The sequence below is a fragment of the Herbivorax alkaliphila genome, from assembly GCF_030848475.1.
In the GTDB taxonomy this organism is placed as follows: domain Bacteria; phylum Bacillota; class Clostridia; order Acetivibrionales; family Acetivibrionaceae; genus Herbivorax.
Genome location: NZ_JAVDDS010000024.1, coordinates 1 through 57,671 on the forward strand (window position 1 = coordinate 1; position 57,671 = coordinate 57,671).

A 57,671-nucleotide genomic window follows, 5' to 3' on the forward strand; every position below is an offset into this window, starting at 1 on the left:
GAGGACTAAAAATGAAAAAAACTAGAGTAAGTGGACTAACTATTACTATCTTGACAGAAAGTCCTATAGCACTTTCTAATGATCAAGGCACAGGGAATTATACTCCAATTAAAAAGTACTTTTACAAAGATGGAGCTCATGCTATGACAAGCGTAGGAACAATTACATATGAGTTAAGAAAAAAAATGATAAAGGATTATGGCTGGACAGCAAGTAGTATGGTAATAAAGGATAAGAACTTGCATCCTAAAAAAGAAGATATCGAATCTATAGGGTTAAATGGATTAGAAAGTGATGTTTTTGGGTTTTTAGTACCAGGTGAACAAATAAATAAGACCTCGCCATTAAGGATTATTCCGTTTATATCAGCAAATACGTATAAAACGGATACACAAATAATAACAAATAAAGGTTTTTTAGAATCTGATTTAAATCGTAAATATTATGATACTAAGGGAGATAATATTGAGATAGGTAAAGTGCCGTCCACTCAAGCGTTAGCATTTGAAGAGGTTTTTGGTGATTATTACTGTTATACAATAACGATTGAATTAGATAGAATAGGAGTAGTAGAGGTTAAAGATAATAAATATCTTGAGCCTGAAGAACGCAAATATATGTCAGGTGAAATTAGAAAAAAAGCAATTACTGATATTACTGATGCTATTATAAATTTTACAAGGGATATAAAGCATCAAAAAATTCATTTAAAACCAATAGCTGTATTCGGTGGAGTATTTGAAAGTCCAATACCGTATTTCTGGAACGATATAAAAGTTGATCAAAAAGGTAATATAGTTATGGACTATGCTTATGAGACGATTACAGGATACGAACTTAGTGAAGAAAACTACATCATATCAATTTCGTCTAGAATCCCTAAGATTTATAGAAATGATAATTTTGAAAACAAATTAAAAATCTCAGATACTCCACAGAAAGCAATTAAAAGCCTTGTTAAAAAGCTAAATGTAGCAGAAGATAATAGTTGGTATTTAGAAATAGGTGATAAAATTGAAGAGTAATGTATTAAAAATGGATATATACCAGCCATTTGCACATTATAGGGAACCGAAGATTATGCAAGATGATTTTATTCCAACATTATCTTTACCAACGCCTACTACTGTTTCAGGACTTATTTCGTATTTAATTGATAGGCAGGCCAAATCAATATTTAAAATTGGAATTGTAGGTTCATACGAAAACAAGGTAGTACATTTTATGCGAGGTGAAACTGGTGAGTTTTGGAGGAAGTTTAGTAGTTTTACGAAGAAAAAAAAGGTTAATAATGTGAATTACAATGATTGGTTTACGTTTTTCAAAGATAAAAAAGCAAAAAACAGAATAATGAATTTTGAAATTTTGCAAGATGTTAATTTGACCATATTTATCAGCGTTGAAGACCATAAAGAATATAGAATGATAAAAGAAGCTCTGGAAAACCCAAGAAAATACTTGGCACTTGGGAGAAAAGAAGATTTTTTCGTTCCCAAAAAGCCTGGAAAAATCGTTCAAGAAGTTACAATAAATGAAGTTGATATAAAAAACAAAAAACAAGCTATTATAAAAAACTCACTATTAAAAAACACCTACATTCCTGTATCTTTAAATAGTAAGTCTGAAAGAGAAGAAATGAAAAATAGACTTAGAACTGGTGTGTTATATACACTTCCCAAAACCTACAAAGATTTATTAGCAGATAAAAAGGATAGAATGTTAGTATATGGACACTATATTTACCTTAATGATGAAGGTTACTATCCTTCAAGTGGAAAAGTTCAAGTTTATGAAGATGAATATACAAAAAAAACAATAACATTTCAATGGTTGTGATGAGAGGAGGGGAATTATGAATAATGTCATGGCTAAGTCAAGAAATTCTCTTGAAGGTATTAAGGAACAAAAACTAACAGAGCATATATCTGATTTACTTGAAATATTCAAAAAAATTAAAACTGTAGTTAAATTTGAAGAAATTATACCTGAATTTCCAGAGTATTTAAGAATTTTATGTATTCTTCATGACTTAGGTAAAATTAATTTTAAATTTCAGAAAAAAATTCAAATAGCCAATCAAATTGACAAATACAAAAAAAACAATTTAATGTCTAGTAATAATAAAGATATAAAAGGGTTGAAGCAAATATATAGTTCCATCCAAGATGAAAGACATAACTTGTTATCGGGGGCTTTTTTAAAATACTTTTTTGATAATTTGTCTATTAGCAATAATTTAAGAGGTATTTTATATAAAGCTATTTTCTTTCATCATGGAAGCTATGAAAAATATTTAAGTAAATCTTTTGCAACAATCGAAAAAACGGTATTTGAAGACATTGAAAAAACAGTGTTTATGTCGGGGGAGTTTGATATAAATGAAGTTGATGTTTATTTGAAAGATAAATTAGATTTTAGCGTAAAGCTTGGAGATGACATTTTAGATTATGAGTTTTTAAGGTATTTTAATGAAAATTTCTCAGAGGATATTGAAAATAAAAAACTTTATATTTTACTGAAAGGATTTTTAAACTTAATTGATCATTTGGCATCTAGTCAAGAAAAAAAATTTAGCTATTGTTTAACTATATCTCCTGAGAAATTAGATAATCTTTTGATTTCAAATATACATGAAAAGTGTAAAAAGAATGGACAAAAGATAGAAAAACTAAAATTTAATTACTTACAAAAAAAGATAAGTTGTTTAAATAATAGCAATGTAATAACTATGGCTTTTACGGGTTCGGGAAAAACAGTTGCTGATTACAGATGGTATGGGAAGAGAAAAATATTTCTTGTTCCTAATAAAATATCTAGTGAGAGCTTCTTTTTTGATGCTATTGATATATTTAGAAATGAAGATTATGTAGGATTATTACACGGGGATATTTCTCTTTATGTAGAAAGCTTTAGACAAAGTATAAGAGGAGAAGACATATTGTTTACTTCTAGGGATAAAGTATTAGCAAAAAATTTCGCAAAGCCATATATAATCTCTACAGTTGATCAAATATTACTTTCTATATTTAAATATCCTGGATATGAAAAAATATGTGCTAGTATTTATTCAAGTCATATAACAGTAGATGAAGTACATTTATTAAATCCTCATATGTTTCTGATATTAATGTATTTCATAGAGTTTGCATCTAAATATTTGAAAGTTAAATTTCATTTAATGACTGCAACTATGCCAAATATATATTTAAAGAAACTAAATGATATTTCAGTTCCATTTGTAGAAAGTAACAAAGATGAGGATATAGATGAGAATAGAAGAATAAAGTTAATGTTTTGTGGGTCTGATGAATGGAAAGATATAATTTGTACATCCGTAAGAACAGGAAAAAAAGTTTTAATAATAAAAAACACAATTGATGAAGCTATGAAGACATATGAACAACTTAGTAATTTAAGAGATGAGAAAATCAAAATTAATGTTTTACATAGTCGGTTTAAGTTTAAACATAAAAAGGATAAATACAAAGAAATTTTAAATCAGGCAGGCGATGTATGGATATCCACTCAAATGGTAGAAATTTCACTGGATTTGGATTTTCAAGTTATTATAAGCGATTTAGCACCTATGGACGCACTTATTCAACGTATGGGAAGATGTAATAGACATGACCATTTAGAATACGGGAAATTTTATATAATTAATAAAGAAAATAAAGATGTGTATAATGAAAAACTGAAAAAAACAACAAAGAAAGCATTGCATAAGTTCAAAGGAAAAATATTATCAATGAAAAATAGAAAGAATTTACTTGACAATTATTACAAGGACGATTCAGTAGAAAAAGAGTATGGTAAAGAATTTGATGAGGCTGAAAAAGAAATAATGGATATTTATGGGTTGGTAGATAATTCAGAATTAAACGGTGAAAATATAATGTTTAAATTTGATCCATATCTGAATATTGTTGATTCAAAAACTGAAGCTAGTAAATTATTTAGAAAAATAGATCAAAATGCAAAAGTAATTTTGGAAAGTGACTATAACAATATAAAAAATAATTTAGAGAAATATAAAGAATATAGCAAGAACAGCATTCAGATAAGCAGAGGGTTGTTTTACAAATTAAATAATATAGGGGCTTTTTATATTGAAGATGGTTTTTTAATTTTAAAAGAGCATTTTTGCAAATATAATCAATGTATTGGGTTAAAGTTGGAAAAACAATCAAAAGATATTGAAATTAGTAGCAGAATTTTTTGATTAATATTAAGAAAAAATTAACTAAAATGAAATATAAGGTGATTCTATGGAATTTGAGTTAGAAAACTATAAAACACAGGGAGTTAAAATAAATTATTATTATGTATGCAAAAGAAAATTGTGGCTTTTTGCAAAGGGAATAACTATGGAGCATTTAAATGATAGAGTTTTAAGTGGAAAAGTGCTTCATGAAAATGCTTATTCAAGGCAGAAATCAAGAGAAATAATGATTGATGACATAATAAAATTAGATATTATTGATGGGGACTTTATACGAGAAATTAAACTTAGCAGCCGAATGTCAAATTCACATAGAATGCAACTTCTGTACTACCTCTACTATCTTAAAAAGAGTGGCATTGAAAAGAAGGGAAGCATTAATTATGTAAAAGAAAAAAAGATAGAAGTGATAGAGCTGACAGAAAAAGATGAATCTGAAATTGAAAGAGCACTGATTGAGATAAAAAAGATTTGTGAAATGGAGAAGCCACCTCCTTTAGAAAAATTGTCTATATGCAAAAAGTGTGCATATTATGAATTCTGCTTTGTAAAGGAGGTGGATTGAAATGGGGAAGGATTACTATATATTAAATAATGGAAGGCTTAAGAGGAAAGAAAATACATTTTATTTTTGGGATAGTGCTACAGAAGCAAATAAACCTCTTCCTGTTGAACAAATAGATTCTCTTCATATATTTGGAGAAGTGGACTTGAATACTAAGTTTATAAATTATGCATCAAAATATGGTGTGATACTTAATTTTTATAATTATTATGGATATTATACGGGATCATTTTATCCAAGAAAAAAGAATATTTCAGGTTTTTTAACAGTTAAGCAATCACAGCATTATATTGAAAAAGAAAAAAGATTATATTTGGCAAAATGTTTTGTTGCAAGTGCAAAATTCCATATAAAAAGAAATCTCAGAAATTACAAAAGTGTTCCGGATGAAGTTTTTACAAACCTTGATAAGGAGATTATTGATAAAGCTAAAGAAATTGATGAATTAATGGGGATAGAGGGACGAATACGAAATATTTATTATAAAAGTTATGGGCTTTTCTTGAAAGATGGTTTTCATATGAGGGGAAGAGAAAAAAGGCCTCCTAATGACCCTATAAATGCTTTAATATCTTTTGGTAATAGCCTAATGTATACAACTGTTTTAGGACAAATATATAGAACACAATTAGATCCTGCTATAAGTTATCTTCATGAACCAAGTACAAGAAGATTTTCTCTTAGCTTAGATTTAGCAGAAATATTTAAGCCTTTAATTGTTGATTCAGTGATTTTTAGCTTAATAAACAACAGAATAATAAAGATTGAAGATTTTAGTATTAAAGATGGTATTTGTATGTTAAATGATTCGGGGCGAAGAAAAGTCATAGCAGAATATGAAAATAAACTTTCGACTACTATAAAGCACAGGAAGTTGAATAGAAAAGTTTCTTATAGAGGCTTTATAAGACTTGAATGCTATAAGATTATTAAATACTTAATTGGTGATGAACTATATAAGCCGTTAAAAGCGTGGTGGTAATTATTTTTGTTATATTGACTTATGATATTGAAGTAAAAAGAATTAATAAAGTTAGAAAACTTCTAAAAAAGTATTTAGTTTGGACACAAAATTCTGTATTTGAAGGAGATATTACAGAAGGGAAGCTCCAAAAATGCATGGGGGAAATTGGGAGAATAATTGACAAAAATAACGATTCAGTGTATATCTATATAATAAAGAATCCAAAAAACATTGTAAAAAACAAACTTGGAAAAGAAAAAGCATTAGAAGAATTAATTTTGTAGTGATTTTAATATTGCAGTAAAGGTGTTTTTTGAAATTGGTATCTCTATAGCTTGAAATTGGAGAGTTTTAGGTAGTTTTTTTGTTTATATAGAAAACGCTACTAAAGGTTTACTGCAACTTAAGTACATTTGAAAAATGTAATAGGTGCTGAAAATGGCTTGAATAAAGCCTTTTACAATATGCTAAAAATGGGTTAAGCTTTAACAATGTGGGATGTAAATGAATTTCTAAGTGCAAAAGCAACCATCCAAGGTATACGTTAAGCTTTAACAATGTGGGATGTAAATAAATATTGACATTGCAAGACCTCCCTTTTCAAATTCTGTTAAGCTTTAACAATGTGGGATGTAAATTGTTTACAGATTTCTACATTGACTTGGGGCGGAACACAGTTAAGCTTTAACAATGTGGGATGTAAATAAATTGGTTTAGAGAAAATCGTCTCTTATTATATTATAGTTAAGCTTTAACAATGTGGGATGTAAATAGCAAGTCTAACATACAACGCAGCGAAAGCAATGATTGGTTAAGCTTTAACAATGTGGGATGTAAATCATATGATGATGTAATAGGGAAAGTTTATTGGATATGCCTTCGTTAAGCTTTAACAATGTGGGATGTAAATATGATTGGACATGTCAATTTTCACACCTTGAAATTCCTGTGTAGTTAAGCTTTAACAATGTGGGATGTAAATTGCTTTCCTGGCACCGTAATTTCTTTTCTCCTCATGGTTAAGCTTTAACAATGTGGGATGTAAATGCAGTAATGCAATTTCTTCTGGATTGATTGCACTGTAAGTTAAGCTTTAACAATGTGGGATGTAAATGAATCAGAGTACATACTTAATAAAGCAACACCAAACCGTTAAGCTTTAACAATGTGGGATGTAAATGCAACTATGGTTCCGTCAGATGCTTTCATTAATACAAAGTTAAGCTTTAACAATGTGGGATGTAAATTAACCACTATAAAATGAATAAGGCAAGAATTCTTCCGTTAAGCTTTAACAATGTGGGATGTAAATAGTAATCAGACATAACAGAATTAAATATATCAGGTTAAGCTTTAACAATGTGGGATGTAAATACTACTGTAACACTTAACACAACTGACCATGACAGTCTAGTTAAGCTTTAACAATGTGGGATGTAAATAAAAATAGGAGGGTTAGAAGATGGAAGAGGTAAAAAGGTTAAGCTTTAACAATGTGGGATGTAAATTCGTTTTCCTGCATTGCCTTTAACTTCGTTTGCTAAGTTAAGCTTTAACAATGTGGGATGTAAATCAAAAGTTTACTCCTATGCCCAACATCCACTACTATGTTAAGCTTTAACAATGTGGGATGTAAATTACAAATGAGTGGGGAGGTTCACTTGATAACAAAAAGTTAAGCTTTAACAATGTGGGATGTAAATACAGAAAAAGGGTTTACACATGAAAATATAAAATATGTTAAGCTTTAACAATGTGGGATGTAAATTTTTGTTTTCTTGTCGATAACTCCGTACAGTCTGCAATGTTAAGCTTTAACAATGTGGGATGTAAATAAGAACTTGAGCGAACCATTATACGCCATAGAAGATGTGTTAAGCTTTAACAATGTGGGATGTAAATTATAATGTGTTACTATACATTATATCGCTGGAGTTGGTTAAGCTTTAACAATGTGGGATGTAAATAATACAGATTGGGCAAGGTTTGAAGTTAAAGTGTCAGTTAAGCTTTAACAATGTGGGATGTAAATGGGACAGAGATAGCAGCACAGATAAATGAGATATGCGTTAAGCTTTAACAATGTGGGATGTAAATAACGTCTTGATTGCTCAAGACAACTACATCATAACAGTTAAGCTTTAACAATGTGGGATGTAAATATAGATTTTTTTGATACAAGAGTATCAAGGGTTATTGTTAAGCTTTAACAATGTGGGATGTAAATAACAAATACTGCCCCATTTTAGCAGCTCCACCTCCAGTTAAGCTTTAACAATGTGGGATGTAAATAGGTCAGGACAACAAATAAAAATAACATATGACGGTCGTTAAGCTTTAACAATGTGGGATGTAAATATATTGATATATTTCCTCGGTGTCTAAGTCTGAAAAGTTAAGCTTTAACAATGTGGGATGTAAATGAAGAGTATGCAAAATATAAACAATATATATTTGTTGTTAAGCTTTAACAATGTGGGATGTAAATTGAAAGGAAGGAGTAGTTATGAAATATTTTAAACAAAGTTAAGCTTTAAAAATGTGGGATGTAAATTGAAATAGAGGATCAACACATCCGACAAAAGTTTGGTTAAGCTTTAACAATGTGGGATTCAAATTCAGCACTAAACAATTTAAAGAGTTTGAATGGATTAGATATCACTTTCGAATTTTAAACCCTTTAAAAGTCACTTTAATACTGATATAATAAGTAGCAAAAAGGTTGAATATGAGGAGACAACGAGAATGAATGCAGAAATTTTGGCAGTAGGAACAGAACTTTTAATGGGTCAGATAGTAAATACAAATGCTCAATACATATCAGAAAGATTAAACAGTATTGGTGCTAATGTATATTTTCACAGCGTTGTGGGAGATAATCCAAAGAGACTAGAAGATAGTATAAAATTGGCATTGGGAAGATCTGATTTAGTTGTAATAACTGGAGGATTAGGACCGACAAAAGATGATATAACAAAGGAAATAGTTGCTAAAGTTTTTGGAAAAGATATGATTTTAGATGAGAAGAGTCTGAATAAAATAAAAGATTTCTTTTTAAATTCAGGTAGAAAAATGACTGGCAATAATGAAAAACAGGCATATTTTCCAAAAGATAGCATAGTTATTGAAAACAACAGGGGAACTGCACCAGGATGTATCATTAAGAGTGATAATAAGGTAGTTGTAATATTGCCAGGTCCTCCATATGAGATGCAGCCTATGTTTGATGAAAGTGTAATCCCTTATCTTCACAAGAAGTCAGGGCATAAAATTGTGTCCAAATATTTGAGGACTTTTTGGATTGGTGAATCAAAACTTGAAGAAAAAATAATGGACTTAGTGGACAAACAAGATGCTGTGACAATTGCAACTTATGCAAAAGCAGGAGAAGTTACAGTAAGGCTTACATGTAAAGCAGAATCGTCGGAAAATGGATTTGACAAAATACGTCCTTTCGAAGAAGAAATAATAAAAAGATTAGGATCTAATGTATATAGTACAGAGAATGAAAATTTAGAACAGGTAGTTGCTAAAATGCTTTTAGATAGTAAACTTACAATTTCCATTGCAGAATCCTGTACAGGTGGATTAATTTGTTCAAAACTTGTCTCTGTAAGTGGGATATCAGCAGCTTTTGATAGAGGAATTATATCTTACAGCAATGATTCTAAAATTGAAGATTTAGGTGTAAATAGAGATACAATTAAAAAGTATGGAGCTGTGAGCAGGGAAACAGCTGTAGAAATGGCAGATGGAATACGAAAAGGGTCAGGTTCAGATATAGGAGTCTCAATTACAGGAATTGCAGGTCCAGGTGGAGGAACTGATATAAAGCCTGTAGGTCTTTTGTATATTGCTTTATCTTATAAAGATGATACAGTGTGTAAAAAATTAAATTTATCAGGTGATAGAGAAAGAATAATAAATGTTGCTTCACTTCATACTTTTGACTTGATAAGAAGACAAATTGGAGGAGTTGAAATTTGAGTAATAAAAGATTAGGTGGAGCTGCTGCTATTGTCATGTCATCCATCGTTGTAAGTAGAATAACAGGCTATATAAGAGAAATGGTTACTCCTAATGTATTTGGTTTGGGAAGTGTAGGTGATGCATATTCATATGCTTTTAGAATAACAGGACTTATGTATGATTTGCTGGTAGGAGGAGCAATTGCAGCTGCGATTATACCTGTTTTAACAGGATATATTTCTAAAAAGGATGAAGAAAATGGATGGAAAGCAGTAGGAACCTTTATAAATATAGTAATCATTGTAATGTCATTTGTTTGTGTGCTGGGAATGTTTTTTGCACCTCAACTTATTGGAGGTTTTTCTGGTTTTGAATGTAAAGAGCAGATTGAGCTTACAGCTGACATAGCAAGGATTTTGTTTCCGTCGGTTGCATTTTTAATGCTTGCAGGAATATCTAATGGAGTGTTGAATTCTTATCAAAGGTTTGCAGCGGCAGCTTATGGTCCGTCAATTTACAACGTTGGAAGTATTTTAAGCTTAATATTCTTAAGTGGAAAAGGAGGGCCTACAAGTGTTGCATATGGAATTATGGCAAGCTCCTTAGTTTATTTTTTATTTCAATTGAGTTTTGCATATAAAAACTTAAAACACTATAAATTTAAAATACATATTAGACATTCAGGATTTATAAAACTTATTAAGTTAGCAATACCATCTTTAATGGCATCTTCCGTTGTACAGATAAATGTTATTATTGCAAGTTTTTTTGCTACCTTTTTTGAACCTGGAAGTATGATAATTCTTAATATGGCAGATAGAACGTGGCAGATGCCCTATGGAATATTTGCACAGGGTATGGGAATAGCAATGCTTCCAACTTTATCCGCCTATTTTTCAAAAGAGGAGTTTAAAGAATACAAAAGTACACTTATAAAGTGTATTAAAACAGTTTTATTATTTACTATTCCTTCAGCAGTTGGTTTTATAGTGTTAAGAGAAAATGTTATTAGAACCTTATTTGATATTACAGGGTTTGACTCAGAAAGCATTGCTCTTGCTGGAAGAATATTAATGTTTTTTTCTATAGCTCTTTTTAGTCAATCAATTGTTAATGTTTTAAATAAGGCATATTATGCAGCTAAGGATACCATTACACCTCTTATTACTGGTGTATTCACAATTGGGTTGAATTTTTTGCTGAGCGTAATTTTTATTAAAGCAACTAATATTGGTGTGGCAGGAATGGCTTTATCATATTCTTTAGTGAGTTTAGTAAATGCTTCTTTGCTTTTGATGTTGTTAAATAGAAAGATGAATGGAATTTATATTGGGGATCTTTTGAAATTTTTATCTAAGATTTTTCCAGCCTCTTTTGTTATGGGATTAGCAGTATATTTTATAAATACGGCTATGCCTTTTGCAGATTCAAAAATTATGCAGTATATTGGTCTATTAGGTATTATTACTGTTGGAGCAGCGGTATACTTTGCCATTGTTTTATTATTTAAAGTTGAGGAAGCTTCTTATGCAAAAAATATAATATTAAAAAAGTTTGGGAAAAAGTCTGATTAGTAAAAAAAGATGCAAAATAATATTTTAAATAGAGGATTTAAGAAGAATTTGGCGTAATAAGAAAAATAGTAATAAAATATGATAAAGTGATTAGTTAATATTTAATTTATGTGCCAGCATATTATAAACTGATTGGTTAGCATATATATAAGGTTTATACCAGTTTTAGAATAAGATAAAAAAGCTGTTGACTTAAAGATATATATTGAGGTATAATGAAATAGAACACATGTTCGAGAAAGTTAGTGCTGACAATATTTAATAATATCTTATATGTTTTGCTGTAAGCCATCTTACTTAAGCAAGGTGATATAAGAAGGGTTTAAATAAAAATTCGGTAGGGCATACCGATAATGCTTGTGGAGAGATTGCATCAAGTAGCTCCCTAAAGCAAGAATCTTTCTTCCTTTAGGGAGAGGAGAATGTCAAAAAGAGTTGATAAAAAAAACAGGAAAGGAGAGAACCCGTGACTAATACTTTATTGGTGTTAGGATGTACCGTGGAACACATGGGAATTTAGGCCTCTAGAGCATCGCATCAACGACTGAGGTCGGATGCGTTGAATGGGGAAGTGAGCACAAAGTTTAAAAGGTGTTCACAAAACGGGGAATTGCTATGGATAAACAAAAAGCATTGGAAATGGCCTTTGGACAAATAGAAAAGCAATTTGGAAAAGGCTCTATAATGAAATTAGGTGAAAATTCTCACTTAAATGTGGAAACCATACCAACTGGTGCTTTAGGACTGGATATAGCACTAGGAGTTGGAGGTGTACCAAGAGGAAGAGTGGTTGAAATATTTGGTCCGGAATCATCTGGTAAAACCACTGTAGCACTGCATATGATAGCAGAAGCACAAAAAGCTGGTGGTGAAGCTGCTTTTATAGATGCAGAGCACGCTTTAGATCCAGTTTATGCAAAAAAGCTTGGAGTAAACATTAATGATCTTATAGTTTCACAGCCAGATACAGGAGAACAGGCTTTAGAAATAGCAGAGGCTTTAGTTAGAAGTGGTGCTATTGATATAGTTGTTGTAGACTCAGTTGCAGCCTTGGTTCCAAAGGCAGAGATTGATGGAGAGATGGGAGATTCTCATGTGGGTCTTCAGGCAAGGCTTATGTCTCAAGCATTGAGAAAGTTATCAGGAGTAATACACAAATCCAAGACAACAGCAGTATTTATAAATCAATTAAGAGAAAAAGTAGGTATAATGTTTGGAAATCCTGAAACAACACCTGGAGGAAGGGCACTTAAGTTTTACTCTTCTGTAAGGCTTGATGTTAGAAGAATAGAGACAATAAAGCAATCTAATGAAATGGTGGGAAATAGAACCAGAGTTAAAGTTGTAAAAAACAAGATTGCACCTCCATTTAAGGAAGCAGAGTTTGATATTATATATGGTCAGGGAATCTCTAAAGAAGGTAATATTTTAGATGTTGGTGTAAAGCTTGATATTGTAAATAAAAGTGGTGCATGGTTTTCATATAATGGTCAAAAAATCGGTCAGGGTAGAGAAAATGCAAAGAATTTTCTTAGAGAAAATCCTGATATTTTAAAAGAAGTTGAGGCAAAAATAAGAGATAATTATAATCAGGCTTTTTTAAATAGCATTGACTCCAATGATGAAAAAGAAGAGGACAAAAAAAAGAAAGATTAATATAAGTTTTTGACTTCAAGTGGGATAGAGTTCCTGCTTGAAGTTATAATTAGAAGCCTTATTGGTTTAGCCGCAGGATATCTTATATGTTTAGCAGTAAGATATCTTACTTAAGCAAGGTGATATAAGGCAAATTTCAAATAAGAATTCGGGGCATGTAGTCAAAGTTTGTGGAGATAAGTATCTCTCTCTAAAGAAAGAATTCTTCTTTCTTTAGAGAAGGAAGAATGTAAAGATAATGTAATTTGGTGATTATATTGAAAATAACTTCTATTGAAAAAAACAAAAAAAACAAAAAAATGTTTTCTGTGTTTATCGATAATTCTTATGCTTTTTCTATTTCAGAAGAGGATTATTTTCGCTTAAATCTATATGAAAAATCATCTATATCAGAGGAAGAAATAGATGATATTAAAAAGTATATTGCTTTAAAATCTGTAAAGTCAAGTGCTATTAAATGTATTTCATTTAAAATGTTGAGCGAAAAGGAGCTTTTTCATAAATTGGCTTTAAAAGGATATGATGAAGATGTAATAAATATTGCTATAGACGAACTCAAATCTATGGGGTATTTAAATGATATGATGTATGCTCAAAAATTTGTTTATGATCGAATGAAATTAAAACCCAAGTCAAAGAAAGTTCTTAGTATGGAGTTAAAAAACAGAGGTATATCTCGAGACATTATTGAAAATGTGCTAGATAATCTTGATTACGATGAAGATGTTGTTATAGAAAGACTTCTTAGAAAGAAATTTGGCAAGTATGACTTAACTGACTCAAAAATCCTAAAAAAAGCATACTCTTTTTTGCTTCACAGGGGCTTTAACTTTGAAAATATTAAGTATGTTATAGATAAAATGACAAAAGAAAAAGATTGTTAAAAAACAAATCTAAAAAAGTACACTCTAAAAAAAGCCCTCTTGATGTATTTTTGAAAAGAGGAAACTAATTCTAAACACAAATTGAAAAATTACAAGTATTAAACTTCAGCTAATCCAAATCTTCTCAAGAACCATAAACAAAATCTTTGAACTTTTGTTTTTGGTTTTTCTAAAGGAACAGCGATGCCTTTAACGATTTTATAACATAGTTTTGCAGAAACAAAGTTTATAGAACCAGTCTTAAACTTTATTCTAATTGTTGGATTGTTGTTTACTTCTTGATAAGAAATAACCACTGCTTTTCTGTAAACATCGTGTGCACATGGTGCTAAAACCATGTCACCAGGACTTACTAATTTGTATTGCTTTTTCTCTTTTTTCTTTTTTAATTTAAACATTATAATCACCCTTTTTTAAGCTAATTTAACACAGCTTTAAATAGTTCTTTAAACTATAATATTTGTTCTATTTTGATTTTAGTCCAATTGTACTATTATTACCAAAAAAAATATTTCTGAAAACAGTTTTTAAAAAAATGTTTTAAAGTATTTTATTCTTAATATGTAGTTTTAAAACTTATCTATTTAATGTATCGGTTATTATTTCAATTATGATAGAATCCAAAAAATATGGAATAGTATAAAGAAAACAAACTTTCCTACTAGACTTTATATAAAAAGCTTAGCTTAGAAAGAAAACATAATATTCTTTTTAATAATCTAACAAGTTATAAATATTGATTCTTATAGACCGCTTTAAACTTTAAAGGTGAAATATATAAATTAAAGCTTAACAAATTCTGTTACTGTGATTTACGTAAAAAAGAAAACAAAACATGAACAATAATAATTTTATAAATAAATATCATTAAACAACATATTGCTTAGAGAGATTGAATTGAAGTTTATAGTGTTGTGATTGTAAGAAGTTGAATTATCATGCCATTCAATCCTTTTATTCTCTCAATACTTCATTTCAGATATATTTTACTAAAAAAAACAAGAAATATCAAGTGTTTTTGTATATGTTTTAGAACTTTTTTAAAAAAGACATTTGTATTTCATTTAAAAATGATTTTGTTAATATTAAATTATTTTTATAAAAACTCTATGCATAATTAGAAAAATGTGATATATTGATTTTAATAAAAAGCAGTAAATTGTTACAAAAACATAATAAAAAATTATTTAAAGTGTTTCTGTAAAGTAAATAAAACAGTTACTATGAGTCGTTGAGTGATTGATTATAAGACAGACAATTAATAAAGGGACTTCTAAAGTTTAATATTCAATGTTAAAAAAATATTAATTATAGAAAAAGATAATTTAAAAAGCAAGTTAATTTTATATTTTAAAAGGGGAAGTATATTAAATATGTTAAAGGGGATGTATATTAATGAGCAGAATTAATTTTGCAAATGACAGAATAATTAATCGTGTTACATCTTTACTTGAAAAGTTTTCTGAAAGTATGTCTGTTGAAGTTATGAGTATCGTTTTGTATGGCTCTAGAGCAAGAGGAGACAATACTTCTCAAAGTGATTATGAGTTTTTGATACTTATAGGTGATGGTACTCCGTTAGAAAAGTTTATTTCATTTGGAGAAAATTTAAAGCTGACACTTTTAAAGGAGAAGTATATAAATGTAAAGCCTCTCTTTTATACAGCGGAAATATTTGAGGAAATACTTTATAAAGACAAAATGGTGGGTACATTTCTTTATATGATTTGCAGAGAAAATGTAATTTTATATGACAAATATGGTACCTTTATGTCAATTAGAGATAGGCTTTTTAGAAATAATAGAAAAAGAGAAGAGCTGTTTTTAGCACAGTGTGTTGAGTTTGCAAAGTTATTTGGATCTGAAAAATGGGAAAGAAAGTGGGAGAGAATACTTTTACAGTTTAAGTATCATAGCAGAAGAAGGAGAATTTATTAAAAATACCTTCTAGTAGCTTGGAATAATTAATATAATTTTAAGGAATAAAAAATAATAACTCTCGATTTTATAGGGAGGAAGGATAAAGGAATGAGAAGCTATTTTGGAAAACAACGTATTCAAAAATGGCAAATTATTATTTATTCTTAGATAAGAGTTTGGGAGGATGCAAGTTTGAATAATAAGTTAGATGATTTTAAGACCTACATAAAAAATAAAAAAGTTGCTGTATTGGGAATTGGAATTAGTAATATACCATTAATTAAATATTTGCACAGTTTAGGTGTAAATGTAACGGCGTTTGATAAGTCATGTAAAAATGATTTATGTTGTGTTTTAGATGAATTTAAGGAGTTAGACATACAATGTAGTTTAGGTGATGGATACTTAAAAAACTTAAAAGGTTTTGATATTGTTTTTAGAACTCCGGGAATGAGATATGATATCCCAGAAATTGTTTCGGCAAAAAAAGAAGGTGCAAAGGTTACATCTGAAATGGAAGTTTTTTTTGAATTGTGTCCAGCCGAAATTTTTGCTGTTACAGGTAGTGATGGTAAGACAACCACTTCTACACTAATACATAAGATGTTAAAAAAACAGGGCTATAAATCCTGGCTTGGAGGTAATATTGGAACACCTCTATTGAGCAAAATTGATAAAATAAAAGATACAGATAAAGTTGTGTTGGAGCTTAGCAGTTTTCAACTTCATACAATGAGTATGAGTCCTAAAACAGCAGTAATCACCAATCTTTCACCTAATCATCTTGACTTTCATAAATCAATGGATGAATATGTAGATGCTAAGAAAAATATTTTTAAATTTCAATCTGCTGGTGATAAGTTAATTTTAAATTTTGACAATGACATTACCAAAAAATTTAAAAGCGAAGCAAAAGGGAAAGTTGTGTATTTTAGCAGAATACAACAGTTAAGCAGTGGTGCTGGAATAAAAAATGGCAAAATTGTTTATAAAGATGAAAATAGAGAGGTAGAAGTTGTTGACACAAAGGATATTTCTATACCTGGTATGCACAATGTGGAAAACTATTTAGCAGCAATTTGTGCAGTAATAGGATATGTTGACGTAGAAACAATACAAAAAACAGCAAAGGAATTTAAAGGTGTAGAACATAGACTAGAACTTGTTGGAGAAACTGACGGTATAATGTTTTATAATGATTCTATAGCAAGTAGTCCATCAAGAACTATTGCCGGCCTTTTATCTTTTGGTCAAAAGGTTATTTTGATTTCAGGAGGGTATGACAAAAACATTCCTTATGATGCAATGGGTGAGTATATTGCCAAGAAAGTTAAATCTATGGTTTTGATTGGTCAGACATCAGATAAAATACATAAGGCCTTAGAGGGTGAAATAGAGCGTACTGGAAAGGGAAAAGATGTTTTGGTCTATAAGTGTGATTCTTTAGAAGAGGCTGTTAAAAAAGCATATGAATGTGCTCTGTGTGGAGATATAATTTTAATGTCTCCAGCTAGTGCAAGCTTTGATATGTTTAAAAACTTTGACGAGAGAGGCAAAAAGTTTAAAGATGCAGTTAAAAATATTGTGAAGTGATTTAAAGAATTTCTAAAAGTTTTTTAAAAAAGTGAAATCAGATAAAATCTGTGCAACTAAAAAAAGAGTTGGAATTCCAACTCTTTTTGGTGGAGGGAGACGGATTCGAACCATCGAAGTCGTTGACAACAGATTTACAGTCTGCTCCCTTTGGCCACTCGGGAACCCCTCCGAAAACTATTAAGTTTTTGGTGCCCAGAGGCGGAATCGAACCACCGACACGAGGATTTTCAGTCCACTGCTCTACCGACTGAGCTATCTGGGCAAAAAACAATGGTGGGCCTTCAGGGACTTGAACCCCGGACCTACCGGTTATGAGCCGGTTGCTCTAGCCAGCTGAGCTAAAAGCCCTTGTTTTTTTGCGACAATGAATAGTATAATAAAAAAAGGCTTCTAAGTCAAGAGTTTTTTTATTATTATTTTATTTAATTTTGGGATTTATAAAAACTCTAGTTTTTGTAAATCCTATACTGAGAATATGCAGTGTGGTTTCTTTCTGCTTTAGGTAGGAGGATTAGACTGAAAAACAGCCGTCGAAGAAAACTATAGGGTTTTTAGAAAACAAGAAAATTTAGAGTATAGGGATTTCTAATAATAATGAGGGAGAGGTGGATAAATGGATTATACAAGCGTTTTAAAAGATATAAGTACATATCCAGGTATTTCAGGAAGGGAAGAAAAACTTTCAAAGTATATTAAAAATATGTTCGATAAATACTGTGATGAAACCACAATAGATAGTTTTTACAATGTTGTTGGGGTGAAAAAGGGTTTTTCTAAAAGTGATAAAAAAATTATGGTTACAGCTCATTTAGATGAAATAGGCCTTTTGGTAACTGGTATTGAAAAAAAGGGATTTTTAAGATTTTCAAATATAGGAGGTATTGATTCAAAGATACTTTTAGCTCAAGAAGTTATAGTACATGGGAAAAAAGATGTTCTTGGTGTTATTGGAGCTAAGCCTCCTCATTTGTTAAAAACTGAAGATACTAAAAAAGCAGTCAAGATGCAGGATCTTTCAATTGATACCGGGCTTTCAGAAGATGAAGTTAGAGAAAATGTATCAATTGGAGATGTTATAACATTTAAGGCAAAGCCTTTTACATTAAAAAATAGTAGAATTAGTTCTAAATCTCTTGACAATCGTGCAGGTGTTACAGCTTTAATTGATATTATGGAAAACCTTGAAAAAATTCACCATGAATATGATGTATATTTTGTTGCAACATCTCAAGAAGAAGTGGGACTTAGAGGTGCTGTTATTGCTGCATATAACATAACTCCTGATGTTGCAGTTGTTATTGATGCATGTCATGGAGACATTCCAGATGTGCCAAAAGATTCAGTTTTTAAGCTGGGGAAAGGGCCTTCTATTGCTGTAGGACCTAATCTTCATGTTGATCTTACAAAAAAGATAATTGACATTGCAAAAGAAGAAAACATTCCCTATCAGATTGAACCTTCGCCTGGAAATACAGGTACTGAAGCTTGGGCTATACAAGTTTCTAGAACAGGAATACCAACTGTACTGGTATCCATTCCGTTAAAATACATGCACACAACGGTAGAAACTCTACATGTAGATGATGTTAAGTATTCAGGAAGGTTAATTTCAAGATTTATTTCATCCATTGACAGTAAGACAGGGGGGATATTATGTTTTTAAAAGAATTGACAGAGTTAAATGGAGTATCTGGCAATGAAGAAGATGTAAGAGAATTTATTAAAAAAGAGGCAAAGAAGTATTCAGATGAGATAAATGTGGATTCTATGGGTAACTTGATTTGCTTAAAAAAAGGCAGAAATTCTAAATATAAAGTTATGATTTCTGCGCATATGGATGAAGTTGGATTTATGGTAACGGGATATGGAGAGGCTGGAGTTCTTAAGTTTGCCACTGTGGGTGGTATTGATAATAGAATACTTTTAGGAAAAAGGCTGACTGTAGGGAATAAAAAGCTACAGGGAGTAATTGGCGGAAAACCCATTCATCTTCAAAATGCAGGTGAAAGGCAGAGCAATGTCAACATAAAAAAGATGTATATAGATATTGGTGCAAACAGCAAAGAAGAGGCTGAAAAATTGGTTTCAGTTGGAGAGTATGCTGCATTTTATAGCAGTTATTCAACTTTAGGTAAAAATGCTATTAAAGCAAAAGCGTTAGATGATAGAGCTGGATGTGCTATTTTGCTTGATATATTAAAGGATGAACAATATGATTTTGACTTGTATGCTTGTTTTACAGTTCAAGAAGAAGTTGGACTTAGAGGAGCACAGGTAACTTCTTATGGCATATACCCAGATGTTGCTTTAGTTGTGGAGGCAACTACTTGTTCAGATGTTTTAGATGTTGAAGAACATGAGTACTCAACTATACTAGGTGAAGGTGCAGCTCTTACAATTATGGACAGAGGTGCATATTCCAACAAAAAATTAGTTGAGTTTTTATATACTAATGGGAAAAAAAATAGTATTTCAGTACAATATAAAACCACTACTTCAGGGGGAAATGATGCAGGAAAGATACAGACAGCTAGAGGAGGAGTAATTGTTGCTTCAATTTCTGTGCCTTGCAGATATATACATTCCCCAGTCTCTTTAATGAGTAAAAATGATTTTGATAGTTGTTCTAAATTAGTAAAAATTGCTTTAGGTGAATTTAATAAAAATCCAAAACTTATTGATGGATTAAAATAGTTTTATATAATAATATAAATGGAGGAAGAAATATGTTTGACTTGTTAAAAAAAATGACACAAATAACAGGAGTATCTGGAAATGAAGAAGAAATAAGAGATGTTATAACAGAAGAAATTAAAGATAAGGTAGATGATATAAGGGTTGATACTTTAGGTAATCTTATAGCAGTGAAAAAGGGAACAGGAAAAAAAATTATGGTGGCAGCACATATGGACGAAATTGGTGTTATGGCAACCTTTATAGATGACGATGGATTTATAAGATTTTCTAATATAGGAGGTGTGTCTAAATATAACGCTATAGGTCAAAAGGTAAGGTTTAATAATGGCACAATTGGTGCTGTTCACTATGAACAGAAACTTGAAGATATTAAAAATTTAAATCTTTCAAAAATGTATATTGATATAGGAGCAAGCAGTAAAGAAGAAGCATTAAAAAGTGTCAGTATAGGTGATGTGGCATGTTTTGCTGGTGATGCAAAAAATCAGGGCGATACGATTATTTCAAAAGCCTTAGATGACAGAAGTGGGTGTGCAGTGCTTATAAAAGCCATAGAGGATATGAAAAAGACTGAAAATGAGATATATTATGTATTTACAGTACAGGAGGAATTAGGACTTAGAGGAGCCAAAACAGCTGCTTATCAGATAAAGCCAGATTTAGCTATTGCTGTTGACGTTACTTTAACTGGAGATACTCCAAATGCACGTCCTATGGAAGTGAAATTAGGCAAAGGGCCGGCTATAAAGATAAAGGACAGATCAATAATTTGTCATCCTAAAGTGCGAAAACTTTTAGAACAATCAGCAAAAAGAATAAATATACCTTATCAATTTGAGATACTTGAGTCAGGGGGGAATGATTCAGGGGCAATTCATATATCAGCAGGAGGAGTTCCATCAGGTGCTATTTCAATTCCCTGCAGGTATGTACATAGTCCTGTTGAAATGGCAAGTTTGACGGATATTGAAAATGCAGCTAAACTGTTAGTAGAGAGTTTGTGCCATGTAAAAAAATAGTTTGGGAAAGGAAAGGTGATTATGCTCGCTTTTGAAAAGGGGAAATTACAGAAAGTTAAAGTTTTTGTTGCAGCATTTATGATTTTAGCTTTAATTGCGTTGCTTATTGGCTTAATTATGTATCCTATAAACAGAACAATTGTAAATATTATAATTTTAGCAGATTTAATTGCTATTTTGGTATTGTGTACAGTTGTTTTTTGGCAATTTAAAGTTTATAAAGGATTTCTTATATTTTTAGCATTAGCTACAGTGTTCATGCTTTTTTTTGATGGCAAAAGTGTAGAAAGAGATATTGTGCGAAATGAGTATGTAGAAGCTTTAAAAAGATATGAAGGAACAGAATATTTATGGGGTGGAGAGAGTATTAGAGGAATAGACTGTTCTGGTTTGGTTAGAAGAGGATTAATTGATGCATATGTAAAATTAGGTGCTAAAAATTTTAGTCCTCAATATATAAGAAAAGCTGTTTATCTGTGGGTCAATGACTTTTCAACTAGAGTAATGGAAGATGGTTACGAAGATCTTTTTGTTTCAATTATTTCTGTTGAAGGTTTAAATCAATTTGATCACAGTATGATTAGAGAAGGTGATATAATGGTAACAGAAAACGGCTTACATACAATGGCATATATAGGAAATGACAAGTGGATACAGGCAGATCCTATGCATGAGAAAGTTATAATTGAGAAAGCTCCAAGTGATAGCAATAACTGGTACGAAGAACCTGCAATTATTTTAAGCTGGAGTAACTTAGCAATGCCTTAGAAATAACTTGCATTCTCGAGAACAAAATTCTGAAGGTTCAACAGATTTTGGGCGAAGAGAATCAAATATTATTTCTTAGCCATTGCAAGCAATGCCTTAGAAATAACTTGCATTCTCGAGGACAAAATTCTGAAGGTTCAACAGATTTTGTTATGTTAATAAAGTTATTTGATTATAGTTAAATTTTAAGATATAATTTTAGTGTTTTTATTATTATTATGAAGAAGGTTATTTATGAAAGAGGTTAAAGTTTCCAGCTTGGGCAAGGTTAAAAAATTGATAACTAATTTGCTAAATATGCAATTAATAAAATTTGGTTTAGTTGGTGTCAGCAATACTTTTGTGGATGTAGCAGTTTTTTGGATTAGCATAAATATACTGTCTATAAACTACATGATAGCTCAAGTGGCAGGATATGCATGTGGTATTGCAAATAGTTTTATGTTAAACAGAATTTGGACATTTAGGGGAGCAAAAACTAATACAAAAAGTCAACTAATAAAGTTTGTAACAATCAACTTGATTTCTCTATCTACAACATTGATAGCACTGAGAATATTGGTAGACTACTTTGAAATTTATGAAATGATAGCAAAACTTTTTGTTATAGTTATATCTCAGACTGTAAATTTTTTAGGATATAAATTGTGGGTGTTTAAGGGGAAAAAAATTGATGAAGCATATTAAAAATTGTTTATAATAAATGATATAGTTTATAATTTTTTATGGGAGGAGAATATAAAAAAATGAGTATAAAAGATGAAGAAAAAAACAGACTAAATGCTTCTGATGAAGAAGAAAAATTTTCTAACTTTATTCAGGATATTATTGATAAAGATAATGAAGAAAACAAGTTTGGCAAGAGGGTACATACAAGATTTCCACCTGAGCCAAATGGATATCTTCACATTGGACATGCCAAGTCAATTTGTCTAAATCATGGAATGGCTGTAAAGAATAATGGTAAGTTTAATTTAAGGTTTGATGATACTAATCCAAGTAAAGAAGAAGATGAATACGTAGAATCCATTATTAGAGATGTAAAATGGCTTGGAGCTGATTGGGAAGACAGACTGTACTATGCATCAGATTATTTTGATATGCTTTATGAATGTGCTGTAAAATTAATAAAAATGGGCAAGGCATATGTATGTGATTTAAATGCTGATGAAATAAGAGAGTATAGGGGAACATTAACTGAACCAGGAAAAAACAGTCCTTATAGAGAGCGTTCAATTGATGAAAATCTTGAATTATTTTTGAAAATGAAAAATGGCGAATTTAAAGATGGGTCTAAGGTTTTAAGAGCTAAAATTGATATGGCATCTCCAAACCTTAATATGAGAGATCCTGTTATTTACAGAATAATGAGGGCAAATCATCATAGAACAGGGGAAAAGTGGTGTGTATATCCAATGTATGATTTTGCACATCCTCTTTCTGATTCTCATGAAGGTATTACACACTCTATCTGTACACTTGAATTTGAGGATCATAGACCTTTATATAATTGGCTTATAGAAAAGTTGGATATGGAGTGCAAGACAAGGCAGATTGAGTTTGCAAGACTTAATATAAGTCATACTGTATTAAGTAAGAGAAAGCTTTTAAAGCTTGTAGAAGAAGGGCATGTAGATGGGTGGGGTGACCCTAGAATGCCTACAATATCAGCTCTTAGAAGAAGAGGATATACTCCTGCTTCAATAAGAGATTTTTGTTCTAGAATTGGCGTTGCCAAAAGCCACAGCATGGTTGAAATAGCACTTCTAGAACATTGTATAAGAGAAGAATTGAATATGAAAGCAAAAAGAGTTATGGGAATATTAGACCCACTTAAAGTAGTTATAGATAATTATCCTGAAGATATGGTTGAGGAGTTTGAAGTTACAAACAATCCAAAGGATCCTGATTCGGGAAAAAGAAAGGTGCCTTTTTCAAAAGTTATATATATAGAGAGGGATGATTTTCGTGAAGATCCTCCAAAGAAGTACTTTAGGCTAACTCCTGAAAGGGAAGTAAGACTTATAGGAGCATATTTTGTAAAGTGTTCTGACATAGTAAAAGATGAAAATACAGGAGAAGTGATAGAAGTTCACTGTACTTACGATCCAGAATCAAGAGGTGGAAATTCACCTGATGGCCGAAAGGTAAAGGGAACAATACACTGGGTATCTAAAAAACATGCAGTGGATGCTAAAGTACGTTTGTATGAACAATTATTTAATGTTGAAGAGCCTGGTTCTGATGAAGATGTTGATTTTATTGATGAAATTAATCCGGATTCAGTTAAAGTTTTAGATTCCTGTAAGCTTGAGCCTGGACTTAAATATGCAAAACCGGGAGATATGTTTCAATTTATGAGGCTGGGATATTTCTGTGTTGACAGCGTTGAGTCAAATGAAGATGCCTTGGTATTTAACAGAACGGTATCATTAAAAGATACATGGGCTAAAATTGCCAAGAAAAAGTAAATTTAATAAAAAAAGGGGTTGCTGCACAAGCATTAAATAAATGGCTGTGCAACAGCCCCTTTTTTATCTTTATAAAACTCAATAATTAAGCTACATACTTTTTAATATGTAAAGAATTCATATTTTCTTGTCCATTTTTGGGTCTTGCCAGGTTTTATATTTACATCTATAAAGACTTCAGGGCTTATTACATGAGTATTTCCCCAAAGGGCTACAGATTTAACTGGGAAATTGCTATGTTCTCTGACACCTGTTTTTAACGGCTCAAAAACCAATTCCCAGTAGTGATTATCAACAGCATTAAAGCCTTCAATGTTACAGTGGAAATCTTTTTTTGGATTTTTATTTAGTGATATTTTATTTTCATTAAAGGTTAATACTTCAGGTACTTCTTTTATATTTATATCATACGGAAAATTTAGCATGTATCCAGAACCGACAGGGTTTTTGTTAATTGATATAAAATTATGGCAGTACTCTTCTGTTATAATTTCCTTGCTACCAGTGTTTTCAAGCAGGTAATCAATTACAAGAAAATTGTCTTTTATAGATATTTTCTTTGTCATCTTCACAGCATATCCATTGCATTCTGATGGTTCTGTTATAAAAGTTATGCTGTCTGATTTTTTTGAAATTATAAAATTAAAAGGAGACACTTCATATTTATCAAAGAAAAAATAGTCAGATTCATCAGATCTTGTCAAAAGCCCGATTCCAAGTTTGGGAAACTTTTCTTTAGGTTTGGCAGAAGTATATCCTAAAGGAGTATGAATTCCAAATTCATTACAGAGTCCAATGCCACCTGAACCCTTGCCAGAAACTAGTGATTCTTTGGTACAAAAAGAGTATTTGTCATCAAGTAAAATTTCTGTAATAAAGCCTGTCCAGTCAAAACGAGAACCTTTATAGTTATTTCCAGGATAGTCTATTTCAACTTTTAATCTTTCATTATTTAATATAATTTTTGATTTGCTCATTATAAATCCCCCTAAATTAATCATGGTTTTTATTTTACCATAATATTTTGTTATAGCAAATCTTTAAATTTTTTCTAAATAGCACTTGTGTTATATAATAATAATATGTACAATATAAATATGCATATATTTATTTGACATATTATATTTGTCAAAGGATAGTATGTATAGATGAGAAGAGTTTTTAGAAGAGAAAAGAATGAGAAAAAAAGAGATGAGAAGAGATGAGATGAGGCAATTTAATTTTAGATTTGTCGCGATACTAGATGTTTTTATGGGTTCTAATATTTTAAACCAATCTCATGTCTTCCTTATGAAAAGGAGGCGTTTTTTATGTTTTGTCCAAGTATTGATTCTGCCAGAGAATTGGCAAAAAAATACAACATCATTCCAGTTTCCATGGAAGTTTATGCTGATATGGAAACACCAATAAGTCTTTTTAAAAGATTTGAAGACAGCGATTACTGTTTTTTGCTAGAAAGTGTTGAGGGAGGCGAAAAATGGGCTCGCTATTCTATTATCGGAAAAAATCCTTTTTTAAAAGTTAAAAGTTTTAAAGATAAAACCATTATTGAAGACAAAAGTGGTATGGTAAAGGAAGAGGAAGGTAATCCTGTTGAAATTATAAGAAAACTTATGAGCAAATATAAGGGGGCTACTATTCCTAATTTTCCAAGGTTTAATGGAGGAGCAGTAGGTTTTTTTGGGTATGATCTTATAAGGTATTATGAAAATCTTAAAGATGTGCCAGAGGATGATTTAGAGCTTCCTGAAAGTCATTTTATGTTTACAGATGAAGTTTTAGTTTTTGATCATCTAAAGCAAAAAATTCATATAATTGTAAATTTACACGTTGGAGGAAATATAGACAGAGATTATAACAGTGTTGTAGATAGAATAAAGAGTATTTATAGAGAAATTCTAGATACAAGATGGAAAGTAGTTGACAATTTTACTCCGGATTTTGAAAAAAAGGTGGAAAATTTTAAATACACAAGCAACATATCAAAAGAGCTGTACTGTGAAAATGTACTAAAAGCAAAAGAGTATATCCGTAATGGAGATATTTTTCAAGTAGTTCTTTCACAAAGGCTATGTGTAGAGACAGAACAGGATCCTTTTAATGTATATAGGGTTCTTAGGATTATAAATCCTTCACCGTATATGTATTATCTTAAATTTGACGATTACAGAATAGTAGGATCTTCTCCTGAAATGCTTGCAAGAGTGGAAGATGGAACTGTTGAAACCTGTCCTATTGCAGGAACGAGAAAAAGAGGAGAGACAAAAGAGCAAGACGAAAAACTTGAAAAGGATCTTTTATCAGACCAAAAAGAATTATCCGAACATACTATGTTAGTTGATTTAGGAAGAAATGATATTGGGAGAGTCTCAAAATATGGTACAGTTAATGTAAATAACTTAATGCATATAGAGAGATATTCTCATGTGATGCATATAGTTACTAATGTTTCAGGAGAGCTTAGAGAAGATAAGACTCCATTTGATGCAATGATGTCTATTTTGCCGGCAGGAACACTATCAGGAGCTCCAAAAGTCAGAGCTATGGAAATTATAGATGAGCTTGAAACTGTGAAAAGAGGGCCATATGGAGGTGCTATAGGCTATCTTAGCTTTAATGGAAACTTAGACAGTTGTATAACAATTAGAACTTTGATATTCAAAGATAAAAAGGCATATGTTCAGGCAGGAGCTGGCATAGTTGCAGATTCAGTTCCAGAAAAAGAATATGAAGAGTGCATAAACAAGGCAAGTGCTCTTTTAAAGGCTTTAGAGGAAGTTGGTGAAATAAGGTGAAAAATAACATATTAATAATAGATAATTATGATTCTTTTACGTATAACCTTTATCAATATATAGGCGAAATTTCTCCTCATATAGAGGTATATAGAAATGATAAAATAACTGTTGAAGAGATAAGAAAAAAGAATCCTACACATATAATAATTTCTCCTGGGCCTGGATTTCCAAAAGATGCAGGAATATCTATAGAATTGGTAAAAGAACTGGGAGAACACATTCCTATGATGGGAGTTTGTTTAGGGCATCAAGCTATTGCTGAAGCCTTTGGGGGAAAGGTTGTTCATGCAAAAGAATTGATGCATGGAAAAGCTTCAGAGATAGAGATAATAAAAGAGTGTAGTATTTTCAAATCACTTCCGTCAAAACTGAAGGTTGGAAGGTATCATTCTTTAACGGTAGAGAAGGATACAATACCTGATAGTTTAAAGGTAACTGCAAGGACAGAAGATGGAGAAGTGATGGGACTTAAGCATGAAAGTTATCCAGTTTTTGGGATACAGTTTCATCCAGAATCTATTTTAACCCCTTATGGAAGGGCAATACTAAAAAATTTTTTGAAGCATAGAGTTTAAGCCGAAGATTAATTGAGATGAGTGGAGTGGAGAGGAGAGTCATTATGTTAAAAGAGTCTATATTAAAACTGGTTGAGGGTAGAGATTTAAAAGAACAAGAAGTTGTAAGCTCCTTAAATTGTATTATGAGTGGAAATGCAACTCAAGCACAAATAGGAAGCTTTATTACAGCTCTTAGAATCAAAGGTGAGACAATAGAAGAGGTTACCGGGTGTGCAAAGGTTATGCGTGAAAAGTCTGACAGAATAAACCCACAGGTTGAATACTATATTGATACTTGTGGGACAGGTGGAGATGGAACAAACACCTTTAATATATCAACAGCAACGGCTTTTGTAGCAGCTGCAGGAGGAGTTACTGTTGCCAAGCATGGTAATAGATCTGTATCTAGCAGAAGTGGTAGTGCTGACGTCTTAGAAATGTTAGGTATCAATATAGATATTTCACCAGAAAAATCAAAAGAATGTATTGAAAAGGTTGGGATAGGATTTATGTTTGCCCCACATTTTCATAAATCTATGAAGCATGCTGCAGGGCCTAGAAAAGAACTGGGGATAAGAACTATATTCAACATATTAGGGCCTTTGACAAACCCTGCTAATGCAAAGGGGCAGGTACTGGGGGTTTTTGATGAAAGACTTACAGAGCCAATTGCAAATGTTTTGTTAAATCTTAATGTACAAAGAGCAATGGTTATTCATGGATTAGATGGTATGGATGAAATAACTACAACTGATAAGACTAAAGTGTCAGAAGTCAGAGATGGCAAGGTTATAAATTATAATATTGACCCAGAGGAGTATGGTTTTAAACTAGCAAAGAAAGAAGAGTTACTAGGTGGAGATGCAAAGGAAAATGCAGATATTATTTTATCTATTTTTAAAGGAGAAAAAGGCAAAAAAAGAGATATTGTAGTATTAAATTCTGCAGCAGCCCTGTATGTAGGAAAAGTAGCAAAAAGTATTGAAGAGGGAATTGAATTAGCAGCTAAAATAATTGATTCTAACAAGGCGATGAAAAAATTAAACGAACTAAAAGAATGTACAAATTCATTTAAATAATAAAGTGTGAAGTGAGGAGGAAAATATGATATTAGATAAAATTGTTGATAAAAAAAAGAAACAGTTAAAAGAGGATATGAGTAAAATTTCCATAGAGGGTTTTAAACAAAAGGTTTTAAGACCTGGTATGCACAAGACAATTGATTTTTACAGTGCATTAAAAAAAGACAATCAAATATCTATAATAGCTGAGGTGAAAAAAGCGTCTCCTTCAAAAGGAGTTATAAAAGAAGATTTTAATGCTTTAGATATTGCTAAGGAGTATGGTGAAGCAAATGTACAGGCGATATCTGTTCTTACAGAAAAAAACTTTTTCTTAGGAGATGATGATTACCTTGTAAAGATAAGACAGTCTATGGCGTTACCTGTTTTGAGAAAAGACTTTATAATAGATTTATGGCAAATTTATCAATCAAGGTGCTTAGGTGCTGATGCTATACTTTTAATTGTATCTCTACTAAGTGATGAACAGCTAAGGAAATTTCAGATTGTAGCAGAAATACTTAATATGCAGTGCCTAGTTGAGGTGCATGATAGAGAAGAGGTTGAAAGGGCTTTAGAGTCAGGTGCAAAAATTATTGGTATAAATAATAGAGATTTAAAAACTTTTGAAGTTAATTTAAAGACGACAGAAAAATTAATGAATTATATACCTCATGATAGAGCAGTAGTAAGTGAAAGCGGTATAAAAACACTAGAAGACATGAAATATTTAAAGGACTTAGGGGTTAATGCGGTTTTAATTGGTGAAACGCTTATGAGAGCATCTTCTATAAATGAAAAAATTAAAGAACTAAGAGCGGTGAATTTATGACAAAAGTAAAAATATGTGGATTGAGAAGAGAAGAAGATGTAGAATATGTAAATAGATATCTACCTGAATATATTGGATTTATTTTTGCAAAAAGCAGGCGTAGGATTTCAATTGAATTTGCAGGTAAACTAAAAAAATCACTTTTGCCTGATATTAAGACGGTTGGTGTTTTCGTAAATGAAGATTTGCTGAAGGTTTCAGAGACAGCATATGATTTAGAGCTTGACTGTATACAGCTTCATGGAGATGAAACCTATGAGTATGTAGAGAATTTAAAGAAAAAATTAAAAGAAAAAAAAGAAATTGAAGTATGGAAAGCTATAAGGGTAAAGGATGGAGATTCTATTAAAAAAATGTCCTGCTATAATGTAGATGCTTTTGTTCTTGATGCTTATATTGAAGGTATTTATGGGGGAGTTGGCAAAACTTTTGATTGGGAGATAGCAAAACAGGCAAAAAAAATCGGAAAAATTATTCTGGCAGGAGGGTTGAATACAGGAAATATTTCCGAAGCAATAAAAGAGGTAAAACCTTTTGCAGTGGATGTAAGCAGTGGCGTTGAAACAAATAAGTACAAGGATGAGAAAAAGATAAAAGATTTTATAGAAAGTGTAAAAAAAGATTAGTGAGTGAATAAAGTGATTTATTATAAAAGTTCGGAGGCTAAAAAGCTTTCGAACTTTTATAATGAGTCTATTTAGTGAATGTACGGAAAATATATGGATACTTTTATAATCTTTATAGTTGAAGTATTTAGTCAAAACATATAAAATGAAAAGAGGTTATATGATATATGTTTTATAAATAGTATTACAGTAAAGACTTATTATTAAAAAGTAAGTTTATTAAGGGTGAATGTCATTTATTAAATACACCCGTTTATTAAAGCTGTGTTTGCAGCTTTTATTTCAATATGATAATATATTAGAAAATAGGAGTGATTAAATTGTTGATTGTAGGTTTAAATGGAAGTCCAAACAAAAGTGGAAATACTAAAGTTTTAATTAATGCTGTACTTGACAAGGTAAAAGAATTAGGTGCAGAGACAGTTGTGTATGATGTACAGGAATTATTAAACAGTGCAAAACACAATTTTTGCGTTGCCTGCAGTTCACCATGTTCAGGTATATGTTATAAGGATTCAAAGCTTGAAGAGGCTTTTGAAGTACTGAAAAAAGCTGATGGTGTAATATTTGGAAGTCCATCTTATTTTGGTACTGTTAGTGGACAACTAAAATCATTTTTTGATAAGACAAGAAAGTTAAGGTCAGAAAAAGCTCTTTATAATACAGTTGGTGCAGGAGTTACAGTTGGTGCTTCTAAGTACGGAGGTCAGGAGACAACAATAAAAGCACTTCACGATATGATGATTGTTCAGGGAATGATGATTGTTGGAGATGGATATGTAGAAGATGATTGCGGACATCATGGTGTATGTGCTCATAAACCAGCAGATAAAGATGATTTTGCAATAAAAAGAGCAGATATATTGGCAAAAAGAATGTTTGAAGTTTGTAAAAAAGGATAATAATTAAGGTGTATTTATGCTTCATGAGTTTTCGAGGACGGAATTGTTAATTGGTGAAAAGTCACTTAAAAAACTATACAATTGTAAAGTTGCAGTTTTTGGAATAGGTGGGGTAGGCACTTTTGCAGTGGAGGCATTAGTAAGATCAGGTGTTGGGAAGCTTGTTCTTATAGATGATGATTGTGTTTGTCTTACCAATATAAATAGGCAGATTCATGCTACTAAAAAAAGCATTGGGAAACCTAAGGTTGAAGTTATGAAAGACAGGATACTTGAGATAAATCCTAGAGCAGAAGTGACTGTTTATCAGAAATTTTATTTACCTGAAACTGCAAATAGCCTCATACATAGTGATTATGACTATATTATAGATGCAATAGATACAGTTACAGGGAAAATTGATCTTGTTGTTAATGCAAAAAAGATGAATATACCTGTAATATCAAGTATGGGCGCTGGTAACAAGCTGGATCCAACAAAGTTTGAGGTTGCAGATGTTTTTGCTACTTCTGTATGTCCTTTAGCAAAAGTAATGCGAAAAGAACTTAGAAAAAGAAATATTGCTTCATTGAAAGTGGTGTATTCAAAAGAAGAACCTATTAAGCCTGTTGAGACAAAGAGTTCAAGTTGCAATGACAGTTGCGTTTGTCCTGAAGGTACAACTAGAAAGTGTAATGTAAGAAAACAAATTCCAGGTAGTATATCCTTTGTTCCTTCTGTGGTAGGGCTTATTATAGCAGGTGAAGTAATTAAAGATTTAATTGGATATAGCGAAAATGTTTAGCTTTATCTAACTAAACATCAGGATTAAGATTATACTCTACCTAGAAATTATAAGAGTAACTCCACCTTGTAGAAGGTGGAGTCTTAAAATAAGATGTAATAATAAGAAGAATTATGGTAAGGTGTGTATATGGAGAAAAGAATAAGTATTTTTACAGGACACTTTGGAAGTGGTAAATCAGAAATTTCTATAAATTTTGCATTAAGCCTCTCAAAGTGTAAAAAGAAAGTAGCAGTTGTTGATTTTGATATAGTTAATCCATATTTTCGTGCTGTGGATGCAAAAAAGTTATTATCAGATAATAATATTAATGTAGTTTCTTCGATGTATGCAAATACAAATGTAGATGTTCCAGCTCTTTCATCGGAGATTAATTCATTATTTGTAAACAGAAGTTGCAGTGTTGTTTTTGATGTAGGAGGAGACGAATTAGGAGCTAGGGCTTTAGCAAGATATAATGAAGAATTATCAAGTGAAGGCTATGAAATGTATTTAGTTATAAATACAAAAAGGCAGATGACAGATACAAGTTCAAAAATAAGGCAAATGGCAAAGGAAATAGAAGTTGCATCTGGCTTAAAAATAACCGGATTGATAAATAATACAAATTTACTAGACAATACTACGGTTGACGATGTTATGAATGGTCATATGATAATAAAAAAAGTTTCAGAGAAGCTGAATGTTCCTATTGTGTTTGTGAGTGGTTTTTATGATTATATAAGAGGCATAGAGAGTCTTGTAGAAAGCAAAGTTTTGTTTTTGAATAAGTATATAAAGTTACCGTGGGATTAATTGGAGGATAAACTTATGCTAGATAAAGTTATATTGAGTGAGTTTCTTAATGAAGGTAATATAATAAAGACAAAACATTACAATTCTAATAACTGGGTAAGCAATTTGATATTTTCTTTTGATAGAGACAGTATAGAAATAGATATTGGGCTGGAAAAAGATTATATTGAAAACATTATTATGATAGGAGATACTATGCAATGTAAATATACTACAGATGATTTTGAATATACATTGTTAGGATGGGTAAATAAAATAAAATTAGATAATCCTCAGAGCATAACGATAAAAGTACATGATGTAGATAGATTTTCAAACAAAAGAAAAAGTTACAGATATGATGTATACCTATGTTCTGTTATAAAGAAGAAAAAGGATGATGAAAAAGGGTTATTTGGAATAGTAGTTAATGTTAGCATTGATGGTGTTGCTTTTATTGCAAAGGAATATTTAAAAGAACAAATAGATAAGAATGGTTTATTACAAGAGCAAGAGAAATACTTTTTTGAATTGTACACTACATCAAAAGACAAAATTTGTTTTGAAGGTGTTATAAAGAGGCAAAAGCCAAGTGATAAAGGCAATAAATATGGAGTTGAGATTACCCATATCGATATATCAGACAAGCGTATGTATAGCAAATTTATTGATCAGCTTGAAGAAAAAGATAAAGAGTTTTATAATAAAAAAAATAGCTTTTGGTCAAAGCACACCAAATATAATAAGTAATGGGGGGGTTAAATGGCTAAGGTTACTATTGATGAAAACAGATGTAAGGGGTGCAAGCTTTGCATTTCAGTGTGTCCTAAAAAAATTGTTGTAGTAAAAGATAAATTGAATTTAAAAGGCTTTTACCCTGTTGAAATTGAAGATATGGAAAAGTGCATTGGATGTGCTTTTTGTGCAATGATGTGTCCAGATTGTGTTATTGAAGTTGAAAAATAGACAAGAATTTATAAAACAGATTTTTAATATATGGTTTATTAGAAAAATAGAAGGAGCTATATAAATGGGTGAAAAATATTTAATGAAAGGTAATGAGGTTATTGCAGAAGCAGCTTTGAGAGCAGGATGTAGATGCTATTTTGGATATCCAATAACGCCACAGACAGAAATAGCACATTATATGGCAAAAAAAATGCCGGAAATTGGAGGTAATTTTGTTCAAGCTGAGAGTGAAGTTGCAGCTATAAACATGGTATATGGTGCTGCAGCTGCTGGAAAAAGAGTGATGACTTCATCTTCAAGTCCAGGGATAAGTTTAAAGCAAGAAGGTATATCGTATATTGCCTGTGCTGAACTCCCAGCAGTTGTTGTGAACATTGTTAGATGTGGTCCAGGACTAGGTGGAATATTGACTGGACAGTGTGACTATTTTCAAGCAGTAAAAGGTGGCGGTCATGGAGATTATAAAATGGTTGTTTTGGCACCATCAAATATTCAGGAACTATATGAACTTACAGTTGAGGCTTTTAATATTGCAGATAGGTACAGAACTATTGCAATGATAATGGGTGATGGGATATTGGGTCAAATGATGGAGACAGTCGAGTATAAAGATGTAGAAAATATTTTAAATGTAGAAAAGCCTTGGGCTACTACAGGAACAGAAATGAAAAGAGAGAAAAATACTATAACCTCTGTATATATAAACCCGGAGGTTTTAGAAAACCATAATAGAAAACTTCAATCTAAATATAAGGAAATAGAACAAAATGAGGTCAGAGTGGAAAGCTATAACTGTGAAAATGCTGATATTATTGTTGCGGCTTTTGGAACAGCAGCTAGAATAGTAAGCAATGTTGTAAAGCAGGCTGAAAAAGAGGGAATAAAAGTAGGACTAATAAGACCTATTTCTTTGTGGCCGTTTCCAAAAGATGAGTTTTTAAAATATGCACAAACGCCAAAGGCATTTTTATCTGTTGAGATGAATGCAGGTCAAATGATAGAGGATGTGAGGTTAGCGGTAGAAGGTAAAAAACCAGTGCATTTTTATGGAAGAATGGGTGGAATGATACCTAAAGAAATTGAAATTTTAAACAAGATAAAAGAGATATTAAAATAGTTTTAGGAATTTACATTGGAAGGGGAAGTGGGAAATGGCTATAGTTTTTAAAAAACCAAGTTCGTTAAGTGACACACCTATGCACTATTGTCCTGGATGTACTCATGGTATTATTCACAGGATTATAGCTCAGGTAGTAGATGAACTAGATATTGAAGGTAAAATTGTTGGAATGGCACCTGTTGGTTGTTCTTATAATAATTACGAGTACTTTAGGTGGGATACTATACAGGCTGCCCATGGCAGAGCACCTGCGGTAGCTACAGGGGTAAAGAGATCCAATCCTGATAATATAGTATTCACTTACCAAGGAGATGGTGATTTGGCAGCTATAGGCACCAGTGAAATAGTACATGCGGCTACAAGGGGAGAAAAAATAACCACAATATTTGTGAATAATGCTATATATGGAATGACGTCAGGTCAGATGGCTCCTACCACATTGATAAATCAAGTTACAGCTACTTCACCCTTTGGAAGAAAGTCAGAGACAGAAGGCTTTCCCATAAAAGTTTCTGAACTTCTTGGAACGTTAGAAGGAGCAGCTTTTATTGAAAGAACTTCTGTTAACAATATAAAAAATATTAAAAATACAAAAAAGGCTATAGAAAAGGCTTTTAGAGTTCAAATGGCAAATAAGGGTTTTTCCATGGTAGAAATTTTATCTTCCTGTCCTACAAATTGGGGAATGAGTCCTCTTAAAGCTTTAAAGTGGGTTGAAGAAAAAATGATTGAAGCGTATCCTTTGGGAAATTTCAAAGGCAAGGATATGGAGGTGTAGTAAATGCAGCATAAAGTTATCATTTCAGGTTTTGGTGGACAGGGAGTGGTTTCAGCAGGCAGAATACTTGCATATTGTGGAATGCTTGAAAATAAAAAAATTTCATTTTTACCTTCCTATGGACCTGAAATGAGAGGTGGAACGGCAAACTGTCATGTAATTGTTTCTGATGATGATATAGGATCACCAGTTTTAAACAGTGCAACATCTTTAATAGCTATGAACAGTCCCTCTTTGGATAAATTTGAAAGCATGGTTGAAGCTGGAGGAATTGTTATCGTTGATAGTTCATTAGTTGATGTTGATAAACAACCCTATCGTAAAGATATAAATGTATGTAGTATACCTGCAACAAAGACGGCCTCTGAAATGGGAAATGCTACATTTGCAAATATTATTCTTTTAGGCAAACTTATAAATGAAACTGGAATTACATTAAAGAAAAACTTTGAAAATGCTTTATATAAAACATTGCCTCAAAGAAAACATCATTTGATTCCGTTAGAAATGAAAGCTCTTAAATTTGGGATGGAATACCAAGAAATTCAAAAAAAGAATATATCATATTCTAAAACTCTACCTTCTACAATGTGGAGTTAATATTAGGGTGTATATATTAAAGGTGGAGAACAATATTCCAAAAATTAAAGTTGTTGCAGTTTAGAGAATGTTATAACCTTCAGGTGGAGTAGAATCTCCACCTGAAATTTTAGTATTTAGCGTATCTAAATAAGCCCAGTATTATACATTAAACAACAATTCTCCACAAGTTGGAAATGGCCACATTTTTTCATCAATTAATGTTTCTAGCTTATCAGCAACATTTCTTAAGTTTGACATTTTAACAAATATATCATCCTTATAAATTAGTGCTAAAGTATAAGTGTCAGAAGATGATTCGGAGGTTTTTTCCACTGATTTTTCTAAAAAAGATATATTTTTCTTTAAAGAAACAAGCAGGGAAGAAACTTCGGTCAAAAGTTCTGCTTGAGGAGTTATATCTACACCAAGACCTGTTTCTTTTATGGAATTTATAGAATTTGCAATGGTTGTAGTGAAATTTATTACTGAAGGTAAAATTTGTCTTTTTGCAATTTCAATTGTAGTTAAGGCTTCTATATTAATAGTTTTTATATAATGATCTAAAATTATTTCACAACGTGATTGAAGTTCGTGACGTGTTAGTATGCCGTGTTTTTCAAATAAATTTATATTTTTTTCATCGACAATTGTTTTAACTGCCTCTACAGTTGAAGTTATATTTGGAAGACCTCTTTTTGTTGCTTCTTTAACCCACTCATCAGAATAATTGTTTCCGTTAAAAATTACTTTTTTATGTTTAGAAACAATTTCTTTTAAAATCAGTTGAATTTCTGCGTTTCTATCTTGAGCTTTTTCTAATCTGTCTGCTATTTGAGATAGTATTTCAGCAACTATGGTATTTAGTGCAAAGTTTGGACCTGCAATAGAAGCAGAAGATGGAACCATCCTAAATTCAAATTTGTTTCCTGTAAAAGCAAAAGGAGTGGTTCTATTTCTATCAGTTGTATCTTTGGGTAGATTTGGAAGTGTTGACACTCCTATTTTTAATTCGCCACCTTTTTTGCAGGATTTTGCACCTCCATTTTCTATTTGTTCTAAAATATCAGTAAGCTGGTCACCGAGAAAAATAGATATTATTGCAGGTGGAGCTTCATTAGCACCTAAACGGTGATCATTTCCAGGGTTGGCAGCTGATGCCCTTAAAAGATCTGCATATTCATCCACACCTTTAATCACTGCACATAAAAACACTAGAAATTGTGCGTTTTCATGTGGAGTGTTTCCAGGATCCAATAAATTTTGACCATCATTTGTAGAAAGTGACCAGTTATTGTGCTTTCCAGAACCGTTAACGCCTGCAAATGGCTTTTCATGGAGAAGACATACCAGATTATGTCTTAATGCTACTTTCTTTAGTGTGTCCATAATAATTTGATTGTGGTCTGTAGCAATGTTTGTGGTGGTGAAAATTGGAGCTATCTCATGCTGGGAAGGAGCAGCTTCATTGTGTTTTGTTTTTGCTGAAACACCAAGTTTCCAAAGCTCCTGATCGAGTTCTTTCATAAAGAGTGAAATTCTTTCTTTCAAGGTTCCAAAATAATGATCGCCTAATTCCTGACCCTTAGGAGGTTTTGCACCAAAAAGAGTTCTGCCAGTTAAAATTATATCTTTTCGTTTTTGATATGTTTCCTTATCAATTAAAAAATATTCCTGTTCAGCTCCTACAGTTGTCATAACCTTAGAAGTAGTTGTGTTTCCAAAAATGTTGAGAACCCTAAGAGCTTCTTTAGATATAGCTTCCATAGAGCGAAGTAGAGGAGTTTTTTTGTCCAGTACTTCACCAGTATATGAGCAGAATGCAGTTGGAATGTAAAGAGTATTTTCTTTAACAAACGCAGGAGATGTACAATCCCAAGTGGTATATCCTCTTGCCTCAAAAGTTGCTCTGAGTCCTCCTGATGGAAATGAAGAGGCGTCAGGTTCACCTTTTATAAGTTCTTTGCCAGAAAACTCCATTATCACTTTGCCATCAGATGTGGGAGAAATAAAAGAGTCGTGTTTTTCAGCAGTAATCCCTGTCATGGGTTGAAACCAGTGGGAATAATGTGTAGCTCCCTTTTCAATTGCCCAATCTTTCATCGCATTAGCAACTATTTCCGCAACTTGAGGAGTAAGGGAAATTCCTTCATCAATAGTTCGTTTTAATGCTTTATAAGTAAGTTTTGGCAGACGCTCTCTCATAACAACATCATTAAAAACGCAAGCTCCGAAAACATTAGCTAATGAGTAAGTTTGTTCTTTATACATTTTGAAATCTCCTTTCACTAACCATACAAAAAAATAAAAAGACGCATCAATATAATTGTGAAACGCCTTTGAAAAGTAATCTTCTTTATATTTACACACTATACAAAAACAATAAAGTTTTTTTGTTGAATAAAGTATACTTACTTTACATTATATATAATAAACGTTTTTTAAAAAAATTGCAAGTCTAGCTATAGTTCGGGTATGGGCTAAAAACGGTTATATATTGATATAAAACCTTAAACATATGCTTTGTCTAAATTGGACTTACTTATATATCCGACATCTTCATCGGTATAATTATAAAATATATGCTGATGCATATTGACAGGTTCAAGACACCCTTCCATTTTATGAATATGTCCGTTGTAGGTTTTAACAGGAAAGCCTGTAAAACCTGAAAAACAGTGCACATGTCCCATATGTGAGGATATACCATAAAAAGTATGAAAGTGCAGAGCACCTATTCCTATCATGTAGTCAGTATAGCCAAGGATTTTATGCTTGTGACAGTTAGTTTCCTTACTTTCGAACCTATACTTGTGTATATGTGTCTGCATAAAAAAACCTCCTTGAAAAAAGTACTATACTATTAATTTATACAAAATATTATAATTTATTAAGACAAATTTTGTAACACGATAAATGCGAAAAAACTACAATATTTTCTTTTTTTGTTACACTAATAGACCCTACAATTTGACACACAACACATATTCCATATTTTTATATAAATGACATGCAATCTAGGAACTCGTTTAACTAAAGCTAAACATCAAGACTTCAGGTGGAGTTTTAGAATAAGATAAAACAGATAAGAGTTTTATTAAAAAATATTTAATTGTTTTTTTAATTAGTTTTTGTGGTAAATATTAAAATATACATAAGTAAAAATAAATAGCATTGGATTCTCATTGGCTAAAATTCGTTAAATCATAGGGATTTTGTTCTTGAGAATAGTGAATTATTTCTAAAGCATTGTTTACGAGAAAAAATTATAATTTGAGGTGAGAAAATGGATTACAATATTTTAGTTGGTGGAATGGCAGGGCAGGGAATGGATACTATTACATCTATAATTGAAAAGGCTTTAAAGAGAATGGGTCTAGAAATATTTACTATAAGAGATTACATGTCAAGGGTTCGAGGAGGTCATAATTTTACTCAGATTCGTTTTGGAGAAGAAAAAATTACTTCTCATAGAGATAAACTTAACGGTATAATAGCTTTTAATGATGAAACCATTTCGAATCATATTGAAAGATTAGAAAAAGAGGGGTTTATTATAGCTGATGAAAGTATAGAATATACTGATAAACGTCTTCTAAAACTTCCTCTAATGAAAAAGGCAAAGGAAATAGGAAATTTTAAAGTTTTTGGCAGTGTTGCAGTAGGAGCACTATTTAAGTTGTATAATCTTGATATATCTTTTTTAGAGAAAGTTTTAGAAGATACTTTTAAAAAAGAGGTGGCTTCTCAGAATATCAAGGCAATAAGAGCAGGAAATAATCTTGTTGATTCAATATACTATATCAATGCTTCAAAAGAAGATGATAAAATGTTGATAAATGGAAATGATGCAATAGCTCTTGGGGTTATTGCAGCAGGATGTAAGTTTTATTCGGCATACCCAATGACTCCTTCTACAAGCATAATGAATTATTTAGCAGGAAAAATGGAAGAGGCTAAAATTGTTGTTGAACAGGCAGAAGATGAGATAGCAGCAATAAATATGGCAATAGGAGCATCTTATGCTGGAACAAGAGCAATGACTGGTACTTCTGGAGGTGGCTTCTCTCTTATGGTGGAAGCTCTAGGGCTATCAGGAATACAGGAAATACCTTTGGTAATTGCAGAAATCCAAAGACCAGGTCCTGCAACAGGGTTTCCAACAAGGACAGAACAATCAGATTTAAAGTTTGTAATATCTGCATCTCATGGTGAATTTCCAAGAATGGTTATAGCACTTAAAAATCCTGAAGATTGTTTTTATCAAACCATGAGAGCGTTTAATATAGCAGATAAATATAGAATGCCTGTTATTATTTTAGGAGATCAGTTTTTAGCTGATTATACAACAACTATAAAACCCTTTAATGTCAATAAAGTAGAACTAAAAAGGCATTTTAACCATAAAGAGTATATGGATGGAAAAGAATATAAGACATATGAGATAACTCAAAATGGAATTTCACCAAGAATAATTCCAGGAAAAATAAAAGGCAGCAGAGTTTTAGTTGATAGTGACGAGCATGATGAATATGGAAGAATAACTGAATCACCTGAAGTAAGGATAAATATGAGTGATAAAAGACTTAAAAAAATGGAAATCTTGAAAGAAGAACTTATTGAACCGTCTTTTTATGGAGAAGATGAGCCTGAATTTTTACTTTTAGGATGGGGTTCACTTGAAGGACCTTTAAAGGAGGCAATTCAGCTTTTAAACACAAATGGCAACACTAAATATGGTGCACTGGTTTTTGGAGACATATGGCCACTTCCTTTAAAAATGCTAAATAAAATGTGTAAAAATATTAAAAAAGTTATAAATGTTGAACAAAATGCGACAGGACAGCTGGCATCTCTTGTGAGGGAAGAAACAGGTATTAAATGTGAGCATAGTATTTTAAAGTATGATGGAAGACCAATTAGTTCAGAAGAGATATACAATAAGTTGAGGGAGGTAAATTGATATGAAATGCAATTATAAAACATTTGACACAGCTTGGTGTCCAGGATGCGGAAATTTCAATATACTAGAAGCTTTAAAAACTACTCTTTGTGAGTTAAAGAAGCAACCTCACGAGGTTTTGGTGGTAGGAGGTATAGGCCAGGCGGCTAAAACACCTCAATATATAAATGTTAATGGTTTTTGTGGACTTCACGGCAGAGCCATACCTCCTGCTGCAGCTGCAAAGATAGCAAATAAAAATTTAACGGTAATTATTGATTCAGGAGACGGAGATACTTATGGAGAAGGTGGAAATCATTTTATTCACAACATAAGAAGGAATGTAGATATTACACACTTTGTACACAATAATCAGATATATGGACTTACAAAAGGGCAGGCATCACCAACTACTGATGTTGGGCATAAAACAAAGGTTCAGCCTGAAGGTTCTATAAATGTGCCTATGAATCCTGTATTCATAGCTCTATCACTAGGGGCAGGGTTTGTTGCAAGAGCCTTTAGTGGCGATAAGGCTAGTTTAGCTTCAATAATGGAAGAAGCAATTAACTACAATGGATATGCTCTTGTTGATATACTTCAGCCATGTGTAAGTTTTAATAAAATAAATACATTTTCATGGTATAATAAAAGAGTTTATAAGCTTGATGACAGTTATGATTATACTGACAAAACAAAAGCAATTGAAAAAGCTATGGAATGGGGAGATAAAATTCCAACAGGCATAATATTTAAAAAAGAATTTGAAACATATCATGACAGAGTTGAATTTCTTAAGAATGAAGACGCTCTAGCATATCAACAGCCAATTTCTAAAGAAAAGCTAGAGGACATGATGAAAGAATTTGTATAAACAAAACAGCCTGCACTTCATTTATAAATGAAGTGCAGGCTGTTTTGTTTGAATCATAGTAATTTATAAAAATTAAAGTTTTTATAAATTACTATTCTATTACTAAATAATATGTTCGGTTCATTATTTTTCCAGTGCCTGTAATGGTTATTGTTTCAAATTCATAGTCGTTAGAAATTATATCTCTAGAGAGCCCCATGTATGAGGTTAGAATATTTCCAACTCCTATACTGTGGCGTACATTTCTACTCAATGTGCCTAATAATTCAGGAAGTTTGTCTATATTTGATATTGTACCGTGTTGATCTATGAAAGCTTTTATGAAATTTATCTGATTTCTTTTTCTTTCAAAGTCTCCTAAATTTACAAGCTCACCATCTTCATCATAGTATTGTCTAAATCTCACAAAACCTTCGGCGTCTTCACCGTTAAGCCAGTTAGAGCCTTTATCAAGTTCAATTGAAAGATCTTGAAAAGGATCTCTATAATACATATCATAGGGGACATAAATGTTAACCCCTCCAAATAAATCTACCACTTCTGAAAATCCTTGAGGATTTAAACTTATATAATCATCTATTGTTATGTCAAAGACCTCATGTATCACATCAGCTAAAAAATTAATAGAGTATGGATTAAAATTTCCCTCATGAGATAAAAATGGGCCAATGTAGTGGGCACTGTTGATTTTGTAATAATCGGGACGGTTTCTATTATTTAAATCAAGATAGTGCCGAACCTTTAAATTGTAATCTATGTACAAATCTCTTGGTATCATTATAACTTTTAATTTTTTACTTTCTTTATCGATACTAAATATACCTATAGTATCATTAAGACCTGATAAAGAATCAGAACCTGTAAACAATATATTTTTACTGTTTGGAGAAACAAGCTGTTCTGAATACCTAGGTCCATCTGTTAAGCCATCAATAGCATCGTAGTCTATTTCTTCTTCTTCAGGTTCCGGTGTTTTTGGAGCTTCTTTACTTAAGAATGATTTAAATAAATTATTTGGATTTATTGTATCTAAGGTCTCTTCATATGTAATTGTGCTTACTGAATCTTGGGTACTAGTGAACCCCATTTTTGCCAGAAAAAGTATTAAGCTGCCAGCTATTAAAAATATGCAACTCCAAATAAGTACAGATTTTTTAAAACTCATTATAATAACCCCTAAATTTTATTTTAGCTTTTGTAAAGTAATACAGTACTATTTTATCATATTTTTTAGAATATTGGGGGAAAGTCTATGGTTTTAAAATAAACTTAAAACTATTGTAATAATATAATTTTTAACACATAAAAGATATCTTTTGTGTAGATAATTAATCAGAGCATTTTTCCTTGATATATACTAAAGGTGATTGAAAATATTCTATAAAGAAAAGTTACGCAGTTTAGAGAGTATAAAATTATATTTTAAAAACTTATGTTTTAATGTATAATGTTAATGGTATATAGAAAGTAACAACTAACAAATAACACAGGAGGTTTAATAAAATGAAAAGTTTAAAAGGCACAAAAACGATGGAAAATTTAATGAAGGCATTTGCAGGGGAATCTCAAGCAAGAAACAGATATACGTACTATGCTAGCGTTGCTAAAAAGGAAGGATATAAGCAGATAGAGGGAATTTTTATTGAGACTGCAGATAATGAAAAAGAACATGCAAAAAGATTTTATAAGTTTCTGTTAGCAGGGCTAGATGGTGAATTACCAGCTACAGTGGAAATAAATGCTGATTTTCCTGTTGCACAGGGTACAACATTAGATAATTTAAAGGCAGCAGCAGATGGTGAAAATGAAGAGTGGTCAGATTTGTATCCCGAGTTTGCTAAAGTAGCAGAGCAAGAAGGATTTTCAGATGTTGCAACAGCTTTTAAAATGATTTCAAAAGCAGAAGAAAGACATGAAATAAGATACAGAAAGCTGGCAAAAAATATTGCTGAAAATACAGTGTTCAAAAAGGATAATAAGATTTCTTGGAAATGCCGTAATTGTGGATATGTTCACGAGGGCGATAGTGCACCTGAACAATGTCCTGCATGTGTTCATCCAAAAGCACACTTTGAGGTTTTAGCAGAAAATTATTAGATTATAATAAGCACTTTGTCTTTTAGGACTAAATATAAAGTTTAAAGATAAATATCGAGGCTTCAGGTAAATTTAAAAAAAAATAAAGGAAGGGGATTAATAATCCCCTTCCTTTATTTTTTTTTAAATTTACCTGTGCCTTTTTCTAATAGACTTAGGTCTTCCAAGTATTTCAGAAAACACAATTCCACTTACAACTTCTTTCTCAGTAAGGTTTGAAAAGTCAGGCAAAATATCATTACGTTGATTTGAAGAAACATTATATGCATCTTCAGATTTTGGAGTTGTTTTATTTTTATCCACAACACCAGAATTATCGGGTTCTCTCTCTGTGTCAACAGATCTTTTTTTAGTTTTTTGAGCACCTTGAACCGTTCTTTGAGGTTTTGGTCTTTGTTGACGAACTCTCTGCGAAGGTACTTTTTTATTAGTTCCTTGAATTTCATTTGAAATATTTTCAAGGATGTCAAAAAGAAAATCACTCATAACTAAACAACTCCTTAAACTATAAAAGACTATTTCTTATCGGGTTTATCAGTATTTTTTTTGCCTGCATCAGATATACTTTCTCTCATTTGAGTATCTGATATTACGTTTTGCATGTTGTAATAGTCCATAACTCCAAGTTTTCCTTCACGCAATGCTGTAGACATAGCTTTTGGAACCTCTGATTCTGCTTCTACAACCTTTGCTCTCATTTCTTGGACTCTTGCTACCATTTCCTGTTCTTCAGCTACAGCCATAGCTCTTCTTTCTTCAGCTTTTGCCTGTGCTATACGCTTGTCAGCTTCTGCCTGATCGGTTTGAAGTTGTGCACCTACGTTTCTACCAACATCAATATCGGCAATGTCAATTGAAAGTATTTCAAATGCAGTTCCTGCATCTAAACCTTTACCCAATACAGTTTTAGATATTGCATCAGGATTTTCTAAAACCTCTTTGTGAGTGAATGCAGAACCAACAGTGGTAACAACACCTTCACCAACACGTGCTATAATGGTTTGCTCCCCAGCACCACCAACTAATCGATCGATATTTGCTCTTACTGTAACTTTAGCTTTGGCACGAAGTTCTATACCATCCTTTGCAATAGCAGCAATAACTGGAGTTTCAATAACTTTAGGATTAACACTCATTTGAACAGCTTCAAGAACATTTCTTCCTGCCAAATCAATTGCTGCAGCTCTTTCAAATTCAAGTGGAATGTTTGCTCTTTGAGAAGCAATAAGAGCATTTACAACTCTGTCAACATTTCCACCAGCTAAGTAATGGGCTTCTAACTTATTTGTTGCAAGATTTAGCCCTGCCTTTGTTGCCTTAATTAGAGGGTTTACTACTCTTGAAGGAACAACCCTCCTAAATCTCATTCCTACAAGTGTAAAGATTCCTACTTTTACATTAGCAGCACGAGCAGAAATCCAAAGACCTACAGGAATAACGGTAAAAAAGATAGACAAAAAAACAATTGCAGCACCTATTATTAGAAGAATTACTATAGGGTCTACGTTCATAAAAAATCTCTCCTTTCATGTTTGTTATTATATTTTATTGCTAAAAATAAACAATATTAAAGTACTTCCACTGTCCAGTCAAAATTATCTTCAATTTTTCCATATTGTATACCAGTCAAAGTGCTGTAAATTTTAGAAGAAAGTGAACCTATTTCACCATTATTAATCTTTATGATATTATCATTCCAGTTAAGTTCCCCTATTGGAGAAATAACAGCAGCAGTACCAGTTCCAAAAGCCTCAATAAGTTTACCTTTTGAATGGGCTTCATATATTTCGTTTATATCAATTTTTCTTTCAGTTACTGTAATACCCCATGACTTTAAAAGTTCGATAGTAGAACTTCTTGTTATTCCTGGCAGAATACTACCTTCTAAAGAAGGTGTGATTATTTCACCGTCTATATTGAAAAACACATTCATTGTGCCAACTTCTTCAACATATTTCCTCTCAACACCATCTAACCACAGTACCTGTGTATAGCCTTTATTCTTTGCTTCTATCTGTGCCTTTAAGCTGCTGGCATAATTTCCAAGAGTTTTAGAAAAGCCGACACCTCCTTTGACTGCACGTACATATTTGTTTTCAACATATATTTTAACAGGATTTATTCCTTCTTTATAATATGCACCAACTGGAGATAGAATTATTATAAATTTGTAAGTTAATGAAGGTCTTACACCTAAAAAAGGATCTGTAGCAATGATAAATGGTCGTATATAAAGTGAGGTGCCTTCTGCATCGGGAATCCAATCTTTTTCAATACTTACAAGTTCTTTAACAGCATCTACTGCAAATTTTGTGTCTATATAAGGTATGCACATTCTATCATTTGAAAAATTTATTCTTTCCATGTTTTTTTCAGGTCTAAATAGAAGTATTTTTTCATCCTCAGTTTTGTAGGCTTTAAGACCTTCAAAAATGGCCTGACCATAATGAAAAACCATTGTTGAAGGATCAAGTTGTAAAGGTGCATAGGGAACGATTCGTGGATCGTGCCAGCCTTTACCTTCTGTATAATCCATTATAAACATGTGATCAGTGAATAATTCCCCAAATCCTAAATTAGATGGGTCTGGTTTTTCCTTGGGATTTTGAGTTTTTTCAAAACTTATTTTAAATGACATTTTAATTACCCCTTTCAGTAAGAAATCTAATAACTTCACACTAGATAGTGGAAGAAAATTTAGTATAAAGAATAAAATCATTATCAATAATATCTTTTAAAAATTATATCATATCATGGTTATAGCTGCAATCAAAGTATTAGCATTGTTTAAGACAAACTATGTTATCTTTAAAGTATCTTTTTAAAAGCCCTGTAATTTAAGTGAAAGAGCTAATAATGAAGGGGTTCTGAGTCCAAAGCCTTTATTTTAGCTTGCAATTAAGAGTTTGAATATAAAAGTTTTCTAATAAAAACAAGCTTTTTAAGGAAAATAGTATATATATATTATGCAACTTTTTCTTATAAAAATCCAGTACTTTTAAAAAATTGATGAAAAAATTATTAAAAAACAGTTAAAATAAAAATTTATTTTATTGCTATTATGTTTTTATGCTGTTATTCTATTAATAGGATTTTAATTTTAAACTTAGATTAAGGTTTTGGAGGAAAAAATGATTAGTAGATTTTATCCTGATTTGATTGCGGAGGATGTTAAAAAAATAGATTTAAATTATTTAATTGATAATAATATAAAGGGACTTATTCTTGATATTGATAATACGCTTGTACCTGACTATATAGAGGAGGCAGGGGTTGATATTATTGATTGGTTGGATAAAGTAAAAAAAATGGGGTTTAAAGTTTGTATAGTTTCTAATGCCTCTCAAAAAAGAGTTTTAAAGTTTAATGAGAAGCTGGGGGTTGATGCAATATCACGTGCTTCAAAACCGAGAAAAAAGCCTTTTTTAAAGGCAGTAAAACTTATGGGAATTAGACCAGGACAAATTGCTGTTATTGGAGATCAGGTTTTTACCGATATTTATGGTGGAAACAAACTTAATATGTTTACTATATTAGTAACCCCAATAGCTGTTAAAGAATTTATTTTAGTCAAAATGAAAAGAAGGGTAGAAAAATTTGTTTTGGCAAGACATGCCAAGACAACCAGAAAAGAACTTGAAGAGTGAGCTCGTTTAGCTAAAACTAAATATAGGGAATTTAGAAGGAAATTCTATTTCAACTGAAAATTACAAAAAGAATTCCACTGTATAGAAGGTGGAGTCTTAGAACAGGATAAAGGAGATAAATATGAATATTGATGATAGAGTAACAGGACAAACAAAATTAATAGGGCTTATTGGAAATCCCGTTGAACATTCTATTTCACCAATGCTTCATAATTCACTTAGTTCACTTTTAGGATTAGACCTTGTATATGTGCCTCTAAAAGTGGAAAAAGAGGATTTGCATACTGTAGTTAAGGCTTTAAAAGCTTTAGATTTTGTAGGGTTTAATGTTACTATTCCATATAAAAAAGAAATAATGAAATATATTGATGACAATACAATAGAAGCAATTTTAATGGGAGCTGTAAATACAGTTAAGAAAATTGATGGAAGACTTTGGGGTTATAATACAGATGCAGAAGGCTTTTTAAGGTCTTTTAAAGAAGAGGCAAAAACTTCTTTTAAAGGGAAAAAGGTTGTCTTAATAGGAGCAGGAGGTGTGGCACGTCCTGTGGCTGTGAAAATTGCATCAGAAGGGGCAGAAAAAATAAGTATTGTGAACCGTACTAAAGAAAAAGCCATAGATCTTGCGGAAGTGGTAAATGAAAATGTAAATGAAGTTGTTCAGGTGTATAATTTTGAAGACAAAACATTTAAAATGGCTTTTGAAGAAAGCGACATAATTATAAATACTACATCTGTGGGGATGACGCCTGATGTTGAAGAAACTCCTGTAAGTGGAGATTACTTTAATGAAAATCAGATTGTATATGATGTAATATACAATCCAGTAGAAACAAAATTACTATCAGATGCAAAAAATAAAGGATGCAAAACAATCAATGGTTTAGGTATGCTTTTTTATCAGGGAATTAAGGCATATGAAATATGGACAGGGGTTAAACTTTCAGATGAAGATATTAAAAATATTTATGGCTCTTTTAAAGAAATTCTTGATAGTAACTAGAAAAAAATATTTGAGTTTCTGATAATTTTCAGAGACTTTTTTTAATGCTATTTTAGAAATTTTTATACTTAGGATATTCTATAAAAATGGTTATAAAACAATTATTAGAGATGTATGGGTGCATATATTAAATGTAAAGAACAACTTAACATGCTCTACAATCTTTTATCCATATTTTCATTTACTTAAATGACATACACTAAGATGTGTTGAAGTGTTGAAATATTGGCAGGTATGTGAGTATAATATATATAGGTATAATATGAAAGTATAATTTAATATAGTTACAAAGATTTATATTTAATTATGAAATTATTGTATTAATAAATCTTTTTTGAAATATTATATACATAGTTTTGAAACAGTCTTTTTAGCATATCATTTATGTTTTGAAGTTTTGTGGCAAAGTAAAAGACTTCAAAGGGAAGTAGATCTTGTCATAGACTTCTATTTTGTGGAGAATTCAAATTTTAATGTTCAGTGAATTGTATACAAGAACTCAGATTTATTATTATGAAATTTTAATTAAAAACAGAAAAGTGGTTTAGAATATCTGTTTTTAGTTATTATATAATTTTTATTTTAGGAGGTTTTAAATTTGAAGAAAAAAGTATGTAGTTTGCTGGCTTTGACAGTTCTATTGGTTGGAGCAATAGTCTCTAATGTTGTTGCCCAGTCAGATGAGGCTTTAGAGCCTACCTTTTCACTAAAAGGGGGGTTCTATTTAGAACCATTTGAGTTATCTCTCACCACAGAGGAACAGGGTGCACGTATTTATTACACTACAGATGGCTCAGAGCCTGTTCCAAGGTCTCAAGGAACCTTTGAGTATACTGACAGCATATTAATTAGAGACAGAACAGAAGATCCTAACGTACTGTCAATGATATCTAACATATCAAATGATAGATGGCATGGCTGGCATGAGCCAGAAGGAGATCTTTTTAAAGGAACAACGATAAGGGCAGTTGCTGTAAATGAAGAAGGTTCATTAAGTGATATAGTTACACATTCCTATTTTGTAGATTCTGATGGAAACCAAAGATATAGTGTTCCTGTAATTTCTTTGGCAACTGATAGTAAGGGGCTTTTTGATGATGAAATTGGCTTATATGTAAATGAAAACTATTTGAATAGAGGACGAGAATGGGAAAGACCTGCTCATATTGAGTTTTTTGAAGAAGATGGTTCACTTGCTTTTTCTAGAGATGGTGGAGTTAGAATACATGGTGGGTATACAAGAAGATACGCTCAAAAATCTTTTAGATTGTATGCTAGATCAGATTATGATGAACAAAACTGGTTTGATTATAATATTTTTCCTGGACTAGAAGCCAGAGGATCTAATGGTGTACCTTTAGAGACTTTTAAGCGTCTTATACTGAGACATTCTGGTAACGACTCTCAATATACAATGTTTAGAGATGGTCTAATGCAGGGATTGGTGTCTCATCTTCAAGTGGACACTCAGGCTTTCAGGCCTTCAGTAGTATTTTTAAATGGTGAATTTTGGGGATTATACAATATAAGAGAACGTTTGGACAATAGGTATTTTCAAACTCACTATAATCTAGATAGGCACAGAGTTGCAGTTTTAGATTTTGGAGGAGGTAGTACAGAAGCAATTGATGTAAATGAGGGAACAGAGGAGGACTTAGAGGACTATAGGGACATGATAAGATACCTTGAACAAAATGATATAAGACAGCAAAGTACATATGATCACATTAATACATTGATGGATATAGATAATTTTATTGACTATCAGGTTTTTCAAATATTCTTTGCAAATACAGATTGGCCTTCAAACAATCAGGTTATGTGGAGATATAATACTGAGGATGGTGAATACAATCCAGATGCTCGTAGAGGTTTAGATGGCAGGTGGAGATGGGCAATAAAAGATACCGACTTTGGTTTTGGTCTTGCATATGGTGGACAGGTGGATCATAATACTTTGAGATTTGCTTCCACTGATGGAAGCGGTTTTGAAGCAAATCACCCATGGGCGGTATTTTTGTTCAAAACTCTTTTAGAAAATGATGATTTTAAAAAAGCATTTATAAATCGTTTTGCAGATCATATAAACACCATATTTGTTCCTGAAAGAGTAAATGATATGATTGATCAAAAAAGAGAAAATATAGTAGATGTTATTGCTGAACACAATAGGCGATGGATTAAAATTGAGGACTGGGAAGAAGAAATTGAAATAATGAGGGATTTTGCTGATAAGAGACCTTCATATGTGCATGGACATATAATGAATAAGTTTCATAATGATGGGGTTGCAGGTGAGACAGTGATTAACCTTAATGCTGATAATGAAAAAGGTTTTATAAGAATAAATTCAATAGACATAAATGAAAAAACCCCTGGAATTAAAAATCCAAATCAATGGGATGGAGTGTATTTTGAAGGAGTTCCAGTTACTATTGAAGCGATTCCAAAGGAAGGCTACCAGTTTGAAGGATGGGAAGGAATTGATGAAGAGAAAGAAACAATAACAGTTAATCCTCAAAATGGAATGAGTATAACAGCTGTATTCAAGGAGTCAACCGTAGAGCAGCAATTGATGGGAGATATAAACGGAGATAATATAATTGATTCTACAGATTACGTATTGTTACAAAGACATGTTTTAAATATTTCAGAGTTACCTTTAGAAGATAAATTTGCTGTCGCAGATTTAAATTTAGATGGAAAAATTGACTCTACAGATTGTGCTATACTAAAACGATATCTTCTAGATGTAATTACGTCATTACCTTATTAAGGGGTTTGAATTAGGTTAAGAATTATGTTAGAGTCTATCGTGTGAATTCAGTGAACTCGTTTAGCTAAAGCTAAGATCGAGGCTTCAGGTGGAGACTTAACTCCGCCTGAAGATTTATAAGAGCAACTCCACCTTATATAAAGTGGAGTTTTAGAATAAGATAAATGATTTGGTTTATCCTTTTTGTAAGACAGAAAAGCACATTATTTGACCAAAAAAAATTTACATTTCGAAATATAAGTTAAAGGTGCATTTAGTAAATAAATTATTTAAAAAATGAACCTAAATTTTTATCGCGTACGTATTTTATATTATGGCATCTTTAAAGTTTTATAGTTGGAAGGAGATGGTTTATGATTAATACCAATTGTTTTTTCGTTTTTTAATGAAAGACAACAAAGGGGGTGATGTAAAGCCATGGCGATAGAGGTTTTTAACAGATATGAGAAAAAATTTTTAGTGAGTGCACAAGTATATGAAGAAGTTCAATGTGAGCTCAGGAAATATATGGAACTTGATGAATATAACAAACTTCATCCATATTACACTATATCTAATATATACTATGACACAATGAATAATGAGCTTATTAGAAAGTCGATATCAAAACCTAAATATAAGGAGAAACTGAGGTTAAGAGGTTATGGAATACCTTCTTTAGAAGATAAGGTTTATTTGGAAATTAAGAAAAAAGTAAATGGACTTGTCAACAAAAGAAGAACAAAATTGGTACTAAAAGAGGCATATAGTTATTTGTATACTTCTAGAAAACCAGAGTACAAGGAATATATGAACAAACAGGTTTTAAATGAAATTGATTATTTTCTTAAAATGTATAACCTTGTACCGAAAATTTATATTGCATACGATAGAAGAGCGTTTTTTGGTAAAAACAATAGAGATTTAAGGTTAACATTTGACACAAATATAAGAACCAGAAGAACAGATTTAAGGCTTGAATTTGGTGATTATGGACAGAGGCTTTTAGATGACAGTGTTTATCTTATGGAGGTGAAAGCTGAAAAAAGTGTACCTTTATGGTTATCTAAGATGCTTAGCGATTTTAAACTTTACAAAACCAGTTTTTCAAAGTATGGAGTAGAGTATAAAAAAATGAAGAGTGAAAATGTTATAGAGGGGGAAAGTATTGAGTGTTTGAAACAATTTTTAATACCGCAATTACATCAGCAAAGTCAAACTTATCCTTTATTAGTCCGGTAATTGCAAATATAACTGATATTATGGATTCAACACCGGAGGATATGGAAGCAACCGCATCTTTTACTTATACTATAGCTACCATGGTAATTGCATTTGCATTAGGACTTTTAATTGCATTTACCTACATGAAAACGCATGCAAAGGGTAAGTATTCACAAAACTTTACACTTACAGTAATTATGATTCCAGCTGTTATTGCAATTATTATATTGCTAGTTGGAAGTAGTGTGGCAAGAGCTTTTAGTTTAATGGGTATATTTTCAATTATTAGATTTAGAAGTGCACCAGGAGACCCTAAAGATATTTCTTATATACTTTTTTCAGCAGGTGCGGGTCTTGCTTGTGGAGTTGGATTAATGTCGCATGCTGTACTATTTACGGCTTTAATATGTGCATTTATGTATGTTTTAAGTGTAACAAATTTTGGAGATAAAAAAACATATGTAAAACAGCTTAAAATTGTTATACCTGAGGATTTGGATTATCAAGGTGTTTTTGATGAAGTACTTTTGGAATATACTTCAAGTTATGAGTTAAAAAGAGTCAAAACTACTGATTTGGGTACGCTTTTTGAGCTTGCATATGTGGTGACAATGAAAGAAGATGCAAATGAGAAAGAGTTTTTAGATGAACTAAGATGCAGAAATGGAAATTTAAATATTGTACTATCAATGAATGCAGAAAAAGCGGATTATTAAGTAGTGAAATAGAGAGATTTTCATGAGGTTCTATAATAAGAGAGAATAATTTAAAGATTGGGGTTTGAGAAATACTTTTAGTATCATTAATTGGGTATATGTTAGATATAAAAGTTTAAATTACAAATAAATAAAGATTATGGAACCGACATTTTTAGAGAATTTGATTAAAATTATTTTGTCAGAAAAGTTTATATAGTATTCCCACAGCAAAATGCTGTGGGAATACTTATTGTTAAAAGTTAAAGCTCATCTATTATTTCAAGAAGATACTTTGTTAAAAGTACATAATCAGAAGAATTGATTACACCATCGTCGTTTATATCCGCAGCATTTTTGCCTTCTGGATGGGGAAACTCATCTATTATTTCAAGAATATACCTTCCCATTAGAGTTAAATCAGTTGAATCGATAACATTATCTCCGTTTACATCTCCTTTTATTTTTTCTACAGGTTCTTCAAATGAGTCATTGACAGCCAATAGAGCAGCGTGTGCATCTACAATGCCGTAACCAAAATAATATTTTTCACCTATATCTTGAGCGGTTTCTATCAAAATATTTCGTATATCATAAGAAGATATATCCTTGTCTAAAGATCTCATAAGACCTGCTATAGCTGAAACCTGGGGGGCAGCAATGGATGTACCTGAATCATGTGTATAGTTATTTTCAGGTATTGTGCTGTATATAAAAGTGCCTGGAGCTACAAGTTCGAGTTTTTCTCCATAGTTAGAAAAGTTAGGTCTTTCTTTGTTTGCGTCTATGGCTCCAACAGCAATAACACTGTCATATGATGCTGGATACATAAAATCCGAAACACCTTCGTTTCCAGTTGCTGATACTAAAACAGAGTCTCTAGAATAAGCATAGTTGCATGCGTCTCTTATTCCTCTAGAATAGTATTCTCCCCCAAAAGACATATTTATAACATCTGCATTTATACTTGAAGCATAAAATATACCTCTTTGTACATCAAAAGATGATCCCAATCCATCTTCGTCTAAAACTTTTATTGGAATCAGTGTTGCCTCTTTCATAATACCTGAAATATTACCATAACTTGCAATGGTGCCTGCAATATGTGTACCATGACCAGCATCATCCATCATGTCATTTCCAACGTAAGTTCTTCCTAGTTCAGTATCTACAATCTCTTCAAGACTTTGGTGAGTGTAGTCGATACCAGTATCTAAGACAGCAATTTTGATATCTTTAGAACCAGTGGTTATATTCCATGCATCAGGAATATTAATCATGTTATAGTACCATCTTTGATTAATATGCATACTTGTTGTATCATCTTCAAATGATTTTACAGTATAGTTTGGTTCAATATAATTGACATTGAATCCATTTTCAATAAGGATATTTTCAAGACTTGTAATAGCAGTTTCAATACAATCATATTTATCAGGATATTCAACCAGTGAGATATCTCCGATATATTCCATTAATTGTTCTTCTAAATTATTTTTTTGATTTTGAATTGAAAAACTTTGAAACTCATAATTGGTATATAAATCATTAAAGAGAGAATCTATTACGTTAAAACCGTTTAATTCCATTGTAGAAAAAGGGTCTGAAGTTGAATTGCGTGTGCTCTGGATTGAAAAATCATATTTGTTTTCAAGAGAGACAATGAGCTGTCCTTCGATGTACTCAGTCAATTCCTCTTTAGTTATTTGATTAATGTTGGAATCTGAAGCTGATGCAAAACTAAATGAGGAAAAGATTAAAATGACAATTATAAAAGTGAGCTTTTTTACTTTCATATTCATACCTCCCCAACAAAAAGTCTATATATTTAATTATACAGCAGATACCGACAATTTTCCAAGTGGTATTTTGTAAAAAAATTTATTTAATTCAAAGATTTTATTGGCATTTACTTATTAAAACAAATTTTTTAGCATTAATATTAAACCAACACATAATATTGTTTTTGAAAATTGGTTTAGTAATGTTGATTATAAAAAATGTTATTTAGATATCAGATAAAAAATTTGACAACATTGTTATATCGATATAAAATGTGATTATCAAAGTGAATTCGTTTAGCTAAAGCTAAATACCGAATATTCGGATAGAGATTCTACCCTATCTGAAATTGTTTGTCTATGTAGCCCAGGATGCAAAGTATCATTGAAGGGAACTATAAGGTTTCTTGGCAAATTCATGAGCAATGGCGAATTGTTGGCTTATTAAGTGGTATTTTTAAAAGGTCTTGTCTATCTATTACTGATTTTAATGGAAAAGAAAGGAGTTTAATATGAGAGGTGCATTTTATACTGGAGAATATAGAAATATATTCAAAGAGTTTGGTTATAGTGAAAAAGAAATTGAACAAAAGCTTGATGATGTTTATAAAACAATTTTTTATGGTTCAGATGATGAAAGGTTATACCATCAAGTAAGTAACGATATGGCATATTTCGAGGATACTGGAAATAACGATGCGAGAACTGAGGGAATGTCATATGCCATGATGATGTGTGTGCAGAGGAATTGGAAAAAGGAATTTGACTGTCTTTGGAAATGGGCTAAAACCTACATGTGGATGGAAGATGGAGAGAATGCTGGTTACTTTGCTTGGTCTGTAGCACCTGATGGCACAAAAAATGCAGATGGTCCAGCACCTGATGGGGAAGAATATTTTGCTATGGCACTATTTTTCGCTTGGAAGCGCTGGGGTGATGGTGAAGGTATTTTTGAATATTCTAAAGAAGCCAGAGAGATTTTGAGAGAATGTGTTCATAAAGGTGAAAATGGAAGACCAGGACGTTCAATGTGGGATCCTGACAATAAGCTAATTAGATTTGTTCCAAGTTGTGATTTTACAGATCCATCATATCATATGCCCCATTTTTATGAATTATTTGCTTTGTGGGCAGATGAAGAGGACAGAGAGTTTTGGAAAGAAGCTGCAAAATGTAGCAGGGAGTATTTGCAAAAATCCTGTCATCCTGTTACAGGGCTTGCACCTGAGTATGCTCACTATGATGGAAGTCCATTTATGAAGGATAATAGAGAAAGGTATTATAGCGATTCTTATAGGGTAGCTGCTAATATTGGGTTGGATTTTGAATGGTTTTGCAAAGATGATTGGCAAAGTACATGTGCTGACAATATTCAGAAATTTTTCTGTGAAACTGTTAAAGGTAAAATAGATATGGTATATGAAATAGATGGAACAATTATTGATGAAAAAGCATTGCATCCAGTTGCAATTATTGCAACAAATGCACAGGCGTCTTTGGCAAGTAGTGGAAAATATAAAAAAGAATGTGTTGATTTGTTTTGGAATACACCTTTGAGAACAGGTGATAGACGTTATTACGATAATTGTCTGTATCTATTCGCAATATTAGCACTAAGTGGTAATTATAGAATTTGGAATTAAATTACAGCTTGGTGGATTGATATTTTTAAATCATTAAATAAGAAATAATAATAAAAAATTGAACATTAGAATTCTAATGTTCAATTTTTTATTTAACTGAAACTTGGTTAGCTAAAATATATATCGCTAAATTTAAGACATTTGATTTTTTATTACAATAGATGTATAATTACTATATACCGAACAAGTGTTCGGGAAATTTTATTGAATTGTAGGTGAAATTTTATGTCTTTAGTTGTAAAAAATTATTCTAGAGGGCGACTAGCGGTACAGATTCCATATTCTTTAGAAAATGTTGAAAAAATTAAGCAAATCACTGGACGAAGGTGGGAGAAATTTGATAAAATATGGAGTATACCAAATGAAAAAGAATCAATTAAAGATTTATTTAAGTTGTTTAAAGGTTGTAATATTATATGTGACATAATTGAATGCAATAGCTTAAATGATACGGTGATAAAGGGATTGAAAAACGAATTAGTTCTTAGGAATTATAGTTTTAAAACACAAAAAGCTTATTTAAATCATATTAAAAGGTTTTTGGATTATCATAATAATCCAAAGATTAAGGAGTTCACCAAAAATGATGTGAAAATGTATTTGCTAAAGGAAATTGAAAAAGGAAAAGCAATTTCATATGTTAATCAGGCTTTTAGTGCCCTTAAGTTTTTATTTGCAGAGACAAAAGGGAGTAATAAGTTCGATTTTGATATAGTAAGACCAAAGAAAGAGAAAAAACTTCCTAATGTTTTGAGTGTAATTGAAGTGTTTGAAATTATTGAAGCAATCAAAAATGTTAAGCATAAAGCAATTATTATGTTGATATATTCAGCAGGATTAAGAGTTAGCGAGGTAGCAAAACTAAAGGTAGAAAACATTGACAGCGAAAGAAATCTAATTTTTGTAAAAGGAGCTAAGGGCA

General features: G+C 31.5%; 50 protein-coding genes, 3 tRNA genes and 1 CRISPR repeat array (1 of these 54 running past the window's edge). Of the genes, 41 read left to right on the forward strand and 12 right to left on the reverse strand.

Annotated features, from left to right (window positions below; all coding sequences use genetic code 11):
• From RBH29_RS10070 to RBH29_RS10115, 10 genes are all read left to right on the forward strand, one after another.
• Window positions 1–1,025 (forward strand): hypothetical protein (locus RBH29_RS10070; RefSeq protein ID WP_306696692.1); only part of this gene is annotated, 1,025 nt, incomplete at its 5' end.
• Window positions 1,015–1,836 (forward strand): CRISPR-associated protein Cas5, encoded by an 822-nt coding sequence (cas5, locus tag RBH29_RS10075; RefSeq protein ID WP_306696693.1) that lies wholly within the window; start codon window positions 1,015–1,017, stop codon window positions 1,834–1,836. The genes RBH29_RS10070 and cas5, both read left to right, overlap by 11 nt.
• A 16-nt stretch (window positions 1,837–1,852) precedes the next feature.
• Window positions 1,853–4,222, forward strand: a complete 2,370-nt coding sequence (gene cas3 / locus RBH29_RS10080; RefSeq protein WP_306696694.1) for a CRISPR-associated helicase Cas3' — start codon at window positions 1,853–1,855, stop codon at window positions 4,220–4,222.
• 46 nt (window positions 4,223–4,268) lie between these two features.
• The gene (gene cas4, locus RBH29_RS10085; protein WP_306696695.1) at window positions 4,269–4,787 is read left to right on the forward strand and encodes a CRISPR-associated protein Cas4; all 519 of its coding nucleotides are present in this window, start codon (window positions 4,269–4,271) and stop codon (window positions 4,785–4,787) included.
• Between the two features lies 1 nt (window position 4,788).
• Window positions 4,789–5,769 carry a type I-B CRISPR-associated endonuclease Cas1b gene (gene cas1b, locus RBH29_RS10090; RefSeq protein WP_306696696.1) on the forward strand — a complete coding sequence of 327 codons (981 nt, stop codon included), beginning with the start codon at window positions 4,789–4,791 and terminating at the stop codon, window positions 5,767–5,769.
• Between the two features lie 2 nt (window positions 5,770–5,771).
• Window positions 5,772–6,035: a CRISPR-associated endonuclease Cas2 gene (gene cas2, locus RBH29_RS10095; RefSeq protein WP_306696741.1), complete on the forward strand. Its 264-nt coding sequence runs from the start codon at window positions 5,772–5,774 to the stop codon at window positions 6,033–6,035.
• A gap of 193 nt (window positions 6,036–6,228) precedes the next feature.
• A CRISPR array of direct repeats spans window positions 6,229–8,369; the repeat unit is 29 nt; unit sequence GTTAAGCTTTAACAATGTGGGATGTAAAT.
• 127 nt (window positions 8,370–8,496) lie between these two features.
• Window positions 8,497–9,738 (forward strand): competence/damage-inducible protein A, encoded by a 1,242-nt coding sequence (locus RBH29_RS10100; protein ID WP_306696697.1) that lies wholly within the window; start codon window positions 8,497–8,499, stop codon window positions 9,736–9,738.
• A complete protein-coding gene (gene murJ, locus RBH29_RS10105) occupies window positions 9,735–11,294 on the forward strand; it encodes a murein biosynthesis integral membrane protein MurJ (protein ID WP_306696698.1) in 1,560 nt (519 codons plus the stop codon). Before RBH29_RS10100 ends, murJ begins: the two co-directional genes overlap by 4 nt.
• Before the next feature lie 615 nt (window positions 11,295–11,909).
• On the forward strand, window positions 11,910–12,950 hold the full coding sequence (gene recA, locus RBH29_RS10110) for a recombinase RecA (RefSeq protein WP_306696699.1): 1,041 nt from the start codon (window positions 11,910–11,912) through the stop codon (window positions 12,948–12,950).
• 248 nt (window positions 12,951–13,198) lie between these two features.
• Entirely contained in the window at window positions 13,199–13,834 is a 636-nt protein-coding gene (locus RBH29_RS10115) for a regulatory protein RecX (protein ID WP_306696742.1), read from the forward strand.
• 98 nt (window positions 13,835–13,932) lie between these two features.
• Here the strand turns inward: RBH29_RS10115 and RBH29_RS10120 are convergent, their stop codons facing one another.
• Window positions 13,933–14,232 (reverse strand): hypothetical protein, encoded by a 300-nt coding sequence (locus RBH29_RS10120; protein WP_306696700.1) that lies wholly within the window; start codon window positions 14,230–14,232, stop codon window positions 13,933–13,935.
• 997 nt (window positions 14,233–15,229) lie between these two features.
• On the opposite strand from RBH29_RS10120, the gene RBH29_RS10125 reads away from it, so the two are divergent.
• Window positions 15,230–15,772, forward strand: coding sequence for a nucleotidyltransferase domain-containing protein (locus RBH29_RS10125; protein ID WP_306696701.1), 543 nt, complete (start codon window positions 15,230–15,232; stop codon window positions 15,770–15,772).
• Between the two features lie 174 nt (window positions 15,773–15,946).
• Window positions 15,947–17,347: a UDP-N-acetylmuramoyl-L-alanine--D-glutamate ligase gene (gene murD / locus RBH29_RS10130; RefSeq protein WP_306696702.1), complete on the forward strand. Its 1,401-nt coding sequence runs from the start codon at window positions 15,947–15,949 to the stop codon at window positions 17,345–17,347.
• An 87-nt stretch (window positions 17,348–17,434) separates the two neighbouring features.
• Here the strand turns inward: murD and RBH29_RS10135 are convergent.
• The 3 genes from RBH29_RS10135 to RBH29_RS10145 all read right to left on the reverse strand — a co-directional run bounded on the left by RBH29_RS10135 (window position 17,435) and on the right by RBH29_RS10145 (window position 17,698).
• Window positions 17,435–17,519, reverse strand: a tRNA-Tyr gene (locus RBH29_RS10135).
• Window positions 17,520–17,536: 17 nt separating this feature from the next.
• Window positions 17,537–17,612: transfer RNA gene (locus tag RBH29_RS10140), tRNA-Phe, on the reverse strand.
• A gap of 9 nt (window positions 17,613–17,621) precedes the next feature.
• Window positions 17,622–17,698, reverse strand: a tRNA-Ile gene (locus RBH29_RS10145).
• Window positions 17,699–17,963: 265 nt separating this feature from the next.
• Between RBH29_RS10145 and RBH29_RS10150 the strand changes: the two genes are divergently transcribed.
• The 6 genes from RBH29_RS10150 to RBH29_RS10175 all read left to right on the forward strand — a co-directional run bounded on the left by RBH29_RS10150 (window position 17,964) and on the right by RBH29_RS10175 (window position 24,305).
• On the forward strand, window positions 17,964–19,013 hold the full coding sequence (locus RBH29_RS10150; RefSeq protein WP_306696703.1) for a M42 family metallopeptidase: 1,050 nt from the start codon (window positions 17,964–17,966) through the stop codon (window positions 19,011–19,013).
• Entirely contained in the window at window positions 19,004–20,044 is a 1,041-nt protein-coding gene (locus RBH29_RS10155; protein WP_306696704.1) for a M42 family metallopeptidase, read from the forward strand. Before RBH29_RS10150 ends, RBH29_RS10155 begins: the two co-directional genes overlap by 10 nt.
• A 32-nt stretch (window positions 20,045–20,076) precedes the next feature.
• Complete coding sequence (locus RBH29_RS10160) at window positions 20,077–21,066, forward strand: M42 family metallopeptidase (protein WP_306696705.1); 990 nt, start codon at window positions 20,077–20,079, stop codon at window positions 21,064–21,066.
• 21 nt (window positions 21,067–21,087) lie between these two features.
• The gene (locus tag RBH29_RS10165; RefSeq protein WP_306696706.1) at window positions 21,088–21,834 is read left to right on the forward strand and encodes an NlpC/P60 family protein; all 747 of its coding nucleotides are present in this window, start codon (window positions 21,088–21,090) and stop codon (window positions 21,832–21,834) included.
• Between the two features lie 234 nt (window positions 21,835–22,068).
• Window positions 22,069–22,521 carry a GtrA family protein gene (locus RBH29_RS10170; RefSeq protein ID WP_306696707.1) on the forward strand — a complete coding sequence of 151 codons (453 nt, stop codon included), beginning with the start codon at window positions 22,069–22,071 and terminating at the stop codon, window positions 22,519–22,521.
• A 59-nt stretch (window positions 22,522–22,580) separates the two neighbouring features.
• On the forward strand, window positions 22,581–24,305 hold the full coding sequence (locus RBH29_RS10175) for a glutamine--tRNA ligase/YqeY domain fusion protein (RefSeq protein WP_306696708.1): 1,725 nt from the start codon (window positions 22,581–22,583) through the stop codon (window positions 24,303–24,305).
• A 101-nt stretch (window positions 24,306–24,406) separates the two neighbouring features.
• On the opposite strand, the gene RBH29_RS10180 is transcribed toward RBH29_RS10175, so the two are convergent.
• A complete protein-coding gene (locus RBH29_RS10180; RefSeq protein ID WP_306696709.1) occupies window positions 24,407–25,282 on the reverse strand; it encodes a hypothetical protein in 876 nt (291 codons plus the stop codon).
• 333 nt (window positions 25,283–25,615) lie between these two features.
• Here RBH29_RS10180 and trpE point away from each other — a divergent pair, with 333 nt between their 5' ends.
• The 13 genes from trpE to RBH29_RS10245 all read left to right on the forward strand — a co-directional run bounded on the left by trpE (window position 25,616) and on the right by RBH29_RS10245 (window position 36,106).
• On the forward strand, window positions 25,616–27,100 hold the full coding sequence (gene trpE / locus RBH29_RS10185; RefSeq protein ID WP_306696710.1) for an anthranilate synthase component I: 1,485 nt from the start codon (window positions 25,616–25,618) through the stop codon (window positions 27,098–27,100).
• Entirely contained in the window at window positions 27,097–27,678 is a 582-nt protein-coding gene (locus RBH29_RS10190) for an anthranilate synthase component II (RefSeq protein WP_306696711.1), read from the forward strand. Before trpE ends, RBH29_RS10190 begins: the two co-directional genes overlap by 4 nt.
• Before the next feature lie 44 nt (window positions 27,679–27,722).
• A complete protein-coding gene (gene trpD, locus RBH29_RS10195; RefSeq protein WP_306696712.1) occupies window positions 27,723–28,739 on the forward strand; it encodes an anthranilate phosphoribosyltransferase in 1,017 nt (338 codons plus the stop codon).
• 25 nt (window positions 28,740–28,764) lie between these two features.
• A complete protein-coding gene (trpC, locus tag RBH29_RS10200; RefSeq protein ID WP_306696713.1) occupies window positions 28,765–29,553 on the forward strand; it encodes an indole-3-glycerol phosphate synthase TrpC in 789 nt (262 codons plus the stop codon).
• Window positions 29,550–30,179 (forward strand): phosphoribosylanthranilate isomerase, encoded by a 630-nt coding sequence (locus tag RBH29_RS10205; protein ID WP_306696714.1) that lies wholly within the window; start codon window positions 29,550–29,552, stop codon window positions 30,177–30,179. The genes trpC and RBH29_RS10205 overlap by 4 nt, the downstream gene beginning before the upstream one ends.
• Before the next feature lie 320 nt (window positions 30,180–30,499).
• Window positions 30,500–31,081 (forward strand): flavodoxin family protein, encoded by a 582-nt coding sequence (locus tag RBH29_RS10210; protein ID WP_306696715.1) that lies wholly within the window; start codon window positions 30,500–30,502, stop codon window positions 31,079–31,081.
• Window positions 31,082–31,097: 16 nt separating this feature from the next.
• Window positions 31,098–31,865, forward strand: a complete 768-nt coding sequence (locus tag RBH29_RS10215; protein WP_306696716.1) for a tRNA threonylcarbamoyladenosine dehydratase — start codon at window positions 31,098–31,100, stop codon at window positions 31,863–31,865.
• A gap of 129 nt (window positions 31,866–31,994) precedes the next feature.
• On the forward strand, window positions 31,995–32,660 hold the full coding sequence (locus RBH29_RS10220; RefSeq protein ID WP_306696717.1) for a nucleotide-binding protein: 666 nt from the start codon (window positions 31,995–31,997) through the stop codon (window positions 32,658–32,660).
• Between the two features lie 15 nt (window positions 32,661–32,675).
• Complete coding sequence (locus RBH29_RS10225; protein ID WP_306696718.1) at window positions 32,676–33,389, forward strand: PilZ domain-containing protein; 714 nt, start codon at window positions 32,676–32,678, stop codon at window positions 33,387–33,389.
• Window positions 33,390–33,401: 12 nt separating this feature from the next.
• Complete coding sequence (locus tag RBH29_RS10230; protein ID WP_306696719.1) at window positions 33,402–33,605, forward strand: 4Fe-4S dicluster domain-containing protein; 204 nt, start codon at window positions 33,402–33,404, stop codon at window positions 33,603–33,605.
• Window positions 33,606–33,669: 64 nt separating this feature from the next.
• Window positions 33,670–34,725, forward strand: coding sequence for a 3-methyl-2-oxobutanoate dehydrogenase subunit VorB (locus RBH29_RS10235; RefSeq protein ID WP_306696720.1), 1,056 nt, complete (start codon window positions 33,670–33,672; stop codon window positions 34,723–34,725).
• Between the two features lie 34 nt (window positions 34,726–34,759).
• Window positions 34,760–35,506, forward strand: a complete 747-nt coding sequence (locus RBH29_RS10240) for a thiamine pyrophosphate-dependent enzyme (RefSeq protein ID WP_306696721.1) — start codon at window positions 34,760–34,762, stop codon at window positions 35,504–35,506.
• A 3-nt stretch (window positions 35,507–35,509) separates the two neighbouring features.
• Window positions 35,510–36,106, forward strand: a complete 597-nt coding sequence (locus tag RBH29_RS10245) for a 2-oxoacid:acceptor oxidoreductase family protein (protein WP_306696722.1) — start codon at window positions 35,510–35,512, stop codon at window positions 36,104–36,106.
• 141 nt (window positions 36,107–36,247) lie between these two features.
• Here RBH29_RS10245 and RBH29_RS10250 read toward each other — a convergent pair whose 3' ends face one another.
• Together RBH29_RS10250 and RBH29_RS10255 are read right to left on the reverse strand one after the other, a co-directional pair.
• Window positions 36,248–38,356 (reverse strand): glutamine synthetase III family protein, encoded by a 2,109-nt coding sequence (locus RBH29_RS10250; RefSeq protein ID WP_306696723.1) that lies wholly within the window; start codon window positions 38,354–38,356, stop codon window positions 36,248–36,250.
• Between the two features lie 239 nt (window positions 38,357–38,595).
• Window positions 38,596–38,916, reverse strand: a complete 321-nt coding sequence (locus RBH29_RS10255) for a hypothetical protein (protein WP_306696724.1) — start codon at window positions 38,914–38,916, stop codon at window positions 38,596–38,598.
• A 455-nt stretch (window positions 38,917–39,371) separates the two neighbouring features.
• Here RBH29_RS10255 and RBH29_RS10260 point away from each other — a divergent pair, with 455 nt between their 5' ends.
• Together RBH29_RS10260 and RBH29_RS10265 are read left to right on the forward strand one after the other, a co-directional pair.
• Window positions 39,372–41,048 carry a 2-oxoacid:acceptor oxidoreductase subunit alpha gene (locus tag RBH29_RS10260; RefSeq protein WP_306696725.1) on the forward strand — a complete coding sequence of 559 codons (1,677 nt, stop codon included), beginning with the start codon at window positions 39,372–39,374 and terminating at the stop codon, window positions 41,046–41,048.
• Window position 41,049: 1 nt separating this feature from the next.
• Window positions 41,050–41,901, forward strand: coding sequence for a thiamine pyrophosphate-dependent enzyme (locus tag RBH29_RS10265; protein WP_306696726.1), 852 nt, complete (start codon window positions 41,050–41,052; stop codon window positions 41,899–41,901).
• A gap of 91 nt (window positions 41,902–41,992) precedes the next feature.
• On the opposite strand, the gene RBH29_RS10270 is transcribed toward RBH29_RS10265, so the two are convergent.
• Window positions 41,993–43,066: an LCP family protein gene (locus RBH29_RS10270; protein ID WP_306696727.1), complete on the reverse strand. Its 1,074-nt coding sequence runs from the start codon at window positions 43,064–43,066 to the stop codon at window positions 41,993–41,995.
• A 338-nt stretch (window positions 43,067–43,404) separates the two neighbouring features.
• On the opposite strand from RBH29_RS10270, the gene rbr reads away from it, so the two are divergent.
• Window positions 43,405–43,998, forward strand: a complete 594-nt coding sequence (gene rbr, locus RBH29_RS10275) for a rubrerythrin (RefSeq protein WP_306696728.1) — start codon at window positions 43,405–43,407, stop codon at window positions 43,996–43,998.
• Between the two features lie 129 nt (window positions 43,999–44,127).
• Here the strand turns inward: rbr and RBH29_RS10280 are convergent, their stop codons facing one another.
• From RBH29_RS10280 to RBH29_RS10290, 3 genes are read right to left on the reverse strand one after another with little or no spacing between them, the layout of a single operon-like run.
• Entirely contained in the window at window positions 44,128–44,484 is a 357-nt protein-coding gene (locus tag RBH29_RS10280; RefSeq protein ID WP_306696729.1) for a hypothetical protein, read from the reverse strand.
• Window positions 44,485–44,513: 29 nt separating this feature from the next.
• On the reverse strand, window positions 44,514–45,509 hold the full coding sequence (gene floA, locus RBH29_RS10285) for a flotillin-like protein FloA (RefSeq protein ID WP_306696730.1): 996 nt from the start codon (window positions 45,507–45,509) through the stop codon (window positions 44,514–44,516).
• A gap of 56 nt (window positions 45,510–45,565) precedes the next feature.
• The gene (locus RBH29_RS10290) at window positions 45,566–46,636 is read right to left on the reverse strand and encodes a branched-chain amino acid aminotransferase (RefSeq protein ID WP_306696731.1); all 1,071 of its coding nucleotides are present in this window, start codon (window positions 46,634–46,636) and stop codon (window positions 45,566–45,568) included.
• A gap of 493 nt (window positions 46,637–47,129) precedes the next feature.
• Between RBH29_RS10290 and RBH29_RS10295 the strand changes: the two genes are divergently transcribed.
• From RBH29_RS10295 to RBH29_RS10315, 5 genes are all read left to right on the forward strand, one after another.
• Window positions 47,130–47,645: a YqeG family HAD IIIA-type phosphatase gene (locus RBH29_RS10295; RefSeq protein ID WP_306696732.1), complete on the forward strand. Its 516-nt coding sequence runs from the start codon at window positions 47,130–47,132 to the stop codon at window positions 47,643–47,645.
• A 121-nt stretch (window positions 47,646–47,766) separates the two neighbouring features.
• On the forward strand, window positions 47,767–48,651 hold the full coding sequence (gene aroE / locus RBH29_RS10300; RefSeq protein ID WP_306696733.1) for a shikimate dehydrogenase: 885 nt from the start codon (window positions 47,767–47,769) through the stop codon (window positions 48,649–48,651).
• A gap of 598 nt (window positions 48,652–49,249) precedes the next feature.
• On the forward strand, window positions 49,250–51,427 hold the full coding sequence (locus tag RBH29_RS10305; protein ID WP_306696734.1) for a CotH kinase family protein: 2,178 nt from the start codon (window positions 49,250–49,252) through the stop codon (window positions 51,425–51,427).
• A gap of 417 nt (window positions 51,428–51,844) precedes the next feature.
• On the forward strand, window positions 51,845–52,648 hold the full coding sequence (locus RBH29_RS10310; protein WP_306696735.1) for a polyphosphate polymerase domain-containing protein: 804 nt from the start codon (window positions 51,845–51,847) through the stop codon (window positions 52,646–52,648).
• A gap of 20 nt (window positions 52,649–52,668) precedes the next feature.
• A complete protein-coding gene (locus RBH29_RS10315) occupies window positions 52,669–53,346 on the forward strand; it encodes a DUF4956 domain-containing protein (protein ID WP_306696743.1) in 678 nt (225 codons plus the stop codon).
• Between the two features lie 242 nt (window positions 53,347–53,588).
• On the opposite strand, the gene RBH29_RS10320 is transcribed toward RBH29_RS10315, so the two are convergent.
• Window positions 53,589–55,121: a S8 family serine peptidase gene (locus RBH29_RS10320; RefSeq protein ID WP_306696736.1), complete on the reverse strand. Its 1,533-nt coding sequence runs from the start codon at window positions 55,119–55,121 to the stop codon at window positions 53,589–53,591.
• 497 nt (window positions 55,122–55,618) lie between these two features.
• On the opposite strand from RBH29_RS10320, the gene RBH29_RS10325 reads away from it, so the two are divergent.
• Together RBH29_RS10325 and RBH29_RS10330 are read left to right on the forward strand one after the other, a co-directional pair.
• On the forward strand, window positions 55,619–56,749 hold the full coding sequence (locus tag RBH29_RS10325) for a glycosyl hydrolase family 8 (RefSeq protein WP_306696737.1): 1,131 nt from the start codon (window positions 55,619–55,621) through the stop codon (window positions 56,747–56,749).
• A 225-nt stretch (window positions 56,750–56,974) separates the two neighbouring features.
• Window positions 56,975–57,671: the 5' portion of a tyrosine-type recombinase/integrase gene (locus RBH29_RS10330; protein WP_306696738.1), read on the forward strand. It continues 374 nt past the right edge of the window; only the first 697 of its 1,071 coding nucleotides appear in the window; it begins with the start codon at window positions 56,975–56,977; its stop codon lies off the right edge, out of view.

Bases quoted from the DNA above. Each gene is read 5' to 3' on its own strand.
- cas3 (WP_306696694.1), top strand. From the start codon at position 1,853: ATGAATAATGTCATGGCTAAGTCAAGAAATTCTCTTGAAGGTATTAAG.
- cas4 (WP_306696695.1), top strand. From the start codon at position 4,269: ATGGAATTTGAGTTAGAAAACTATAAAACACAGGGAGTTAAAATAAAT.
- cas1b (WP_306696696.1), top strand. From the start codon at position 4,789: ATGGGGAAGGATTACTATATATTAAATAATGGAAGGCTTAAGAGGAAA.
- RBH29_RS10100 (WP_306696697.1), top strand. From the start codon at position 8,497: ATGAATGCAGAAATTTTGGCAGTAGGAACAGAACTTTTAATGGGTCAG.
- recA (WP_306696699.1), top strand. From the start codon at position 11,910: ATGGATAAACAAAAAGCATTGGAAATGGCCTTTGGACAAATAGAAAAG.
- RBH29_RS10120 (WP_306696700.1), bottom strand. From the start codon at position 14,232: ATGTTTAAATTAAAAAAGAAAAAAGAGAAAAAGCAATACAAATTAGTA.
- RBH29_RS10125 (WP_306696701.1), top strand. From the start codon at position 15,230: ATGAGCAGAATTAATTTTGCAAATGACAGAATAATTAATCGTGTTACA.
- RBH29_RS10150 (WP_306696703.1), top strand. From the start codon at position 17,964: ATGGATTATACAAGCGTTTTAAAAGATATAAGTACATATCCAGGTATT.
- RBH29_RS10155 (WP_306696704.1), top strand. From the start codon at position 19,004: ATGTTTTTAAAAGAATTGACAGAGTTAAATGGAGTATCTGGCAATGAA.
- RBH29_RS10160 (WP_306696705.1), top strand. From the start codon at position 20,077: ATGTTTGACTTGTTAAAAAAAATGACACAAATAACAGGAGTATCTGGA.
- RBH29_RS10165 (WP_306696706.1), top strand. From the start codon at position 21,088: ATGCTCGCTTTTGAAAAGGGGAAATTACAGAAAGTTAAAGTTTTTGTT.
- RBH29_RS10170 (WP_306696707.1), top strand. From the start codon at position 22,069: ATGAAAGAGGTTAAAGTTTCCAGCTTGGGCAAGGTTAAAAAATTGATA.
- RBH29_RS10175 (WP_306696708.1), top strand. From the start codon at position 22,581: ATGAGTATAAAAGATGAAGAAAAAAACAGACTAAATGCTTCTGATGAA.
- RBH29_RS10180 (WP_306696709.1), bottom strand. From the start codon at position 25,282: ATGAGCAAATCAAAAATTATATTAAATAATGAAAGATTAAAAGTTGAA.
- trpE (WP_306696710.1), top strand. From the start codon at position 25,616: ATGTTTTGTCCAAGTATTGATTCTGCCAGAGAATTGGCAAAAAAATAC.
- trpD (WP_306696712.1), top strand. From the start codon at position 27,723: ATGTTAAAAGAGTCTATATTAAAACTGGTTGAGGGTAGAGATTTAAAA.
- trpC (WP_306696713.1), top strand. From the start codon at position 28,765: ATGATATTAGATAAAATTGTTGATAAAAAAAAGAAACAGTTAAAAGAG.
- RBH29_RS10205 (WP_306696714.1), top strand. From the start codon at position 29,550: ATGACAAAAGTAAAAATATGTGGATTGAGAAGAGAAGAAGATGTAGAA.
- RBH29_RS10215 (WP_306696716.1), top strand. From the start codon at position 31,098: ATGCTTCATGAGTTTTCGAGGACGGAATTGTTAATTGGTGAAAAGTCA.
- RBH29_RS10220 (WP_306696717.1), top strand. From the start codon at position 31,995: ATGGAGAAAAGAATAAGTATTTTTACAGGACACTTTGGAAGTGGTAAA.
- RBH29_RS10225 (WP_306696718.1), top strand. From the start codon at position 32,676: ATGCTAGATAAAGTTATATTGAGTGAGTTTCTTAATGAAGGTAATATA.
- RBH29_RS10230 (WP_306696719.1), top strand. From the start codon at position 33,402: ATGGCTAAGGTTACTATTGATGAAAACAGATGTAAGGGGTGCAAGCTT.
- RBH29_RS10235 (WP_306696720.1), top strand. From the start codon at position 33,670: ATGGGTGAAAAATATTTAATGAAAGGTAATGAGGTTATTGCAGAAGCA.
- RBH29_RS10240 (WP_306696721.1), top strand. From the start codon at position 34,760: ATGGCTATAGTTTTTAAAAAACCAAGTTCGTTAAGTGACACACCTATG.
- RBH29_RS10245 (WP_306696722.1), top strand. From the start codon at position 35,510: ATGCAGCATAAAGTTATCATTTCAGGTTTTGGTGGACAGGGAGTGGTT.
- RBH29_RS10250 (WP_306696723.1), bottom strand. From the start codon at position 38,356: ATGTATAAAGAACAAACTTACTCATTAGCTAATGTTTTCGGAGCTTGC.
- RBH29_RS10255 (WP_306696724.1), bottom strand. From the start codon at position 38,916: ATGCAGACACATATACACAAGTATAGGTTCGAAAGTAAGGAAACTAAC.
- RBH29_RS10260 (WP_306696725.1), top strand. From the start codon at position 39,372: ATGGATTACAATATTTTAGTTGGTGGAATGGCAGGGCAGGGAATGGAT.
- RBH29_RS10265 (WP_306696726.1), top strand. From the start codon at position 41,050: ATGAAATGCAATTATAAAACATTTGACACAGCTTGGTGTCCAGGATGC.
- RBH29_RS10270 (WP_306696727.1), bottom strand. From the start codon at position 43,066: ATGAGTTTTAAAAAATCTGTACTTATTTGGAGTTGCATATTTTTAATA.
- rbr (WP_306696728.1), top strand. From the start codon at position 43,405: ATGAAAAGTTTAAAAGGCACAAAAACGATGGAAAATTTAATGAAGGCA.
- RBH29_RS10280 (WP_306696729.1), bottom strand. From the start codon at position 44,484: ATGAGTGATTTTCTTTTTGACATCCTTGAAAATATTTCAAATGAAATT.
- floA (WP_306696730.1), bottom strand. From the start codon at position 45,509: ATGAACGTAGACCCTATAGTAATTCTTCTAATAATAGGTGCTGCAATT.
- RBH29_RS10290 (WP_306696731.1), bottom strand. From the start codon at position 46,636: ATGTCATTTAAAATAAGTTTTGAAAAAACTCAAAATCCCAAGGAAAAA.
- RBH29_RS10295 (WP_306696732.1), top strand. From the start codon at position 47,130: ATGATTAGTAGATTTTATCCTGATTTGATTGCGGAGGATGTTAAAAAA.
- aroE (WP_306696733.1), top strand. From the start codon at position 47,767: ATGAATATTGATGATAGAGTAACAGGACAAACAAAATTAATAGGGCTT.
- RBH29_RS10310 (WP_306696735.1), top strand. From the start codon at position 51,845: ATGGCGATAGAGGTTTTTAACAGATATGAGAAAAAATTTTTAGTGAGT.
- RBH29_RS10315 (WP_306696743.1), top strand. From the start codon at position 52,669: ATGGATTCAACACCGGAGGATATGGAAGCAACCGCATCTTTTACTTAT.
- RBH29_RS10320 (WP_306696736.1), bottom strand. From the start codon at position 55,121: ATGAAAGTAAAAAAGCTCACTTTTATAATTGTCATTTTAATCTTTTCC.
- RBH29_RS10325 (WP_306696737.1), top strand. From the start codon at position 55,619: ATGAGAGGTGCATTTTATACTGGAGAATATAGAAATATATTCAAAGAG.